Below are 57671 nucleotides of genomic sequence, written 5' to 3'. Positions count from 1 at the left end.
CTTTATCTTTATCCATAATAATAAAGAGTGCTGCATTTGGCATGGCTTCATTCTCAACTAGCACGACCTCGAAGATGTTATTTTCAATAGAAACTTGAATAAAATCATGGTTATCCATAGCCATTTCTTTGATATGAGCAAGGTCCATTGAGGGCAATAACTGGTTTGCAATATTATTACTGAGGATTTTTGTGTTGGTATTAAAATCGTAAACTAAGATACCGTAGGAGATACGGCTGATGATATCGTTATTCAAGGACTCTTTAAATTGGAGTTCTTGTAACATGGATGTGTTTGGCGAAATCAAACGCTTACGTAGAAAAATTAACGTGAATACCGCTAAAAAAATCATTGCTATCGTGCAAGTAATTAGCCAAAAATTATAGCTAATAATATTAAAAATAATCGTTTTTAGCGAAATGTGATAATACAGTTGATAGGGCGTACCATCTATAGGTTGTGAAAATATAAGGTTTGCCCCCATTAATGTATTGTATGCTTCGGGGCTTGCTGTGCCAGAAGAACGCGAATTTATGGTGAATAAATCACCATCTAGCGAGGCAGGAATTAATGAATTCATTGATATATCAAAAGATATAACGCTTGTTAATTGCCCAGGAGAATTAAACATGAGACGGTATGTATAGTAATACACATTTTCAGGGGAATATTTTTGTACGTTAGAGATGATTTCCCGTCGGTCCAGTAATGTGGACTGAGCTAACATATCGGCACGCTTTTCTTCAGCCGTGAGTGTTAAATAACTTTCTTTGAAACGTAACTCGGGTTTTAGCACAGAGTGAGTGGTGACAAGAACTAAGGTATTATCTAACCCATTTAGGTAATACATGGAGTTATATTCATTTCTTGCTCCCCAAACAATCTCCATATAGTTAGCTAATTTAGTGGCAAGTTCATTACTGGTGGCTTTGTTTGGACCGAACACAATGGCATCAAGCGTTTGGTTCGCGCTCGTTAACCAATAAATGTCGTGGCGCATCTCCATCGCAGAAAGTGGGTTATTGGTCGGTACGGAGGATTGGTCATTGGCAAGTTTATAAATGTGGCTTGCTTGATAACGATAATCTTCAATTTGGTAGGCTAACCTAGCGGCCATACTATGAAGCGCAGTTTGGCGGCTTTTGACCCATTCTTGATAGTAGTTAAAGAGTGATAATGAAAGCATCACAATTAACAGTAAAATAAATGTCGCAAAAATGCGTGAAAGGGCATTTTGTTTTAATAATGTTTGTCTGTACATACTCGAGCACGCGATCCCATCGGCAAATTTATTATTAGATTAAAAATCATACGCCTAGAGTACTAGTAGACTCCGATTTTGCACAGATATTACCATTTTTCTTGGTAAAATGAGAACAATTGAGTGAAGATTAGCCAAACGAATTAAAAAAAGCAATTTTTTTACTTTCAGGGGTAGACAAGGGGGCAGGATTCCTCCATAATCGCGCCCCATGGAGAGATGGCCGAGCGGTCGAAGGCAGCGGTCTTGAAAACCGCCGATGGGTAACCATCCTAGAGTTCGAATCTCTATCTCTCCGCCAAATTAGCCGGCTTAGCTCAGTTGGTAGAGCAACTGACTTGTAATCAGTAGGTCACCAGTTCGACTCCGGTAGCCGGCACCAAATAAGAACCCGTTATCTCGAAAGAGTTAACGGGTTTTTTCTTGCTTATTATTTATCTCATTGAATTACTTCTAGTTACTGATGGGGCATTTTGTACCATCATCGCTAAAAAACCATCAACTTCGATTCTGTACTCTTTTTAATGAGAAAGAGTAATGCGTGTATCTTTTGATTTAATTTTTTCAAGCTCCTCTATCATTGGGCTACTTTTTGCTGAGTATCTCACTCCATGTACTTTATTTATTATAAAAATAAATACATAAGATAATCTTTGAGTATTATCACCCCTATTTATAAGCTATTTTTACGTAGCCAACAGTGTTTAATTTCATTAAGACACAGTAGGTGAGTAATCTACTGTTACAATTATTGAGTGTATTTCACACTCAAGCAAAAGACGATCTTATATAATAGAAGTAACTTAAAATGATTAAAAACCATGGTGCTATTAATGAATAATAAAATAAGTGCTTTTTTGTGCGTAGCAGCATTAGCTATTGGGGCGTTTGCTCCAGTTTCTTATGGCGATAATTTGCGTGTTGCTGTAGGTTCTACAGGCTATCTTGGTGAGGTATCACCACCTTTACGAGTTGTTAATTTTGAAGAGCGTTCAGGAACAGCTCGCATTAACCCAAATTTTCCATTCATTGAATTGATAACATGGAAGAAGGGAGGAGGCCCTAACTGGGAATATACCTATTACCCACAGGAAGGGGCTTATGGGGTTACGCTTGTAAATGAAAATGATAAAAATAACAAAATAATTCTACTGATAAATGGCACATTTAGTGTGAGATATTTGCGTTTTAAAGTCATTGGCGATGTAAATTCAGGTCTTGAGTGGGAAAATGCGTCTTTTTCACTTAGAAACTCGAAAATGACATCATCGAACAGAATGTATCATGTTTCTAGTGGAACGACTAATCCATTAAGTTTTGGATTGGAGCCTCAAAGTGGGGTAAATGGTTATTTAGCTAACTATGTTCAAAATGGTTCAGCAGACCCTATGCAGTTCACTGGTATTATTACGAGCTATTCTGCGTATGCGCCTCAACCACTTAAAAAAGGCCGCTATTTTGCTAATGATAGATTGATTATGGCTCACCGGGATGGTCCTGGAAATGGTTTTTCCGTAGAACAATCGAACGCGACATTTATTAATGAGTATCAGGATTTAGGTGTATTTGTCGTAGATACATGTAAAGTTGCCCCACTTACAAATACGCAAATTGATTATGGGGCCCAATTGGCGGGTACGTATCCTTCGCCTAAAAACCTAGCAAATTCACTTGCTCAGCTTAATGTTAATTGTGCTAATAGTGGTAAATATTTTATGGGTATTAAGCCAATGAATGCATTGGTACAAGGTAATCAGACGGGTATGGTGCTAAATGCAGTCAGTGGAAACGCTGAGGATTTACCGTATATTGCCACGTCAGTAGGTACCGCGGCTAAAGGTGATGAAGTCTGCCGCACTGACTCTTCAGATGCGGTTAATTACACTGAAAGTAAGCAGGTGTATAGCTCAACCGGGCCAAACTTTACTCAAGGGTTAAATTTTGCATTATGCGCTAATGGAAAGATAGCACCAGGTGCATATCGTGGAAGTATGGTTGTTAATTTCCTGATTGAATAAAATAAAGCAGAGAGTGCAACCAGATAAAAAGCAGCCTTATTAACGGGCTGTTTTTTATTGTTAGCCTTAAATCACCGATTGAGGCAGTATAGATTTCTTAAGAGGAGCCTATGAAAATATGTATTATTGGTACATCGGGCGTTGGAAAAACAACGCTAGCAAAAAGGCTTTACCAAGAATTTAATATTCCAATGTATGAGTTTGATGATATTTATTGGGATAAAACGGGGGATGAATACAGAAAGAATTCCCCTGATATCATTCAGTCTCGGGTTTCAGGTGTATTATCACAGGAAGCGTGGATCGTTGAGGGGGCCTATGATAAACGGCTGTTACCATTTTTTAACGACAGCATGCTAATTATTCATTTAACAGAATCTCATCGCGTTTGTGCAGCTCGTATTATAAAACGTTTTATATTTGCTCGCCTAGCAAGAAAGCGCCCAAAAGAAACGTGGAAAAACACCCGTGAGTTATTGTCTTTTACTAAAGAATTTGAGTCTCGATTAGGGGCATTTTTTGTATTACACCCTGAGCTTGGTTTGAAAAAAGTTACGGTTAACGCGAATAAAATAAATGCTATTGATGTTGTTAAGCATTTTAAGTACACCCAATCAATCACTAATATACTGTAATTTAGCTATTTGTTTTTTAAAAAGGTGTTAGTCAAGAAAGTGGTGATTTTTTAAAAAAATAGCCCCTGGTGTTGGGGCTTAAAAGGGATGGTACTACTAGGATTAACTCATAGATTTAGTTATACGCGAATGAGCGTCATTTTTTGCAAGTGATAGTTAAAATTAAATTAAGTTTTGTAAAGTAATGAAAGTCAAAAGAAAATCAAGCTAGGTTTAGGCGTAAGAAGGGTAATATCTTTGCTTATTGTTATGTTTGGTAGCTGATGAGGCTGAAAGATATCGGTGTGGTGAAAATATAAATTTCACTGAGTCAGAAAAATAAAAATAGATACTATTAACGAAAAAGTAATTCTTATTATTAAGCGAATATACTTGTTTTTTCTTCAGTAAAGAAAAGCCTCGTTAGATGACGAGGCTTCAGACTGCTGTCAAACCGATTAGGTTTGGCTGCAGGTTGGATAGGTTTTGAAAATAGACAAGGAAAATCAACTCCTTGATTTTCGGCTGATAACACAAAGCAGGAAAAACCACGTTTTTATCCTGCTTTGTCAACAACCTCAAGCCTCGTTAGATGACGAGGCTTTTTTTGTTAGAACCAGCTGTGTAGCATAAAATAGGATAATGAAAATACAAAAATAACCATTAGGTGTTGAAGCACCTTTAAAAATAAAAGAAATCTTCTTATTTGATTCATTTTTTCCTGCTCAGACTAACAAAATATACGAAGAAATTAATGTAACGTTTACAGCGTAGTTAAGATATCAAGAAATTTCCAATGACTAAAAGTAAATTTTTCAAAAAATATGAAATAAAATAATGAATTAAGTAAATCCAACTAGTCATTAACAATGGTATAAATATATACAATAAATATTGTTATAATAAATACACAAAGGAAAACATTCTGAAATTGTATTTTATTTTAGTAAAAAAATGCCCTGTCTAATTATTAGATAGGGCATCATAGGAATTACCTTTTTTGTTTTAAACTAAAAAGTATTTTCATATTCACGCGCTTTTTTGATGTCGTAATTATGTTCCCATTTAGCAATAACGAGCGCGGCTAATGCATTACCAACAACGTTGAGGGCTGTACGCGCCATATCTAAAATACGGTCAACACCTGCGATGAATGCAAGGCCTTCAAGTGGGATCCCTACACTGCCTAAAGTGGCAAGCAGTACAACGAATGATACCCCAGGAACGCCTGCAATACCTTTTGAGGTGATCATCAGGGTAAATACGAGTATCAGCTCTTGACCTATGGATAATTCAATACCGTAGAGCTGGGCGATAAATATTGCTGCAATACTTTGGTATAAGGTAGAGCCATCGAGGTTAAATGAATAACCGATAGGAATAACAAAACTGGTTACGGATTTTGGTGCGCCGTATTTTTCCATTTTGTCCATGATGCGTGGAAGTACAGTTTCAGAACTTGCGGTGGAATAGGCTAACAGAAGTTCATCTTTTAATATTTTCATTAACGTGAAAATATTAATTTTGCAATAGCGTGCAACAATTCCTAAAACTACCACCGCAAAGAAAATAATTGCGCAGTGCACCAAAATAACCAGTTTAAGCAACGGCACTAATGATGAGAAACCAAAGTTTGCAACGGTGACTGAGATCAGTGCAAATACCCCGATTGGCGCATACATCATGATCATATTAGTGACACGGAACATAGTTTCAGAGAACGTCTGTAATACATCAAGCAGTGGTTGTTTTTTCTCAGCAGGTAAAGATGACAGTCCTAAACCGAAAATAACCGCAAAGAAGATGACAGGGAGCATATCACCACTCGCCATCGCTGCAAAAATATTGCTAGGAACTAACGTGAGAATGGTATTGATAATCCCTGATGGGTGGCTTTCGACTTCCTGCGTTGTTTTTTCGTATTGAGAAATATCGACTTGGGTGAGCTGAGACATATCAATGCCAACACCCGGTTGAAATATATTTGCGAAGGAAATACCGACAATAATGGCAATTGTGGTAATCACTTCAAAATAGAGAATGGTTTTGAAACCGAGAGAGCCTAACTGTTTTGTATTGCCGACACCTGCGATACCTACGATGAGCGTTGAGATAACAATGGGGACAACGATCATTTTAATCAACTGGATAAATATTTTACCCGCGGGAGAAAGGATATTTAAAATAAGCCAATCTTTGTACTCTGTATTGTCATGCAAAAGCGCACCAGCAATAACACCTAAAATAAGAGCGGCCAGTATTTGCCATCCTAGGCCAAATTTAAAGGGCTTCTTATTAGTCACTTGGTTTAATGTCATAATGGAATCTCATTTATATTAATAATTTTTATGTATGCTTTTTTATTATCGTAAATTTTATAGCGAATATTCGAGAAAACTACAACCGTTAACTCGATTTATTTGAGTAATTTCAGTAGGTAATTTATATCAAACCGTTACTTTTGTTAAAAAAATGAGTTAAAAGTCAACTGATTGTAATATTTTATTGTTTAATGTGAATTCTTGTGGCGTGAGAAAGTTAATTTTTGGAGTGTATTAAAAAAATGAAAGTGTTTTATTCTAGTGTCTTTTTTGTTAAAAATTGGTTGGCTGGGTAAAAATAAAACTAGATTAGATAAAAAAAGCAAACAAAAGCACTTTTTTTATTACATGACGATATAAATAAAATATTAAAATTAAAGATAAGAATGTGATTAATTAACAATACAGAGTTTTCTACTTTATAAATTTAAACTTACCTTACTGTAATATCAGTAAAAAATTTTATTGTGAGAATAAAATGATTCACTCAAGTTTTTGTAATGTGAGAATGAGTAAGAACTTTAATCTGTGGTAATTGAATTAAGGGAAGAGAGACGTAAATTGGGTGAAAAGACGAAATTAAAACGAGGTTTGGCTGCGTTTATAAGCCGCTAATAGTGTTCGCTCAGATAAATCAAGATAGCTACGTAAGGTATTGGCGGCTTCAAGGTTGTGGCCTTCATCGAGTAGCTCAAGAATAAATTGGTTTTTATCGATATAAGGGGCATATAAGATTTTGGGGTCATTTAGGTGCCCAAAAGCGAGACGTAATTCAGCAGACACATTACGATAAAGTTTGATAAGCCGTTCACTATCGGTTAATTCGACAATTGCAGTATGGAATTTCATATTGGCAGTACCCACACCAACCCAATCCTCGACTTTTTCATGTTGGCGCGCATCACAAACCGCATCTTTCATTTTTTGTACCGCAGGGTGCAACGCATAGGCGTGTTCCAGCGCATTACATTCAATCAGCCGTCTTACATGGTAAATATCAATAATTGCCGCCATATCGGGGACTGATACGAAAACGCCCTTATTTGGTGCATAGGTCAGTAACCCTTCTTGTGTTAATACACGAAAGACTTCACGTAAGGTATTACGTGAAATATCGAGTTCATCACTGAGTGTTGCTTCAGACAAGCGCTGCCCAGGGGTGATTTCCCCAATAGTGATTTTAGAGCGGATAACTTCTGCAATCGTGACTGACAAGGTTTGGGCAACAGGCGTTTTTTTCATAAAAAAGCACACTTGAATTTGGTGGATGATGAGCGGCTATATTCACATATTCACGTTTAGGCAGCAAGTTTCCGTTCAAAAACATCAATGTGCACACCTAAATTTGCACTTATATGGTGAAAATGGGCTAAGTCGCACTGAATTGGTGCATGCCAGTGAAAGTTACCTTCTCTTTTTTACTTTAATTGTTAAAAAAGTGATCACGCCTTGATTTTTAAATCACGGATAACGATTTTTATTGATTGTTTATTCGGCATCTCATACTAATTGTTCAACAATCTATTAAAAATGAATTAACAATCCTTATAACAAGTAGAACAATGGCACGATAATTGCCTGAGTGATAATCGCAATAACAACATCTACAACAACACAAATAATTAAAACAATAAGCATAGAGGAGTACGTATATGGCAGCTCAAGAAAGCGCACCAAGCACTGCTGAGTATGTGAAAAGTCGCCGTTCTTCGTTGATTAGTGCCATCTTTTTGATGGCGACATCTGCAATCGGGCCTGGTTTTATTACCCAAACCGCAACATTCACTGTCGCATTAGGCGCAGCTTTTGCTTTTGGGATCTTAGCGTCAATCGTGATTGATTTTATTGTGCAGCAAAATATCTGGCGAGTGGTGACATTAACAAAAATGCACTCTTCTGAAATCGCCAACGCAACGATCCCTGGAAGTGGCTATGTTTTGGCTGTGCTAGTGATTTTTGGTGGTTTGGTATTTAACATCGGAAATATTGCAGGGGCGGGGTTGGGGCTCAATGCGTTAGTGGGGCTTGACCCTAAATGGGGCGGGTTCATTAGCGGGTTATTGGGGATTTATATTTTCTCATCTCGTAAAGCCAGTACCTTTATCGATCGCCTAATGATTGGTCTAGGCTTGGCGATGATAGCATTAACGCTGTATGTGATGTTTGTATCTAACCCACCCGTCGGTGAAGCATTAAAACAAAGCGTGATGCCAGATACTATTGATTTTGCCATGATCACAACGATTGTTGGCGGAACTGTCGGGGGCTATATTTGTTATGCAGGTGCACACCGTTTATTAGATAAGGGAACAGTCGGCATTGAAAACATCCATGTTGTATCGAGTGCGGCAACAAAAGGCATTTTAGTTGTTGGTTTGATGCGTTATGTCTTATTTTTAGCGATTTTGGGTGTCGTTGCAAGCGGCGTAACAATCGATCTTTCAGGGCAAGCTGCGAACCCTGCATCCCAAGCGTTCCAAGCGGCAGCAGGTAATTTTGGCCTGCGCATTTTCGGTTTGATTTTATGGGCCGCTGCGTTGACCAGTATTATTGGTGCGGCATATACCTCAATGAGCTTCTTAAAAGTATTCAAAACATCTATAACTGAAAGGCAGCGCAACGTTGCGACTATTGTTTTTATCACTATTTCGTTAGTTATCTATTTATCTATGGGTACAGCTCCTGCTGCGTTGTTGGTCTTTGCGGGTGGGTTTAACGGTTTAGTGTTACCGCTTGGTTTAACCATTTTTGTGTACATCGCATGGCGACGCGCAGATTTGATGCCGGGTTATCATTATCCGCGTTGGTTAATTTGGTCGGGGATCGTGACCTGTGCGCTAACGTGGTATATGGCGGCCATGTCCGTTACTGCTATTTTTAATTACCTGAAATAACCCTTGGAGTGATGATGAAAAAACAAATCGATTTAAACAGCGACCTTGGGGAAAGTTTTGGCCAATGGCAGATGGGAAATGATGAGGCCATCTTACCCGTGGTCAGTAGTGCTAATGTGGCTTGCGGTTTCCATGCAGGATCGCCCGAAGGGATTTTAAAAACCTTAAAAGCGGCGAAAGAAAATGGTGTGGCAGTAGGGGCTCACGTGGGCTATCCCGACTTAGTGGGCTTTGGTCGCCGCAATATGGATATCGCTTCTAGCGAGTTGACTGCTGATGTCATTTACCAAATCGGTGCACTGAAAGGGCTAGCTGCCGCAGCGGGCACTGACGTGTTATATGTGAAGCCCCACGGAGCACTTTATAACACCATTGCCCATGATAAACGCCAAGCCACAGCAGTGATTGAGGCAATCAAAGCTATTGATAATAAATTAATTCTTGTTGCATTAGCGGGTTCACCATTAATTGGTTGGGCACAAGAAAGTGGTTTGAATGTGGTGGCAGAGGCATTTGCAGATAGGGCTTATAACAGCGATGGCACATTAGTATCACGCAAGCTGGCTGGCTCTGTGTTGCATGATCCGAAAATTGTGGCTGAGCGCATGCTGCAATTAGTGCAGGAGGGCGGTGTCATTTCGATTGATGGTAAATTTACTCCAATTGATGCAGGGTCAATTTGTGTTCATGGGGATAGCCCCGGGGCGCTTGAAATGGCACAACAAGTTCGCTCTATCCTTGAAAAACAAGGGATTGAAATTTATGGTTTTGCCCATAAAGGAGCGCACGAATGACACAATTAATGAAAGCCTCCCAGCAAGCGATTGACGCCGCTCGAGCTGCCCGTGAAGCGATACGAACTGGCTATAACAAACCTACTGCGGGACTCGCGTCGGGTATGACGCAAGCCAACATGATTGCACTTCCTCGTGATTGGGCATTTGATTTTTTATTATACGCGCAGCGTAATCCCAAAAGTTGCCCTGTTTTAGATGTGTGCGAAGCTGGGAGTTGGCAAACTATTTTAGCCGAAGGTGCGGATTTACGAACGGATATCCCTCGTTATCGCGTATGGGAGCACGGACAGTTAGCTGATGAAATTACCGATGCGACAGCGATTTACCAACAACATCCTGACTTAGTCACATTTCTAATTGGTTGCAGCTTTACATTCGAGACGCCAATGATTGAGGCGGGGATAGATGTACGACATATCACCGATAAATCGAATGTTCCGATGTATAAAACTAATCGTTTGTGCCGTCCCGCAGGGCGCTTGCAAGGGGAGTTAGTGGTTTCGATGCGGCCAATCCCGGCTAATCGAGTTGCTGATGCAGTGAGTATCACAGGACGATTTCCTGCCGTTCATGGTACGCCTGTACACATTGGAGCCCCTGAACAGCTCGGTATTACCGACATTATGAAGCCTGATTTCGGTGATGCGGTGCGTATCGAAGAAGGGGAGATCCCCGTGTTTTGGGCCTGTGGTGTAACACCACAAGCGGCAGTGATGAAATCGGGCGTTCCATTTGCGCTAAGTCATGCTCCGGGATACATGTTTATCACCGATGTGCCTGACGCGGCTTATCATATATAGAGGTGCCCATTGAGATTTTTACCTGTAAATCTAAATGCGCTGATGGTAGAGCTGCAAAGCCTTGAACAGACAATGGCGCTCACTGATTCATTGCATGAAATGCCTATCAAGGGGGTGGAAGAAATCACCCCTGCGGCAAGAACGATTTTAGTGCGATATAACCCGATTATTGTGGATGTAAATGATTTGGTTCGCCAAATTTCAGTCAGAGATGTTTCAAAAGTGGCGTCTAAGTCGAGCAAACTTGTGGTCATTCCTGTGCATTATACGGGGGAAGACTTAACAGAAGTGGCTGAAATATTGGGTATTTCGACGGATGAGGTAATCCGCCGTCATACAGAAAATGAATACCAAGTGGCATTCAGTGGTTTTGCCCCCGGTTTTGGTTATATGGTATCGAAAGAGGCACAGTTGCATGTGCCTAGACGCCAATCACCGCGCGTTCGAATTCCTGCAGGTTCAGTCGCACTTGCAGGGGAATTTAGCAGTGTCTATCCACAAGCAAGCCCTGGTGGATGGCAGCTCATTGGTGTGACAGACCTTGCGATGTGGGATATCAATCGTGCTGAGCCTGCACTGGTGCAAGCGGGTTCGCGGGTAAATTTCACTGATGCAGCAAAAAGCACGGTGAGTTATAGCCTACCCGAAAAGGCCAAAGAAACGGTAAGTTCACAAGGCCAAGCAAATGATTTTGCTGTGTTAGCAACAGGGCTACAAACGTTATTCCAAGATTTAGGGCGTATTGGCCAATCAGCGCTGGGTATTTCTGAATCAGGTGCGATGGATAAAAGCGCCTTACGAAGTGCCAATCGTTTAGTGGGCAATGCTTCTGATGAAACAGTGTTAGAAATTACGCAAGGTGGCTTCAAAGCACAAGCAAACAAAGATTTAGTAGTTGCTATCACAGGTGCACCTTGTGCAATCGAAATCACGACAGAAAACGAAGAACACTACGAAGCAGATGTGTACCAAACTATCCACCTCGCTAAAGGTGATGTGATCAAATTAGGGCGACCGCACAAGGGGGTACGCAGTTATTTAGCAGTACGGGGTGGCTTTAATGTTGAACCCGTTTTGTCTAGCCGTTCGTTTGACACCCTTGCACAAGTAGGGCCGTTACCATTAACGGCAGGGCAGGCATTCGCAATAAATAATAAAGGGACTTCACAAGCCATTTCGGTTAATGAAACCCCTGTTTTTGATTACCCATCAGCGGATGATGTTGTGGTGTTAGATGTTGTTTTAGGACCGAGAACAGATTGGTTTACGCAACAAGCTATAGAACGGCTCACTAACCAATTATGGCAAGTGACTGCTGCATCGAACCGTATTGGTTTACGTTTATTGGGTGAACACCCGTTTGAGCGTGAAATCCAACAGGAATTACCGAGTGAAGGAACGTGTATTGGTGCGATTCAAGTGCCTGCTAATGGGCAGCCTGTTTTATTTTTAAATGACCATCCATTGACAGGCGGCTACCCCGTTATCGGTACAGTGTGTGAGTATCATTTGAGCCTTGCGGGACAAATTCCTGTGAATGCTCAAATTCGTTTTAATCCATTAGGTGAATTTAAAGAATTACAAGGGAGTGATTGTACTTATGAAAACGAATAACAATAACAAAAGCCATAAAGTATTAATTGCCAACCGTGGCGAAATTGCTGTGCGCATCATCCGTGCCTGTCGTGATTATGGTTTTCAATCTGTTGCAGTGTATGCAGATAGCGACATTGCAGCATTGCACGTCAAAATGGCGGATGAAGCTTATGGGTTAGGGGGAAATACCCCAGCTGAAAGCTACTTGAACATTGAAATGCTGATAGACATTGCAAAAAAATCAGGGGCGACGATGGTTCACCCAGGTTATGGCTTTTTATCAGAGCGTGCAGAATTTGCCCGTGCGGTTAGTGACGCAGGGTTAATCTGGATAGGGCCGAGCGCCGAAAGTATTGAAATCTTAGGTGATAAAGTTCAAGCTCGTCATATTGCACTGCAAGTTGGGGCTCCGTTAGTTGTCGGCACCAAAGACCCGGTTAAAGATGCTCGAGAAGTGGTGGCGTTTGCTCATCAACATGGTTTACCTATTGCTATCAAAGCGGCTTTTGGTGGTGGTGGGCGAGGCCTAAAAGTTGCGTGGCAAATGCATGAAGTCGAAGAGCTTTATCATTCTGCTGTGCGCGAAGCGATAGCTGCATTTGGCCGTGGTGAGTGCTTCTTGGAACAGTTTTTACATAATCCACGGCATATCGAAGCGCAGGTTATCGCTGATACCCATGGTAATGTGCTGGTGGTGGGAACGCGGGATTGCTCATTGCAGCGCCGTAACCAAAAGTTGGTAGAAGAGTCCCCCGCGCCCTATCTATCAGAAGCTCAATTGCAGCAAATTATCACTTCATCGACCGATATTTGCCGTAAAGCGGGTTATGTGGGGGCTGGTACAGTTGAGTTTCTGCTAAGCCAAGATTGCACGTTATCTTTCCTTGAAGTGAATACGCGACTACAAGTAGAGCACCCCGTTACAGAAGAAACGGCAGGTATTGACCTTGTTATTGAACAGTTGCGTATTGCAGAAGGTTTACCATTAAGCATCCGAGAGATGCCTAAACCACGGGGTCATGCTTTTGAGTTTCGCATCAATGCCGAAGATGCAGGAAATGGTTTCTTACCCACACCTGGAACGATTACTGCTTTTGATGTGCCATCAGGGCCGGGTGTGCGTGTGGACAGTGGGGTTGAAGCGGGGACGACAATCCCTCGAACTTTTGATTCATTAATGGCAAAACTTATTGTTGTTGGAAATACCCGTGAGCAAGCGATTTCCCGTGCTCGCCGCGCTTTGGCGGAGTTTAATATTGAAGGGGTGGCTTCTGTTTTACCTTTCCACCAAGCAGTAATGGAACAGACTGATTTTTGTGGGGATTTTAAAGTGCACACCCGCTGGATTGAAACGGAGTTTAATGTGGACATTGCACCCGCACCGCGCCAAATTCCACAAAATGGCAATGCATTGACTCGTACGTTTATTGAAATCGATGGAAAACGCTGCGAATTGGGATTGCCAGCTCAACTGCTTTCTGGGCTATCCGTTAGCAGTGCTCCAATGGCAAAAAATGTACCTCAAAAGGTGAGTAACCCAGATGCAGTCAATGCTCCGATTTCAGGCGTGCTTTTTAACTGGTTGATCCCGCAAGGCGAAAAAGTACTTGAAGGGGATATTATTGGGGTGATGGAAGCGATGAAAATGGAAGTTCAGGTGCTTGCCCATCGAACAGGAACACTAAAATACAGTGCGAATAAAGGTGATTTTATTGAAGCTGATTGCCAAATCGCGGAAATAAATTAGGCAAATCTTTAGCTAACTTGGGTTCAAATTTGGGCTCAAGTTAGCGTGAATGACGCTCTGGCAGTGAACGTAGAGGGGGATGCGGCGCTGGTACAGCATGTTTTTCTTCCGCAGCCATTTCCTCACTATCGCGATAGACTTCTCCGCACAGAAAGTACAGATTTGGGCGTTTAGACTCAAGGTAGCTTTTTCGACTAACGCATTGTTCTTGAGTGAAAATGGTGTCAGTTACAGGCAGTGCATCACAGGAATCTGTACCGCAAGGACTAACCCATAAAGCCCAACCAATAAGTACCATATGTCCTGCCATTTACATTGCCATCCTTAATGAGAGCCAATATTAAACGCTGAAGAAGTATTAATGTGATGTAGTGTGATCGAACACGTTAGTCATACAGTTATGTTATCAGTGAAATTCTAACATTAGCTTAACCAAATGTATCTATTTCTCCTTGGTAAACAGATGAGTTCACATTAAATAACAAAATATGAAAACTGAAAAAGTTTAAACCTATTATAGTGATAGATACAATAATTTACCTTAGGTATAAACAAGCTAATTTGTTAAATTGTGATAACGAAACTTGTGCAATTTTTTAGTGCCAGCTCGCAAAAAAACAAAATAATTCGCTATGAAATCCCGTTTTTAGAGCTTAACTCTGTCAATTAATACGATTATTAACTAGGATTACGATAACGTCTAATAAGAAAATCGATAGGATTATATGATGAATACCATGGAAGAAGTGCTTTCATTTTGGTTTGAAGAATCAACGCCAAAACAGTGGTTTGAAAAAAGTACAAAGTTTGATTCGACGATTGCTCTTCGCTTTTCAGCTATCTGCGAGCGCGCAGCAAAAGGGGCGCTGGCTTATTGGCGCGCATCAATTCGAGGCCGTTTAGCGGAAATTATTGTTCTTGATCAATTCTCTCGTAACTTATGGCGTGATACTCCACGCGCCTTTGCGCAAGATGCCATGGCATTGGTGTTGGCACAAGAAGCCATTAAACAACATGATTATAATTTGCTTACGCTATCGCAACGCAAATTTGTCTTAATGCCTTATATGCATTCAGAATCCAGCTTTATTCATTTACAAGCAGTGGAGTTATTCCGCATGCTAGGGGATGACAATACGCTAGATTATGAAATGCGCCATAAGGCGATTATCGATAAATTTGGGCGTTATCCACATCGCAATGTGATTTTGGGGCGCCCGTCAACGAAAGAAGAATTGGCTTTCTTGCAAGAGCCTAACTCATCATTTTAGCGTGTAGAATAACCAAAGAGCTGGTGGCTCTTTGGTATCACAACAACTAGCGGAATAGCTCAGTTTGAATCGGTGTTAGTTCAAGTTGTTGCTGTAAGTCAGTCAAGTAAACGTCAGTAACTTTTGCGAGGTTTGGGTAGAACGGGTTTTCGGTTTGTGTTTGTTGAACTAAGGCTAAGTAGCGGTATGCCCAAGGTAATAAATGCTGCTCCAACAATTCAATGATGGCATCATTCTCGCCTTGTTCAGCAAGTGCTGAAATCGCCATCAACATCAAGCCAAATTGGTCTTCAGGTTCACGAATACCTGTATCAGTGATTAACCCTTTTGATTGCAGCAAGTTGCGATAAGCCGCCGTTGACTCGCCCATAACGGTATTATCATGCTCAAGGTATACTGAGCCCCAAGGTGGGGCAGGCATAGTGCCTTGACCTTCAAATAAGACAGAATAGTCATAAGCAATATCATCAGGGGATGTTTGTGATAACGAAGTACAAATAGCCTGAATTTGCTCTGGCTCCTCCCATGAGTGTAATTGTGGTATTTCCCCTAAGACCGAATAGACGTTCTTTAACGTATCTGATTGTGGAGAGTAATAAAAAAACGCACCTAAAATGCGCAGTATAGTGGTGTCTAGCATTTGTATTTATCCATCTTGTTTTGTGCTACAGCATGACATTTTAATCTGGCATCGTTATAGAATAATTTTGACTCTTTAAACAAAGAACCCCAAAAGGAGTTCTTTGATAAATCATCTTAACACAGTAACAACAAAGGGTTACATGGTGATCTGCCATAAGTTATAGAAAGCAATTCGCCCCGCAAGTTCAGCCAGCAAAACCGCGGCTGCACAGGTGGCTAATGTTGCTTTTGGCGCACGTTGTTTTAGTGCCATTCCAACAAATGCGGCTAAGGCAATAGCCAAGACAACTACTTGAAAGCCCCAAAAACCGGTTTGTTCACCACTGAGAATAGGGCCTGTTTCTGTTAGGAACGCTTGGTATCCTGCACGGCTGGCAAAAATAGCGAACGTACCGATAAGGAAAGAGGCAATGCCTAACCCACGCGCACCAATGGCAATAGCAAGTGCACCACCACCAACAAGCATTGTCATCCACATTTGTAGCGTGGTGTAACCAGTATTCCAATTGGCAATTGTTGCAATGTTATATACCTGTGGGATTGACCAGACAAAGGCTAATCCTGAAACAACAGCTGCAATATTGGCTAATTCACGTAAGATGGTATGTTTGAAGAACAGCGTGAAAAATAAAGTCGCTGCCGCACATCCAACAAACACACCACTTAAGAAGGCCTCGTTGCTCATTGGAGAACGACCAATACCCAGCAACATGTTAAAGAAGCGCAGTGGTTGACCTACGTGCAATCCACCAATCACTAAGCCAATCAACATAACAATAAATGCAATAATATTGGCGGTTTTTAACTGTTTGTCATCAATGGAACCCATTTTGCGGCTCAAGTAGGCCAGCAAAAATAACCCTGCGGCAGATTGCCCTAAGACGGTGAAAAAGACTAATGGTAATTCATGCATTTTACACCTCCGCAGGGTTTTTCAGTTCGCCGCTTTTATCGCCAAATGGCTTCGCGTCTTTATGGGGTTTGATGACAATATTCGGGTTGGTGAAGCTTGGGTCTGGCATCGGTGCAATTCCGCACTCAGTACCGTGTAATTCACGCAGAACATTAATATCATCAAAGTCTAAAGCGCGTTGTGGGCAAGACTCAACACACACGGGCTTCATGCCTTTTGCGACACGTTCATAACAACCGTCGCATTTACTCATCAGTTTTTTCTTTTCATCAAATTGCGGTGCGCCATATGGGCAACGTAATTCGCAATAACGGCAACCGACACAAATAGACTGGTCAACAACCACTAAACCATCTTCTTCACGTTTATGCATTGCGCCTGTTGGGCAACCCGCAACACAAGTTGGGTTTGAACAGTGGTTACACGAAATTGATAAGTAATAATTAAAGACATTTTGCTGCCAAATGCCATCTTGTTTTTGCCAACTACCGCCGCCAAATTCGTACACACGGCGGAATTTAGGGCCTAAATCTAAATCTTTTTCATCCTTACAACTGACCTGACAGGTTTTACAGCCAGTGCATTTTGTGGAGTCAAAATAAAAGCCATATTGTTTCATCATTTAACTCCTTAAGCGCGTTTAACTTCAACAAGGTTGGTATGCTGTGGTGTACCTTTCGCGAGTGGGGAAGGTACATGTGAAGTTAAGGTGTTGATACAACCGCCAACATCTAAACCTTCACTATTGAGGGTACGCCATGCACCCTGCGGAACAGCGATAACACCAGGTAAGACACGCTCAGTGACTTTAACTTTAATTTGAATGCGGCCACGATCATTGAAAATTTCAGCCAGATCGCCATTACTTAAACCGCGTTGCTGTGCGTCAATTGGGTTTAGCCAGAATTGATGTGGGATAGCCTCCCGTAGCATCGCCACGTTATAATAGGACGAGTGGACATGGCCTTTATCATGGAAGCCAGTCATCAACAATGTGTGTTTTTGGTCTTTAGCTTGCGCCTCAACCCCTTCTTTATTCACACAATATTCTGGCAGGGCTGGGATGCGCTGGCCTTCTGGTAACTCCCAGTTTTTGACCCTTTCAGCCAATTTTTCTGAGTAAATTTCAATTTTCCCTGATGGCGTTTTTAACGGGTTGTTAATTGGGTCATCACGGAATTTTTTCAGTGCAATATTTTCGCTACTGTTTAAGAACTTACGGTCGATGATACCTGCACCATCTGTTTCGCTAAATTCAGGCAAGTGTGGCATTTTTTCACGGGTTTTGTTGTAACAGAATTCAATCCACTCAGCGTAAGTACGGCCTTCAGTGAATTGCTCTTTAACACCCATTTTTTCCGCGATTTCGGCTAACACATCATAGTTAGGGCGGTTCTCCCATAATGGCTCAATCGCGTTCTGTAGGCGTACAAGGTAATGATACGCGCCACTTGCATAGGAGTTATTAATCAGGTCGTTAGTTTCAACGGTGGTGACGTCAGGTAGCAGTAAGTCTGCATATTTAGCTGATGGGGTATCGTGGTTATCCCACACTAAAATAAATTCACATTTAGACTCATCAGAGAGAATTTCATGAGTTTTATTCAAGTCACCGTGCTGGTTACCAATGACGTTACTGGAGTAACACCACATAAATTTGATGTCGTTATCCAGTTTATCAACACCCTTGATACCGCCATTTTCTGCCGTCAGTTCTTTACCGCGCACAATGGCTTCAGACCACATGTAGGTTGGGATCAGTGCTTTCACAGGGTTAGGTAATGCAAAACCTGCAACTGGGTAAGCGTAGCTATTACCCCATAAACCGGTATTAGTACCTGCTCGGCCAATGTTGCCTGACATTAATGGCAGCATCATGATTGAACGACAAGCTTGCTCGCCATTTTCCGTGCGTTGTAAACCCCAGCCTTGTGAGATCCAAGCACGATTTGCATTACCAATTTCACGGGCTAATTGGGTGATACGTGCAACAGAAATTCCCGTTAGTTTACTTGCCCATTCAGGTGTTTTAACGATGCCATCAGGGCCATTACCTAAGATATAGTCTTTGTATGAACCATTACGCGGCGCAGATGCGGGAAGTGTGGATTCATCCCAGCCAACACAGTAATTTTTCAGAAATTCTTCGTCAGTTAACCCTTCTTGGATCATGACATAACCCAGTGCTGCAACTAATGCCGCATCAGTTCCTGGGTAGATAGGGATCCATTCGGCACCTAAAGTTGTCACACTATCAGTGCGGCGTGGGTCAATAATAATGACTTTCGCTTTACTTTTATCTAATGCATTGAGTGTCTCATAAAATTGACCTCCTCCGGACATTCGTGTTTCGGCGAGGTTATGACCAAACATGACGACTAAATCAGAGTTTTGGATTTCGGATAAATAAGACTCTTCAACGCTACCATATACGTATGGCGTAATTTCCATTAATTGAGCATAAGAATAGGTACCGTAGTCACCTAAAAAACCGCCAGTTAGGCTGAGTAGGCGTTTACATGCAGCACGGCCATGTAAATTTGCACCTGTTGAACCTGAACCATACTGATAATAAATGGCATCACTGCCATATTTATCAATGGTATATTTCAGCTTTTCAGCGATGATAGTGGTGGCTTCATCCCAGGTGATTTTCTTGAATTTCCCTTCACCACGTTTACCTACACGAACCATTGGGTATTTTAAACGGTCAGGATTGTAGGTTTTCCAACGTACAGAGCGTCCACGCAAACATGGGCGAATTTGGTGTTCACCTAACGTAGAGTCATCGTACATTGTTTCGTTAGAAATACGGCTGATAACACCGTCTTTAACGTGAACCTTCAGAGGGCAACGACTTCCACAGTTAACTAAGCATGCGCTGTAACTGATTTTTTCGCTGACTTCGTCAGGCATGATTGCTGGTGCTTTTGCTTGAGCAGAAAAAGGGAGAGTGATTGAGCCGGCCACTGCGGCGACACCCGCAACGGTTGCAGAGGTTTGTATAAACTCCCTCCTGCTCAGTTCTCCAAATTGGGTATTATTTTTAATTTTATGCATTGACATTGCCTATATGTAAATAACAACACGACTAACTTGTTTTATATGTTAAAAAAAGACGGTGTTAAGTGATATGACTTACATCAAGGTTGTTACGGATAAATTTTATGTATTTATATAATTTATAAGGACTTTTTTTGAGTTCTGGAGGGTTTTACTTCTATTTTCATTAACAATCATTATGTTATTATTTATATAACGAATGGCTGGGAAATGAGGAAAAAGAGGGGCTAAACCCTCTTTTAAAATACTACTTTAGATGTAGATAAATAAGAAACTTTTACTAATCACTTGGTGTTAACGGTTTTGCTGCTGACGAGTTAATTAATCTAACATCATTTCCAGTAGGTGATTGATGCGGCATCAAATTAAACTGTGGCAAGATGGAAAAAATGTGATCAAAGATATCCGATTGGATCCTTTCATATTCAACCCAGACCGTTGTATTCGTGAAGGCATAAATCTCGATTGGAATACCGTTGGAGTCAGATTCCAATTGCCTAACCATAATGGTCATTTTTTTATGAATATTAGGGTGTGCTTTTAAATAGGCATCAATATAAGCACGAAATGTCCCGATGTTTGTCAAACGGCGTTGGTTTAATGGGATCGCTTTGTCATCAGGGAGTGCGGAATTAAAAACTTGGATTTCAGATACTTTTTGGCCGATATATGGCTCAAGTAAATTGGCTTTTTCGCACTGTGAGATTTCTTCAGGTGTTAAGAAATGAACGCTGGTGGCATCAATTCGAAAACTGCGTTTTATCCGTCGCCCGCCAGATTCTGTCATGCCTTTCCAGTTCTTAAAAGAGTCCGAAATTAATGCATAAGTTGGAATCGTCGTAACGGTGTTATCCCAATTACGGACTTTCACCGTGGTTAAACCGATATCAACAACGGCACCGTCAGCACCGTATTTTGGCATTTCTAACCAATCACCGATATTGACCATATTATTGGCTGATAGCTGTATTCCAGCAACTAAGCCCATTATTGGATCTTTAAAAACCAACATCATTACTGCTGTCATGGCACCGAGCCCACTTAAAATAATCAGTGGAGACTTACCAATCAGTAATGCAATGATCATGATGGCAATCAGTATTGATGCAATTAGCTTAATGCTTTGGAATATCCCTCGTAGAGGAAGGTGGGCAGTTTTGGCTGCACGTTGTAAGATGCCTAAAACAATATCGAGTATAGAATAAATCGTTAATAAGCCAAATAGTAGGCACCATGCTTGTGAACCAACTTTAAGGACAGTTTGGGCTGTTGAACCAGTAGATAGCCAAAGAGTTGCTTGAATATTGACTACCACCCCTTGAATTACAAAAGCAATTCGGTTGAACAGATAATGTTGGGTGAGTAAATGCGGCCAGCTACCCGCAGATTTTTGCCCCCGCTTTTCTAATGTAGGCAGTAATATTTTATGTAAGAAAAGATGTAAGACAAGTGCGACAATGAGTATGAGCCCAAGCACCATGAGCAAAGAGGCGAGGTTAGCATAGTCTTGATTAAACTGGTGGACCCAGTCGAGCAGTTGCTGCTGCATGTGTTCTCCTTCTATTACGATGTTTTAATTGCAGTTTATCTCTATAAAAAGTTTTAGTTACTCAGAAAGACTATCACGGACAGATTTAAATTTCACTACGAGAAAAATAAAACTCTGTCTTAATAATGTATGGTAGAGGTAAATATTGGAATGATAATAAAATTACTTTAGTGATAATAATGTAGATGAATGGGGGGGGGCTTTTAGCGTAACGTGCTAGATATACCAACATAAATTTAACAAACTACAGAATAGCAATAAAAAAGCGGCTTTGAATTCAAAGCCGCTGTGCAAAATATTTGCAAATTAACGCTAATGATAAGGTAAATGAAAGGTTTGATTGACTAGAAAACAACTAACTTACATAAAACGTTTTGACAGTAATTCAACGACTTCTTGAACACTACTGATAAATTCTTTAATGCTGCTCATAGTTAACTCCGATTATTAAAGTGTGATCTTGATCACGTGAAGGCATTTTAATCTTTGGGTTGTTAATGTCAAGTTAATCCTAAAATATTTTTTAAAAATTAAACATAATTTTAATGTGGATATTCATCACAGTTATTGGTGCCTCTTCTAAGCGTTTTATAAGAAAAGGGAGATGAATTGAAATGCAGAGAGATAAATATGGTGTATGGTTAATTATACAAAAGAGAATAGATTGGCTGATTAAAGGGATGTATATCAATGATAAGTTACGTGAATGGTCAATACCTACTTGAAGAACAGGCAACAGTCTCCGTTTTCGACCGAGGTTTTCTGTTTGCCGATGCGGTGTATGAAGTGACAGCCATTATTAACGGCAAATTGGTTGATTTTGAATATCATATTGCACGCTTACAACGCTCATGTCATGAGTTACAACTTGTTTTACCTTATAGCGTAGAAGAAATTAAACAGATCCATACGCAATTAATTGAGCGTAACAATATCAATGAAGGACTTATTTATCTTCAATTCACCCGAGGAAATGCAAAGCAGCGTAATTTTTTATTTCCTGATAAAGAGACTAAGCCAACATTAGTATTGTTTGCACAAAAGACGAACATTGTTGATAACTTAAAAGTAAAAAATGGCATTACGGCTGTCACAGTAGAAGATATTCGATGGGGGAGATGTGATATTAAGACAGTGGCTTTATTAGCAGCGTCTTTAGCAAAAGAGCATGCTAAACAACAAGGTGCTGATGATGCAATTTTTGTCAAAGACGGGACTATAACTGAAGGCAGCTCTAGTAATTGCTTTATTATCAATAAAAACAATCAATTACAGACTCGCGGATTGACCCATGAGATCTTACCAGGGATTACGCGAAAAGCAGTTCTTTCGCTGGCTCAAGAGCAGGGCATAGAAATTATTGAAAAAGCATTTAGCCTTGAAGAAATGTTAACGGCGAAAGAAGTATTTATGACATCGGCCACAACATTGGTTTGCCCTGTCATCAAAATTGACCATCAGGTGATTGGGGATGGTAAGCCGGGGAGTGTTGCCATCCGGCTACGTGAAATTTACCTAGAGAATACAAAATAACAAACAGACTCTGTTATTTTAATTGCAGAAATTCCTTAACGGAAGAAACCGTGACCATGCCCTCTAATGCTTGGAGACTTTGCTCATGAAGTTCAAGCGTTGGAGCGGCACATAAATCATCTAAAATAGTGACAAAATAGCCTAAATCATGCGCTTCACGCGCTGTGCTCTGAATGGCTTTTACGGTGCTAACCCCACCAATAAATAACTGTGTGATCCCATTATTCGTGAGCCACTTATTAAAATGGTTTCCAGCAAATGCAGAAACACCTTTTTTAATCATTACAGGATCGCGGAAACCCACATCAAGGTCGTGCACCCAATTACAGCCATTATCACTTAGTTTTAATGCACCGATTTCTTTGGCATGTTGAAACATGGGAGAACCCGCGGGAACATCGTGGTAATTATCTGAAAAACCAACTTTTACCCAAATAACAGGAATGTGAAGGTTTCTTGCGTGACTGGCTGCTTGATTCGCTTTTTCAATAATTTTGCGCTCATAGGTTTGCTGATAGCTCGAATTCGATAAGCCATTTTTACCAATTATCTCTTCAATGAGATCAATAATTACTAATGCCTTGGACATTATTGCCTCTTTTTTCTGTAAGTAGATTAACTTAAAGAAACTATTCTAACCGCAAAATAGGCACTATGCTGTTAACTCAATTACAGAATTCGATTTAGGGCAAATCAATAATAAATCCAATCCCTTTATTATCTAATCCATCAGTAACTCTAATTGACGCATTAATTTTCATCGCTAAATTATGGGCAATGGATAAACCTAAGCCACTTCCTGTTTCCATTGTACCAGGGACACGATAAAAGCGAGAAAAAATGAGTTGGCGGCTTTGTTCTGGAATACCTCGTCCATTATCTTGTAATGAAATGGTGGCACCAAAGGGGGTTAAATCTTTAATCAAAACTTTAATCTTGCCTTTTTCTGGACAATATTTGATCGCATTTTCAATTAAATTGGTAAAGATATTGGTGAGCGCTAGCTTGTCTGTGAGTACATAGAAAGAATCTGGGCTTTGCAGTTCAACATCGATATTTTTATTAATCGCATAAGGAACATGGGATGAAATAATGGTGCTGATTAAAGTGGGTAAATCGACTTGTTCTTTATTTAAGACGAAATCTTCGGCTTCTAAACGGGCTAAATCAATAAGTTGATGAGATAAAGACGCGGCACGGTTTAATGTCTCCTGCATGTCATTAATAATTTCTTCTTTTTCTTTTGGGTTATCGATTTGTATTAATAAATGCAATTGAGCGATAACAGCAGCAATCGGGGTGCGTAGTTCATGTGCAGCATCAGCCATAAAGCGTTTTTCGCGTTGATTTGCTGAATCTACACGGGTCATCAGGTTATTAATTGCAGCAATAATAGGGCGAATTTCTTTATATTGTTCTTTAACTTCGATAGGTGTTAAATTTCCTGGCTGGCGACTGGAGATAATTTTTGCAGCTTGTCTTAATGGCCTTAGGCTAAAATAGGCTGTAATGACAATGGCAAGAAACATGATCGCTAATATAAAAGCTAAGGGTATTGCTGTCCCTTCCGCTGGAGTACCTAATAATGAAGTACGGTCTGCGTAAGATTCTGCAATAATCACTTCAAATTGTTTGGAGTGGTTCCATGCAGATGTAAAATGCCAATCTGGGTATTGCCTTGTTAACTCGTCAATTGTTTTTAACGAAGGCACTGCTAATTTTTCACTATTACGGTAAAGGACATTACCTAAGTTGTCTCTAACAACCATAAATGGTCGATAATTAATCCCTTCGCCACTCTCGATAGCCTCTGTATAGAGGTTTTGTAATATGTTGGCGATTTCATTAAAATATTCAGGGTTATCAGAAACAACCCCCAGTGTTTTGGCAAACCCAGTAGTAATGATCACCTGTTGCTTGTTCAATTCATCATGAATTGAAGGCCAATAGAAAAATTGTAGCCAGCCTACCAATATTAGCCATAGACAAATCACAGAGCTAATTTGTAAGCCGAAGGTATAAATAAAAAAGGATTTAACTTTCACTTGGTAGGGCTTCTTTTTTTAATAAATAACCGATACCACGGATAGTAATTATACGGTCTTTACCTATCTTGCGGCGCAAATTATGAATATGAACTTCCAAAGAGTTACTTTCAACATCATCGATACCAAAAAGGCGCTGTTCTAAATCCGTCTTCCGCACAACATTATCGGCATTCTTAATTAGCTCATACAACAATAAATATTCTTTTCCTGAGAGTAAAAGAAGTTGTTCATTGAGTGTGACTTGATGGTTTAAAGGATTTAATTGCAGATTATCTAATTGCCAAATTTCAGAAGAAAACCCAGCCATTCTACGGCTTACTGCTTTTACACGAGATATAAGTTCTGGCATGGCAAACGGCTTAGTCAAAAAATCATCTGCGCCCGAGTCTAAACTTGAAACCAAATTATCCATTTGGTTGCGTGCAGTTAATATAATAATTGGAATTGATTCCCCTGATTGACGCCATGCAATCAATTCTTCGTGGCCATCACCGTCAGGTAGCCCTAAATCTAATAGCATTAAATCAAAATTGCGAGAAGCGAGTTGCGACTTTGCATCTGTCAGCAATCGTACCCAACATGGATTAAACCCAGCTAATTCTAGGCCTCGGCAAAGCGCTTTCCCCAGTTGGAGATCATCTTCTACTAATAGGATATTCATATTATCACCTCTGGCAGTCAGTATAAGCAGCCAATGGAAACCAGACAATATCTAGTCGTCTCAAGTTCAGCTTAGATTTAAGTTTATCTTAAGCTTGGTTTAACCCAGTTTTAAGGTACAAAAATATAGACAGATTATTATTCTTACATCCTCCTAAGAATAAGAGCATTGATGATGAAGCAAGCTTTCTATGAAGTACCGATATTTATCGCAGTTATTCTCATTGCCTTGATAATTATGGGAAAAGATTTCAATAAAACATCAGGTATTCATTTTTCAAATATAACAATTAATGAGATATCCACGTGCACTGATGTTAATAAATGTATTTCACAGGCGCGTCTTTCTGATGAAAGGAAAAACAAATCGAGCGCTCTAAAAGAAATAAAAACCTTTTTAAGGCAAAAGATTTATTAATCACGATGAGTGACATTGAAATATGAAAAAAATTGTAGCATTAATGGTTGGTATCTTGCCGTGTAGTTATGGTGTCGCAGGAGAAAGTTCATTTATTGCGGGGGCAGGCGTCAATATAGCCCCTGTTTATGAAGGTTCAAAAAAATACCAGTTTGGACCAAATGTAGAAGCAACATATGCTTATCTTTCTGATGATTATGGCGTATTTAGCCTAGGCATTGAAGGTGTGGCATGGGGAATAGGTTTAACGGATAATCTCACTTTTGTTAGTTCATTGGGCTACGATTATGGCCGTGATGAAAAAATTGGTTTTCTTGGTAATAAAAATAAAGACCTTAAAGGAATGGGCGACTTAGATGGCTCCCTGCTAGTCGGCGCTGATCTTTATTACACATTAAACAATTATGAATTTTATATTATGGGTGATATTGCAACAAAAGATAGGCATTATGGTGGGCGCCATATAGGGCGCGCTGTTACTGTAGAAGTAGGTTTGAATACAAGCTATGAAATTAATGGCTCATGGGAAATGGAATATAATGTAGCGACGGTCTGGGGAAATAAAGCCTATAACCAGGCCTATTTTGGTGTATCCAAACAACAAGCGAGCAAATCGAAGTTTGCAGAATATGATGCAAACAGCGGTTTTAAAGATGTGCATGGCTCTGCTATATTAAATTATAATATGGATGAAAATCTTACCTTATATACAGGTATTGGTGCATATTATTTAATTGGTGATGCGGGTAAGAGTTCACTAACTGAGCAAAAATTAGGTTTTGTAGGATTAACAGGTTTTCGCTACGCGTTTTAATTATAATAAAGGAATGCTTATTTATTGCTAACATTCCTTTAGTTAATGAAGTTTATTCAGTAGTATTTTCTTCAGGGATCCAACCGTCATCCAACCAAATTTCTTCCAATATTTCTTCAATGCGGAGCTTATCTTCTGACATCTTGGTACCCGAGATATTTACCCGCTGCTGTGAGCTAAAGCCAACACGGGTTACCATATCAGGGTATTGACCCTGTAGTTTACGTAAAATCTCAAATTCAAGCGCGTGTAAAACGTTTGTGCTTGGTTTTTGTGGTGCGTTTTTATCAAATAAAACTTCAATCCGTAACATAGTAGCCTCAGCTAAAGACTGTATTAATATACAGTATTTTTAGATGTATATAGAAAAAAAGTCAATATGATTGCAAAAATATTTTTTAAATAAGAAGGGAATAAAAACAGATATACCTGTGTATTTAAATAATAGATAGTAAAAACAAATGGTTATATTTTTTGTCTTAATGAGAGCTTGGAAGATAAAATGATTGTCAGATTTTAAAAAAAACGTATTCTAAAAGTACAATTATGTTCATATAACGATGAGTTTAAGGCCAAATGTTACGTTCAATCAGAATTACTAGGGAAAATATAAACGAGAACGAAGTTATTAATCAACTCTACGATGATGCATTTCCACTTTATGAGCAGAGAAGCAATCAAGGACGTAAATTGATTTTACGTCATGACGACTATTATCTTTATTTTTTTACAGATAATGACAAGTTTGTCGGTTTTATTGGTTGTTGGAAAATCAAAGATTATTTTTATATTGAACACTTGGCTATCTCTGGCTCTCTTAGAGGGCAAGGTTATGGACAAAAAGTATTAAAACAATTTTGCAATGAGGTTGGCCAAGTTATCCTAGAAATTGACCCTGTTATTGATGAAGTCAGCAGGAAGCGACTTTCTTTTTATCAGCACTGTGGCTTTCAACAAAATGAATATACACATGCCCACCCAAGCTATTACCCTGAAAATAAACCTCATGAGCTAGAGGTATTAAGTTATCCACAAGCAATAGATAAAGAAACTTATCAACGTTTTAACCAGGTGCTACAAACTGTCGTGATGGAAAAAACGTTATTGTAAATCTGTTGGTAAGATGATTTTAGCTTGGAATGTAGCAATAGATAAGTTCAGGATCGTTATCGTCTAAGTTTTCAATACTACCACTTGGAATAAAGCCGGCTTTCATTAAAAGTTGTTGGGTGGCAGTATTTGATTGATTTGTTGAAGTGAAAACTTTTATTGTTGGGCTTCTTTTGATTAATTGTTTTATTAATAGTAGCCCTAAGCCTTGTCGGCGATATTGGTTATTGACCATCAATAGCTCAATAAACCCGTGTGCAAAAAACTGCGGAGTTATAACGCCGTACGCGAATACTTCTTTATTTTCTTCCAATACAAAACAATAACCCTGTTTGACCCAATATGTGATTTCGTTGAATCGAATATCTGTCGCTACAGTGTCTATCCTGTAGATATTGCTTATGTCATCTATTGTTGCTAAACGGCAGTTCATAGGCATTTCATTTTTAATGTATTAGGCCGTCTTAGTATAGAGTAAAATAATTATATTATTCAATTGATTAGTGTTGGTTAAATATTTGCATTGTATTTAATGGATGTTTTTGTGCTAAGTGTCAGGTTATCACAAAAAATACATGGTATTATATACAGTATATCATGATTTTTAAGCGTGCAATTACATGCAATGATGAGGTGAAAGGTGGAAATAGAAAGCCATGGTGAATATTTAGAACAGAAATTTAGTGATTCAGATTTTGAAGATGAAACTGTTAAACATACGCTTTTCGAACGATGTGAATTTATCAATTGTAATCTTACGGGAAGCCGTTTTGCCGATTGTCGGTTTGTAGAATGTACTTTTTTTAAATGTAATCTCAGTTTAATTAGTATTCCTAACTCACGTTTTTCTGCTTGTGAGTTTAATGGTAGCAAGCTTGTGGGGATAGACTGGACAAAAGGATATTGGCCTCGTTTTGATTTTTATTCTCAATTGAGCTTCAAAAGTTGTATTCTGAGTGGTAGTAATTTTTTTGCACTTAAACTTCACGAAACCCATTTTGATGATTGTCGCTTACATGATATCGATTTCAGAAATACGGAATTAAACAAATCAATGATGACTGACTGTGACTTAACAAACAGTTTATTTATGCAAACGAATTTAACGTCAGTAGACTTTACAGGAACGCATTCTTTTACAATTGATATCCGTCAAAACACACTAAAGGGCGCTAAGTTTTCACGCTTTGAAGCGTTAGAGTTGTTGTACGGTTTAGATATTCAATTGGTAGATTAGGTTTTGGAATAAGTAAAAATGCCCTTTGCAGGTATAGCCTGAAAGGGCAGTTATTTAATATTACATAGCATACATAAGCCCTATCTGCTTATCTTCAATCTCAATACTGATTTTATCACTATCAGGCATATCAATAGTTGCTAAAGAGATGAAAAAAGCAATGACAATGATGGTATATACGAGAAACATACAAACCTCCCGTAATGCTTGGCGTTAACGATTCTGCACATAAGCGTGTTCGCTCAATTTAAGAATAAATGAGTTTTTTAAATTTGGGAATAGAAGGAAAGTGTTTTTTTGAACTATTTTTTCATTGAAAATTTTACTCCAGTTTTACCACTCTTAAAATTTAGGCATAAAAAAACCAACCATAATAGGTTGGTTTTCTTAGGGAATTTTGGTCGGCATGATAGGATTTGAACCTACGACCCCCGACACCCCATGACGGTGCGCTACCAAGCTGCGCTACATGCCGAACTGTGATTTATACTACCCAATTTGTACTTAAAATCAAGCATCTCATATCGAGACTGATTGATTAATAAGCACTAATTTTCATTAAACCGTTTTAATTCTGTGAAAATTTTCAGAAGTTCAGCCAAATTAGGTTTTGCCTCTTTCTCAATAACACCTTGTTTATCATAAATATTAAACTGGCCATTATGATCCATATACAAAGTGGCATTATCAGTGGTAATGACGACATCATCGTCATCACCAGTAATGACCCATGGGTAGATACGTTGGTTACTGAATAGGTCTTCGCCTTGGCTGTAATCATCTGTTTGATTATTAACATGTAATAGCCGTTGCATCAAGGTGGTCATAATGTCTTGATGACTTGTTAACTTACCAATTTGTTGAGCTGGTGTGTCTGGCCAATAAATAAACAGCGGTACACGCATTTGATCGCGATTAAATTGTTTATCATTAACCCAACCATCAACTTGTTTACCTTGGTTATTATAGCTAGCAGTAATAATAACAATGGTGTCTTGAAGCCGATTATCACGTTTTAAGGTTGCAAGAACTTGGTCAATTTGTTCATTGGTCTTAGCGCTACCAGGCACTCCTTTAATATTTAAGAAAGAGAACCAAGGTGAGTCATGTTTGAGGCCATCTAGCCAGCTAACCCATTGATTGACTGTTAGATTATCATTATCTGCTGTTTTAGCAGGTAATGAATAATCAGATAAAATGGCCTGGCGGAATAATGGTGAGTTAAATCCATCTGTTGAGAATAAACCAAACTGATAACCTTGGTGTTGCAATGCTTCCACTAAGGCTGAAGGATGGCGGCCATTCAGGATGTTATCAAGGTAAGTGGATGAAATACCATAGAATAAGCCAAACAAGGCAGTATCATCACGCAAGCCAGCAGTATAGTGATTCGTAAACTGGGTACTCATTTCTTTAAAGCGGTTAAGCGCGCTCATTTTGGCTTGTTGAGTATCATCACCTAGATCGTCCACGACCAACAAGAGTAGGTTATATCCAGTACCTTGGTCATAGTAACTCAGAGGTTTAAGAGGGTAGTTAAGCTTCAGTGCTGTTGGGCTACCTTGTTGGAACACTCGGTTTTGGTGCTCTGTGAGGTCAAGCAAACCATATCTATCCAATAGCTTGCGTGCTGTCATCGGCTGTGAAAGCGGGTAATTATAACGCTGCATGGTGATAGGGCGATAAAAATTTGCATCGGCCCATGCATACATTAAATGCGTCATAATAAAAGTTACAATGAAAATACCCGCTAGAGGTTTACCAAAGGTTTGGCGATTTAAACTGCGTAACTTTTGCCAACTCCATGTTGCAAATAGCATTTCAACCAAGAAAATAATGGGAATACTGATAAACATCAGCTGCCATTCACGGGCCATCTCGCCTTTGGCTGGGTTGATAACTAAATCCCAAACTTGCGGTGTTAGATGAAGGCCAAATTGGCTAAAAACACGGATATCAAAAATTAGAAGCGTAATGCCAGCGGTGGCAAGTGCAACGAAAATTAGTCTCAGCAGCCGCTGAGACATCACAATAAAGGTCAGTGGGAAAATAATGAGTAGGTAAGCGGCAAACACCACAAAACTAAAATGACCTAACCAACTGACGAAGGCATAAATGCGGCCAGCTAATGTGTCTGGCCAATCAAAAATAAACAGGTAGCTGCTACTTAACACGAGGCTAAGCAGTATATTGAATAGTGCAAACCAGTGCCCCCAACCAATCATGTTAGAGACTTTGTCACGGTAGCGCTGATGGGTGACCATACTGTTTATTTCATTAATCTGTTAGTGTGATTTATCTTCTTTTACAGAAGAAAGTAACGCATTGGCAAAGGATTCTGCAATCATTTTACGTTGTGCGGGGGCAACTGACGTATTGAGCAGGTTCGTTACCATATTACCTAACACCATCAGGGAAAGGTCAACAGGGGTATGGTTTTTTTCTAACACACTTACGAGGTCAGAGAGTAAACCTTCAACTTTGTCATCACTATAGCGAGATGATTGTGGCATAAATTGAGACATCCTAAATTAATGAAAGCTCCATATCATAGCGTATAGCTGCATGTTTTTCTTCTTTCTTCGCAACAAATTTTCGTTTAAGTGATAATAATGCTTATTCAGATTCAAAAAATGTGTATTAGTTCAGCATTTGGTGATGAAAAATGTGGCAAATGATAGTTTCTATTGCAGCGCACAGATATCAATGTTTGAATACGCGCGATAATATTTCTGCTAGAAGAAGGAGCCAACAATGAGTCTGGAAATTACCCAGATAGCCTTACATCAGTTGATTAAGCGAGATGAACAAACCTTAGAGGTGATGTTACGGGATTCTTTATTGACGGCGGATGATGTCGTGCAAGACATGATGGCAGAATTGCACCGTGTTTATAGCGCAAAAAGTAAAGCCTTTGGTGAATTCAATGAAGAAAGTGAATTAGCTGATGCATTAAGACTCTTGCGTAAGGGTGAAGAAGAATTTTTAGGTTTTAGCCGTGCCATGACGGTTCGTTTAAAGGATGAGTTAGCGAAATACCCATTTGCGGAAGGTGGGATTGTCCTTTTCTGCCAATATCGTTACCTTGCCGTTGAATATTTATTGATTTCCGTTCTAAATAGCTGTGACAGCATGTTTGTCACGGATACATTAGATTTAGGAACGACACACTATTTAGATATTCCACACGCAGATATTGTTGCGCGTATTGATTTAACCGAGTGGGAAACCAATCCAGAGTCAAAACGCTACTTAACATTCTTAAAAGGTCGAGTAGGGCGGAAAGTTTCTGATTTCTTTATGGATTTCTTGGCTGCATCTGAAGGGTTGAATGCAAAAGTGCAGAACAAAGGTTTAGTCCAAGCGTTGGACGACTTTTGTGATAATGCGCAGATGGATAAAAACACTCGCCAAGCGTATCGCCAACAAGTGCATAGCTACTGTACTGAACAGCTGCAATCTGGCGAAGAAATTGAACTACAGGAATTGGCAAAAGAGTTGCCAATGGTAGAAGAACAGAGTTTCGACGACTTTGCTCGTCAAAATGACTACCAATTGGAAGAGAGTTTCCCAGCAGACAGAGGAACTCTTAAACAATTGACTAAATTCTCGGGCAGTGGTGGCGGTATAACGATTAGCTTTGATGCTATGTTGATGGGTGAACGTATTTTTTGGGATCCTGTGACGGATACGCTGACTATTCGTGGTACACCACCAAATTTACGCGATCAGTTGCAGCGTCGTGGTAGCAAATAAGATTGTTTGAATAGTTAGCTTAGTGCATTGATAATATTGATTGGTGCACAAAATAATGCCTTAGAAATAAATAACGCCGCAATTGCGGCGTTATTTACTCGGCGTCCCGAAATTTCTAAAGCTCGGCTGTGGGCTTTAATTAAGCGCGCAGGAAGTCAATATGCGTCACTTTTGGCTTAAATGGGTGACGTTGAACAGCCTGAACTTTTACTTTTGTTTCTTTACCATCGACAACCAGAGACAGAACTTCGTAAAATTCTGCTTTGCTTTCTTGGTTAATCACTTCATCGTGGTTCAGAGTGATAGAGATAGGCTCTTGGTTGCCACCGTAAACGATAGCTGGAAGCTGGTTATCTCTGCGCAGGCGGCGGCTCGCACCCTTACCCTGCTCTTTACGTTCAATTGCATTGATAGTTAACATTACTATTTCTCTATAAAAAGAAAATATAAATTCCTGCTACAGGCGACCCAGCAGCAGGTTCGAGATTTGGCCTAGGAATAACTCATTACAAGAAAGAGATATTTGAAGGCGGCAGCATTTTATCGAAAAAACCACCATCCAGCAATCGTTAAGATCGTTTATTGTGTCAGGAAAGGGAGTTTGCGATGCGAAACCGCCCTTGATAATCAAAAATTTTCTCTCTTATTTCCCAGAAATGGTCTTTTTTCCGTGCCACGATAAATTGCGGGTAACGTAATAATGATTGTTGTAAAATAATGTCGTTTGCATTATCCCATTTAAATGGGATACCCGGTGCGCGTTGGTGCTCGCGCAAAAAACGGTACTCAAACGCACGGCGTTGGGCGGGGGTTGTTAAGCGATAACGCTCTGAAACACTTGTGCCGTCTTCATCGTAATAGTTGATTTTTATCCATTCACCCTTAGCATCATTACCACTGATAAATTGCATACCACCACAACGAATAATTAGCGCATCTTTTAATTTTAATGCGGCTTTAAGCATATCATCAGGATCACTGAGGACTTCTTGGCACTTTTGGCAGCGACGAGCAGCGATATCGTTTTCAGCGCCACAATGGGGGCACTGTTTAAAACGAAAACGGAACTCACATTGTTGTTTTTGGCCATTATCATCTTCTTCCCAGCCTTGGCATCGTCGGCCATAGTGCTCAATAATTTGCCCATCGGAGATACATTTACCCCAAAACACATTGGCAAATTGGCAAAGAGGGCAAAAAACTTGAACAGGGACACTGGATGAGTTTGGTTTGCTGCTACCGACTTCGGGGCGATATAAATCATGAGGGTTACCTGCATAATCTAAAATTAGGCATTGGGTTTTCCCTTCACAGAGTCGTAAACCACGACCCACAATTTGCTGATATAAGCTGACTGATTCAGTCGGGCGCAAAATTGCAATCACATCAACATGTGGGGCATCGAAGCCTGTTGTTAGAACAGAGACGTTGACAAGGTAGTGTAATTTCCTGTTTTTAAATTGATTAATGATAGATTGCCTATCTGTTGCAGGTGTTTCAGCGGTCACTAATGCGGCCGATTCTACGGGTAAATAACCTAAAATTTCTTTTGCGTGCTCAACAGTAGCAGCAAAAATCATACAGCCTTGTAATGGCGTAGCATATTGAATTATTTGAGCGACGATTTTAGGGGTAATACGTTGTTGTTTTTTCAGTGAAAGATTAAGTTCTTGCTCACTAAAAATTCCCGTAGAGGTTAACGAAACTTGGCTAAAATCGTACTGTAGAACAGGCATATCTAGGCGTTCTGGGGGAACAAGAAACTTATTTTTGATCATATAGTGCAGTGGTAATTCGTAAATACAATCACGGAAAAAACAATTTTGATCACCTCGAACAATGCCATGATAATGATATTGATAAATCCATCCACTGCCTAAGCGGTAAGGGGTCGCGGTTAGGCCTAGGATCCGTAGGGCTGAATTACCTTTTTGTAGATGTTGAATAATTTGTTGGTATTGGCTTTTATCATTCAAGCTAATGCGATGGCACTCATCAATAATCACTAACGAAAATTGGCCATTGAACGCCGCGAGGTTACGTGCGACAGATTGAACACTGCCAAAAACGACCTTGCTTTGTGACTCTTTTCGGTTCAGTCCTGCTGCAAAAATATCTGCTTCAAGGCCATATGCGAGGTATTTACTGTGGTTTTGTTCAACTAATTCTTTAACATGGGCCAACACCAATACCCGTCCTCGAGCAAGACGTGCCAATTCGGCAATCACTAAGCTTTTTCCTGCCCCCGTTGGCAACACAATAACGGCGGGCTGGGTGTATTTGCGAAAGTAGTGGATCGTCGCATCGACGGCTTCTTGTTGGTATGGGCGTAAGGAAAAAGACATATTGCTCAGTATTGGTTAAAAAAACAGGTGAATGAGGTTAAATTTAATTTAAAACAATGACTCTGTCTAAAGATACATGTTGTTTCATGGAAACTATCCCTTAACAAGGGTTATTGTTATAATGAATTATGTGATAGTAATCACAACAACCTTTCATTCTTTATTCTGACAGTTGAGCACTATTGTACGCTTCACTGGCATTCCATCAAGTTAAGAGAATCTATGCGACTGGATAAATTTTTGTCCCAGCAATTAGGGATAAGCCGGAGTTTGGTAGCACGTGAGCTGCGTGCAGGCCTTGTGACGATTGACGGGGACGTTGTTAAATCAGGATCATTTCAAGTCATGATTGACCATGAAGTTGCTTATGATGGCAATGTGCTAGTACAAGTTACAGGGCCTCGTTATTTTATGTTACATAAGCCACAAGGCTACATCTGTTCTACCGATGACCCAACGCACCCAACCATTCTCTATTTTATTGATGAACCTTTGGCGCAAAAATTACATTCTGCGGGGCGTTTAGATATTGATACAACAGGGTTAGTTCTACTTACGGATGATGGGCAGTGGTCGCATCGCATTACATCGCCAAAACACCATTGTGAGAAAACCTATCGTGTTCAATTAAGTGAAGATATCGGCACTGATGTTGCGAAGCAATTTGAGCAAGGTGTCATGTTAAACGGTGAAAAGTACCCAACAAGACCCGCTCAACTGGAAATTATCACTCCCCGTGATGTTCGTTTAACTATTAGTGAAGGCCGTTATCATCAAGTTAAACGGATGTTTGCTGCGGTAGGAAACCATGTTTGTGGATTGCATCGTGAACGAGTCGGAGATATTCACTTGGATGAAACTCTAGAGCAGGGTGAGTATCGCCCACTGACAGATGAAGAAATTAATAGCATAACTGTACCAAGTAAATAAAAGCAGGAGTTTATAGAGTGCAACAGCAGCGTTCATCCTATTTGGGGCTGATTTTAATATTAGGCTTATTGTCTATGCTAATGCCATTAGCCATCGACATGTACCTACCTAGCTTTCCGACGATGATGCATTATTTTAATGTAGATGAAGGGCGTATTCAGATGACGCTCAACAGCTACATTTTTGGTTTTGCGATTGGGCAACTTTTTTACGGACCTATGGCTGACAGTATTGGTCGTAAACCGGTGATTTTGGGGGGCGTGGTTGTATTTGCTTTAGCATCAGCCGCTTGTGCTGTCACCGAATCAATTGATTCTCTCATTTGGTTACGTTTTTTGCATGGTTTTGCGGCAGCAGCAGCCAGTGTGGTGATTAATGCATTAATGCGCGACATGTTCACGCGTGATGAATTTTCTAGAAGCATGTCATTTGTGGTCTTGGTGATGACCATAGCACCTTTATTAGCGCCTATCTTAGGTGGCGAATTGATGCGTTGGTTCTCATGGCACGCGATTTTCTGGAGCATTGCAATTGCGGCTGTGATTGCGGTTATTCTGGTCAGCTTTTTTGTCCGTGAAACACTACCTGTGGCGAAAAGACAAAAGTTCCATGTGGGTACAACGTTACGCCAATTTGCGACCTTATTTAGGGCAAAACAAGTTTTGTTCTATATCCTTGCAAGTTCATTTTCATTTGCAGGTATGTTTTCATTCTTAAATGCGGGTGCATTTGTTTATATCGATCTAAATGGCGTTTCTCCCCAACATTTTGGCTACTATTTTGGTATTAATATTGTCTTTTTATTCATTATGACAACCATCAATAGCCGTTATGTTAGGCATTTTGGCGCAGAAAAAATGCTCTATTTTGGTATTATTATCCAATTTATTATGGGTATCTGGTTATTAGCCACAACTGCATTTAGCCTTGATTTTTGGACGTTAGTGATTGGTGTCGCTATCTATGTCAGTGGTATTGCCATGATTACATCTAATGCGATGGCCGTGATCCTCGATAATTACCCTCATATTGCGGGAACAGTTTCTTCGTTAGCCGGTACAATTCGTTTCTCAATTGGTGCACTAGTAGGGACATTATTGTCACTGATCCCTGCTAAGAATGCGTGGCCAATGGTCGGTTCGATGGTGGCCTGTGTCGCTTTATCGATGCTTTTTGTTTTATTAGCCAAAAAAGCGAAATAATCTCTGAATTATCAGATTCATGGATGGAACTGATAATTTCTTTCTCGCCTTTTCATTCCTTCGCATATGCTTATTTTTCCTTAAGTTGCCTCTTATTATTCACATTATATTGAGTTTCCCCAGTGTTACTGCTCGGTAATTCCGATTAGTTTATTTGCGGTAATAAATTAGATGATGAAAAATGATCTAAATCAATTATCATTATCGGACTTTTTGTTAAATTTATGTTTTTAGGATCATTCAAAATGTGAGTTACTTTTCTGGATGAAAAATAACTCATCATCAAAAATTTGAATGAACATTGCTGCTTTCATTTGGTAAATGTAAAAAACAGTTAAATAATTTATCGCGAATGTTGAAAAGTAATATCAAAAATAATTTAATTTTTAATATTGTTAGCGAAAAAATGCATGTGCAATGATTTGTGTCACAAAAATTTAACGACACATCATAATTTTAATGTTATATTTAGGTTTTAACATTTAACATTATCGTTACTTTTTACTGCGTTAAAGCTTCGGTTTGAACGAGGAATATTTGGAAGTCACACATTGACTTTCAAAGAACGCAAAGGCGATAAGGTCATTACCCCGTGTTAGGTTTGTTTGCAGGGCTATTTCCTGTAATTAGGCAAAATACCAATTGTTTTAATAGGATATTTTTGTGGAAAAATTAGGTCTTTCGGTGGTGCACAGGCTACCGCAAAGCTACCGCTGGTTATCAGGTAAAATAGGGACCGATGTCGAAGTTGTCCCTATGAATGATGCCGATAGCGATAATCTTGTGGGGCTAAAATTACTTAGTCATGACTGTGCAACAGATTGTATTGCGATGCAGCAATTGTCTGAATCGCTATCTGATATGCAAATTTCAAGTGCCATCTTAGAATGGCAGAAAGAGGTTTGCCTATTTATTCATGCTAATGATGAATTGGCTGCAATGTGCCGTTTAAAAGCAACGGGTGTAGCAATTGCGGAGCTTTCTTCAGGTTTTTATTGCGCTTAAGGCGTGAGTTATTGTATTTTTAATGAGCGCTTATTCTATTTAGTTCATTTTATGGTGGTGGGTGAAGGGCTGCATCTATAATTGCCTGTGTTGGCTTGAGTAATAATTGCTGGCAAATAACAAGATTACCAATAAAAAAGCTTCCAAGATTGGAAGCTTTTTTATTGGTAAGGGGAATGTTTTACTGAGAATTAGGAGCCGTTAATAATCCGACGGCTTGCATAATACCGCTTGCTCCAGTAACTGTTAGACATTTCAGAAACAATAACACCACTACTGGTGGATGCATGAACAAATTTTTCATCACCAATGTAAATACCTACGTGTTTCATTGTCCGACCTGTTTTAAACAGGACGATGTCACCCACTTTTAAATTATTACGTTTTACGCTTTTACCTGATGACTCTTGTTCTGAAGTCGTACGTGGTAATTCAACGCCGAATTGCTCAAAGAAGGTGCGTTGAACAAAGCTTGAGCAGTCAATACCGCTTTTAGTTGTCCCGCCTAAGCGGTAAGCAACACCTTTCCAGCTAGCGTATTGATTCATGATTTTAGATTTAGTGTCAACACTTTGCACTAACTCTTCAAATTCGTCTTGAGATGCCATTGTTAAAGAGTCGCCTGCAGCACCATTTAACATACGAACATCTGATTTAGCCGTGTATTGTGTATTTTTTGTCGACTTCGGGTTAGTACATGCTGTGAGTGTTACGGCAATAGCGACTGCCGGAACAATGCGCCAAGCATAGCGCTTAAGTTTTTCAGAGGTTAACATTCTTATATATATCCCTTACCATTTTGTTATCGCATTATTGTGTAAAGAGACACAACAAAACTATTCCCTGTGAAAAACGCATTGATAAATAAGAGTGTGTTTTTCGCAGAAAGTGTTTATAACGCTATCTAAATCTTTACTGAATTAGAGGTTTTTATGACCTTATTGAGTATAGATAAAACCTCAATATTTGCTAATTCATTCATTGCTTGAAGTCAGTACCGTAACAACCCGAATACCAAACCTTAAAGAGCATACATAAACAAAGTCGAAATGGCGAGTTAATAGGGGGATAATTTACAAAACATTAGATAAAAGTGCATATATGCCATTGAGTTATGTGATTTCTGTCATATGTCGAGTACCTTTGCGTATAATTACGCCGATTATTGATAATAAAACATGATCTTTCTCACATTTATTAATATCTTGTTCCAGTTTATTTACGTAATAATGTTTTTTTAAGCTTTGAATGTAAAGAAGTTTAAATTTACATAAGAAGCCTCAAGTTTTAACAAATTTAGAAAGTTAAAAAATGAGGGTTTATTGCTCTTTTAGTGATCTAATAAGCAAATCTAGGTGTGGCATTTAATAACTACTGTATATTTGTCAGTAGTTGTTTGAAGGATTAATTTAAACAATAAAAGAATAACAAATGATTATTCCCTTATTGTAGAAACTGTTCCAATTATCGAACAAGGATTAGATAAAAATAACAATTAAAAAACTTAGAGAATAGATATCTATAATTTGATATGAAACTCTTTGTCTAGTCGTTTTTCAAAATCTGCAAAGCGCCGGTCTAACGTTGAACGTGCAATCGTGGATGAATAATAATCGAGCGGAATTAAATTAGATGAGCCCAGGTTATCGATAATTATAAATTGCCCATGAGGTTTATAGCCTAACTGATAAACGATATTGTAAGTTTTTAGCGCCATGGTGGCGATTGCTTCTTTATAAATGGATTTTTTAAATTGACTATACGCAATTTTCATATTTTTTTGATGCCTTAGATACGCATTTTTATTTTTGAGATAATAATCTAATGTATGCGATACATTCCCTGTTTTATCCTTAATTAATTGAAACACATATCCCAGCCCTAGGTTGGTTTCTTGCGTTCCAAAATAGTGGGAAACAGTCGTCGCGAGGTATTCCTTTCGGTAAAGACGCTTATAGTAGCGCACTTCCCTTAGTGTTTCTTTGTCATCACGGCCTTTTAGATGAGTTTTGATACAAAGCTCATCATAGTCAGGGTGCTGATAACAGGCTCGTTGCCGCCCAGATGCAATTAAATTTGTAGGTAATAAATTAACCTTATAGTTGAGTTTTTTTTTCATATCTAATAACACTGTTTTTGACACATTGAATAAAAATAAATAGAAATAACGTTAATTTCGACGAAAATTATTATATTTACGTCTTATTTTAATAGACTAAATTTTATATGTGTTGCAATACGTGTGGTAATTAAAAATGTGTTCAGGGTGGGTAATTTTATATCGAATATTATTCGATATAAAAAATAAAAAACTACGACCATAAGTGAAATCTCTAGCTATTCATTAGGAATAAGATGTCGCCCTCATTCAGTTGAACTGAATTATTTATTTTAAGAGTAAATAAATTACTAGAAATGACGATAACTTAATTTTAAGAGGAAAATTCGTATGAATGGCTTAGTAAAAAAAACAATAGTGACATTTTTGGCGACAACTGCATTAATGACCAGCATTTCGACATTTGCTTCACAGAACAGTGATCAAAAACGTTCTAATACTGCGGTTATCCGCTTCACAGGGGCGATTGTTGCTGCTCCATGTATCATTGGTACCAACCAAAATTTTGTAGAAACCACGTGCTGGAGCGACTCAGGTAAAGAGCAAACAAAATCCGTCGATATTTCCAAGTTGAAAACAACCGAACAGGTACTGCCTAATTTGAAGGGTACACAACAATTTAACTGGATTAATAAAGAAAAAACGATGGGTATTTACACCGTTAAGTATGATTAATTCCAATCAATACAGGAATAAGGACGTAGTCGGCTAGGAGAGTGCCATGTTAAATAAATATGTATGCCTATGAATGTGTTATTCATAGGCATAAGAATATAGATGTTATTTTGCCGAAATGGGATTAGTCACAGCGGCCCATGTAGCGGCGCTCAGGGATATGAATACGAATTTTTTCACCGCTGGTGAGGTATTCAGGAACTTGAACGGTTAAGCCCGTTGCCATTGTTGCAGGCTTGGTACGTGCACTGGCAGAAGCACCTTTAATACCTGGTGTTGTTTCAACAATAACCATATCAACTGTTTGCGGTAATTCTAGCGCTAAAACTTGCCCATCCATCGTCAGAACCTGCATACCCGGTAACCCTTCTTCAGGGATAAACAGCAGTTCATCTTCAATATCTGCTTTTTTGAAAATATATGGGGTGTAGTCTTCGTTATCCATGAAAACGTATTCATCACCATCAATATAAGAAAAGCTAACACCACGACGGGTTAACGAAATCGTTTCTAAAATATCATCGCCCTTAAAGCGCTCTTCAACTTTTTGACCCGTTTTGATATCTGTAAAGCGCATTTTGTATAAAGTACTGGCACCACGAGCACTCGGTGCTTGAATATCAATATCTTTAACCAGTAGTAACTTGCCATTGTAGTTGATTGCTAAACCACGTTTGATTTCGTTGGCCTTGGCCATAAATAACCTTCTTCGGTATTGTCAAAAAGAGTGCGACAAAATTACTCGCACAAACGCGATTAGGCAAGATGTTGAGGTCAATTTTCAGTGAAAAATTTTTGAAAAAGTACAGATAGGAAATAATATAGCCCCGCAGGGCTATATTGAGAACGGCAAATTAGTAAATAGGGAGTAGGCCAGCCAAAGACATAATGTGCGCAACGGCGTTGATCAAACCAAATAGAATAACAAAACCGATAATAAACATACCGCCAGGTGCTTTGTAACTGTTATTGGGATAGCGTTTACGGCTCGCTTTTGCCATTAACGCTGGGACAATTACAGCCCATATTGTTGCTGCTAACCCTGCAAAGCCAATCGCATAAATAAAGCCATTAGGGAAAATTAATGCTAAAACTGTTGGTGGAATAAAGGTGACTAAAATAGATTTTAGCCGGCCTTGCTTATCATCTGTGAATTTAAAGAAGTCAGCAATAAAATCAAATAAACCTAATGACACACCTAAGAAAGAACTCGCTAAGGCCATATAAGAAAACAGATTCAAAAATTGGGAAATAAAGCTGCTTTGTGTGGATATGTTCATCTGAGTCAGTAATGCATCGATATTATTACCATTTTCTCTGATTTCAATAAAAGATGAACGAGGAATATTTCCTTGGATCGCATACTGCCATAAAATATAAATAACAACTGTAATAATGGCACCGTAAGTTAAGCTTTTAACCACACTACGACTGTCTTTATTATAATATTTCACTAGTCCAGGTACGTTACCGTGATAACCAAATGAAGTTAACAGGTAAGGCAGTGCAGCTAAGGCATAAGGCAGATATTGTGTGTCGTTTTGCTCTACTTGGTTAAATAGAATGGCAGGCGAAGCGGTTGAGATCATCCCCCCAATTGACATGATAAAAGTAATGACCATCCCGCCAATTAAAATGGTACTTAATCTATCAACTGCACGGGTAGATAACCAAACGAAGAATGCAACAACAAACGCAAAAACTAAACCCGCTCCAGCTTGTGGAATTTGAATATGCTCTGCTAAGTTTGCGGTAATTATAGAACTGCCCGCAGAAATATAAGCGTAAGTTAGAATATACAAGACGAAAGTCACTGATAAACTATTAATGGTATTCCAACCGGTACCCAGTAAATCTTTTACCATAGTATGGAAGCTAGCGCCTGCTGGGTAATTCATATTCGCTTCTAAAATCATTAGCCCAGAAAGTAACATACAAATAAAGGTATAAATTAACAGGATAACTGAGCCTGAAAACCATACGCCAGAAGTCACCATTGGAATTGAAAACATGCCTGCACCGACTGCGGTACCTGCAATGATCATTGCGCCTCCTAATATAGAAGGGCTTTTTGGTTGTGTTGTCCCATTAACGGCCATGGTGGCTCCTAATAAATTGTTTCACTGTACTAGCTAAATGATACGGCAGTGGCAAAGTATTGTAAATAACGAAAATAAAATAAACTGAACAATTTGAAAGGGATGGTGAATAAACATACAAATTAAATTAATTTGTATGTTTTATGTGGGAGTTAAATAGATTGACTGTAAAAGCGCTGACTTAACCAAAGGTTGATAGCATTACGGCTTGCCTCAAAATGGGGTTCTGGCAGAGAATCAGGTGAAACCCACATCAGGTTTTCGCATTTATCAGCTTCCATAATTTGCGGTTGCTTGTCGCCGTTATATTCGACATGCAGACAAATGGAAACGGTATGCTTGCCTTCTTGCTGATAAGTTTGCAAGTTATTGCTGATACCAAACACACGAGGTGCTGCGATATCAATGCCAATTTCTTCTTTTATTTCTCGAATCGCGCAGGCTTCGAATGTTTCCCCTGGGTCGACGTGCCCACCAAAAATAGACCAGTAAGGGGCGTGTTTGCTGCTGCGCTTACCCAACAAAACCTGCCCTTGTTTATTGGTAATGATGACGCCTACGCCTACAACGACGTTAATTGGCTGAGACATATTTTCTCCTTCTTCTTTTTATTTTCAGCGCGAAGATTTTGCCATGGGATAGGCGAAAAACAAGCAGGAAAAAGTATAAATAGCACTGAAAACAACACGTTTTAATGTTATAACTATGGCATACATCTAATGATATGATAATCATGATAAGGGAGATTAGTGGTTATGACTCGCCGGGTTGCTACAATTACATTAAATCCTGCTTACGACCTTGTAGGGTTGTGCTCGTCTATTGAAGTGGGTGAAGTTAACTTAGTCAAAACCGCTAGCCTGAATGCCGGAGGAAAAGGAGTCAACGTGGCGAAAGTGCTGCGTGATCTGGGCATTGATATTACCGTTAGTGGTTTTATGGGAAAAGACAATCAAGAAGAATTCCAACATTTCTTCAGTGAAAATGGCATGGCAAACCGTTTTAGTATGGTGCCTGGGCGTACACGTATTAATGTCAAACTCACTGAAAATAATGGGAAATCAACCGATTTTAATTTTTCTGGTTTTGATGTGAGCAAAGAAGACTGGAACCGTTTTTCAACGGAATCATTAAATTGGTTAGGTCACTTTGATATGGTGGTGGTGAGTGGAAGCTTGCCCAATGGTATCGACCCAGAAGAATTTACTCGTTGGATGACTCGCTTGCGTCAATTGTGCCCATGTATCATTTTCGACAGTAGCCGTGAGGCATTAAAAGCAGGATTAAAGTCCTCGCCTTGGTTGGTAAAACCAAATCGTCATGAATTAGAAAGTTGGGTTGGTCGCAAACTGCCTGATTTAAAAGATGTAATTGCTGCGGCACATGAGCTAAGAGATAAAGGCATTTCTCACGTTGTCATTTCATTGGGTGAGGAAGGGGCATTGTGGGTTAATGCTTCGGGCTCTTGGCTCGCTAAGCCGCCACATTGTGAAGTCATCAGTACAGTAGGCGCGGGCGACTCGATGGTTGCTGGCCTTGCTTATGGGCTACTCAATGGTGAATCAAGCGAGCACACATTGCGAATGGCCACTGCAATTTCGGCGTTATCGGTTTCACAAGCAGATGTCGGTTTAAAGAACCGCAGTAAGTTAGCTGACATGATGGCCAAGATTGAAATGAAGTCGCTGTAATTGGTGGAAGTTTGAAAAGAAACCCCGCGTTATTTATCACGTGGGGTTTTTTGTTGATAAGTTTTTAGCTAGGCTGTTGGGATTTCAGCCAGGCAATTTCTTGTGGCCAGATATCTGGGTTGATCGTTTCTAAAATCAGTGGGATCCCATCAAAACGGCTGTCTTGCATAATATACGTAAACGGCGCGAAACCAATATTACCTTCGCCTAAGCTGTGGTGACGGTCAACGCGGCTGGCAAATTCGCTTTTTGCATCATTCAGATGCATGCCTTTTAGAAATTCAAAACCCACTATCTCTGAAAACTGGGTGAATGTTTTATCGCAATCTTCAATTGTGCGTAAATCATAACCTGCGGCAAAGGCATGGCAGGTATCGATACAAACACCCACACGGCTTTTATCTTTTACACCCTCGATGATTTTTGCGAGGTGTGTAAAATCAAAGCCTAAGTTAGTGCCTTGCCCAGCGGTATTTTCAATCACCGCGGTGACACCTTCGGTTTCAGCTAACGCAATATTAATGGACTCTGCAATACGTGCTAAGCAATCATCCACTTCAATTTGTTTTAAATGGCTACCGGGGTGGAAATTCAACAAATCAATCCCAAGCTGTTCACAACGTTGTATTTCATCAATAAAGGCAACTCGCGATTTTTCTAAGGCTTCAAATTCGGGATGGCCTAAATTAATTAAATAACTATCATGGGGCAGGATTTGGTGTTTACCATAACCGTATTTTGCACAGTTAGCTTTAAACTTTTGAATAACCTCTTCGCTCAATGGCGCGGCTTTCCATTGACGTTGGTTTTTGGTGAATAGTGCAAACGCGGTTGCATTAATTTCATGGGCGCGAATAACCGCTTGATCAACGCCACCAGAGGCGCTGACGTGTGCTCCAACAAATTTCATTTTTGACTCCTTTTTATGGCAGTATGCCATTAATAAGCGTATAAATGAAATCAACAAAAAAGCCGCTTAATAAAGCGGCTAAAGTCGGAGACACACACATTAAAAGATATTTTGTATCAGTAGATTAATTAATAAACCACCAACAATTAACCAAACAAATAAAATCAATGCCATTAGTAACGGTTTGATACCCGCTTGTCGAATTGCGCTCACATGGGTCGTTAAACCTAATGCTACCATTGCCATCGCAAGTAAAACCGTATCTAACACAATGATTTGTTGGACTAACGCTTGTGGCAATAAATGTAATGAGTTAAACCCTGCTACTAAGATAAAGAATACGGCAAACCAAGGGATGGTAATTTTACTTTTTTCGGTGGAATCACCGCTTTTTACTGCTGCTTTACGACTTAAAAAGGCAGATAAAATAATTAAGAACGGTGCAAGCATCATGACTCGGATCATTTTTGCGATAACAGACGCATTTTCTGCATCAGTACCAATGGTATGGCCCGCGGCAACCACTTGCGCCACTTCATGCACGGTTGAGCCAATATAAATACCGAATGTTTCTTCATTAGCTGGGAACCAACCAAAGTGAGCATTTAATTGGTAAATCCAAGGGTAAACAAAGATACAGATTGTACCGAAAATGACGACAGTAGAAACGGCCACAGCAACTTTGCTTGCAGAGGCTTTTACTACAGGCTCTGTTGCCATCACTGCAGCTGCACCACAAATACTGCTGCCTGCACCAATCAAGATGGTCGTTTCATCATCTAAGCCAAAGACTTTTTTTCCTAACCAATAGGCCAATAAGAAAGTCGATGTTAGGGTCAATGCATCGATAATAACCCCTGTGGCGCCAACATCAGTAATTTGTTGGAACGTTAAACGAAAGCCGTAAAGGATAATCCCCGCACGTAAAAAGTAATGTTTGGCGAATTTGACGCCTGCATCACAAGATTGACTTGCGGCTGGGTAAAAGGTATTTCCCACAACAATCCCCAATAAAATGGCGAGGGTTAATGCACCTAAACCAATATCCATAAACCAAGGTTGGTCACCAAGGTAGATGGCGATGGCAGTTAAAATACCGGCTAAAATAAGTCCCGGTAATAATTTCAAAATAGGGTGAAAGCTATTTTGATTTAGGGTGTGAATGTTGCTTTTATCCATGATAATGCTCTTTATTGCTGCTTATATGATTTGGTAATAAGCATATAATAAAAAACATAATAATTTAAATTGATTGTTTGTATATAATCTATCAAAAAAAGTGATTATAAGTTTCTTCTGGAATATTGCTAATAAATCATTAATATTAACAATATTATTACAAATACTAAAAACACGTTGGGGCGACCTTTATGCGAATAACACTTAGGCAACTTGAGGTTTTTACAGAAGTACTAAAAAGTGGCTCCACGACGCAAGCATCTCAATTATTAGCACTGTCTCAATCTGCGGTCAGTGCGTCGCTAACGGATTTAGAAGGTCAACTTGGCGTTCAGCTTTTTGACCGTGTGGGTAAACGACTTGTTACAAACGAGCATGGAAGGCTTCTTTATCCCAAAGCATTAGCCTTATTAGAGCAAGGGGCAGAAGTCGAGCAATTATTCAAAAAAGAGATGGGCGCAGTACGTCTGGCCGCGAGTACCACAATTGGCAACTATATGTTACCAGAGATTTTAGCGGGGTACCGCCACGACCACCCTGATATCCCTTTAGAGCTTTTTATTAGTAATACAGAAGAAGTCATTAAAGCAGTGATGGAATTTCGGGTGGATGTGGGACTTATCGAAGGGGTTTGTCATAGCCCTGAACTGATTTCGAAACCTTGGTTGAAAGATGAGCTGGTAGTGTTTGCTTCACCGAAAAATCCGTTAGCGAATAAAAAGGTGTCATTAAAAGAGCTTAGAGATGCCCCGTGGATTTTACGCGAGCGGGGCTCAGGTACGCGGGATGTCCTTGACCAACTGCTATTTGCTCACCTCCCAGGCTTTCATATCTTAATGGAGTTAGGTAATTCAGAGGCAATTAAACATGCCGTACGTTTTGGTATGGGCATTAGCTGTTTATCAAGGCGAGTAATAGCAGAGCAACTGGACAATGGTACCTTAGTTGAGCTTGAAGTAGACGAACTTCAATTGGAAAGAACGCTGTATTTGATTTACCACCGTCAAAAGCACCTTTCAAATGCGATTACTAATTTGCTAGCCTACTGTAATTAAAAATCCTCGTCATCTTTTAACTTGTCGCGTTGTTGGCTGCAATCGACTATCCAAGTCACATACTGATGTATGCTCCTTGGGTAGTCTCATTTGCCGCCTAGCGACAAGCCAAAATATTTTGAGGATTGCAATGAATGTGTTGTGATTGCGATAACGCGTTTTACTTATAATTCTGCTTGAATTATGAAGGTATCTTATAACAGTGAAGAGTTGCTTAGTTCTCACAGCCTATTTTGCTAGAATTCACGCGATATTGGCTGAATAATAAAATACAGGGAACAAATGTCAGAACAACATACCAATACTATCACGCAGGACCGACCACAAAAGTTGCGCCGTGAATTAAAAGCGCGTCACCTTGCGATGATTGCTATCGGTGGCTCTATCGGTACCGGTTTATTTGTGGCATCGGGTGCAACCGTTGCACAAGCAGGCCCCGGAGGGGCACTACTCTCTTATGCCATTATCGGCTTAATGGTCTACTTTTTAATGACGAGCTTGGGCGAGCTAGCAGCCTATATGCCAGTTTCAGGCTCATTTGCCACTTATGGCGCGAAATACGTTGATGAAGGTTTTGGTTTCGCATTAGGTTGGAACTACTGGTACAACTGGGCAGTTACTATTGCGGTTGACCTCGTCGCAGCACAATTAGTGATGACCTATTGGTTCCCAGATACGCCAGGTTGGATTTGGAGTGCCATCTTCCTTGCTATCATTTTCTTATTGAACTTCATTTCTGTTAAAGGTTTTGGTGAAGCCGAATATTGGTTCTCACTGATCAAAGTCACCACGGTAATTATTTTTATCGTTGTGGGCGTATTGATGATTTTTGGCATTATGAATGGGGCAGAAAATGCGGGTTGGCATAACTGGGAAATTGGTGATGCACCATTTGCTGGTGGCTTCTCCTCCATGATTGGTGTGGCCATGATTGTCGGGTTCTCTTTCCAAGGTACTGAGTTAATTGGTATTGCGGCGGGTGAGTCAAAAGACCCTGCTAAAAATATTCCTAAAGCGGTGCGTAAAGTATTCTGGCGTATCCTGTTATTCTATATCTTTGCTATCTTAATTATTAGCCTGATAATCCCTTATACTGACCCTAACTTGCTGCGTAATGATGTTAAAGACATTAGCGTGAGTCCATTTACCTTAGTATTTGAAAATGCGGGGCTATTATCAGCAGCGGCGGTCATGAATGCGGTTATCTTAACGGCCGTATTGTCTGCGGGTAACTCTGGTATGTATGCATCAACCCGTATGTTGTATACCTTAGCGCGTGAAGGCAAAGCGCCGCGCATATTTGCTCAGTTATCGAAAGGTGGCGTACCTCGATATGCATTATTAGCCACGACGGTCGTTGCGGGTCTGTGTTTCTTGAGTTCCATGTTTGGTAACCAAACAGTCTACTTATGGTTATTGAATACCTCTGGGATGACAGGGTTTATTGCATGGTTAGGGATTGCCATCAGCCATTACCGCTTCCGTAGAGGGTATATTGCACAAGGTAAAGACCTCAATGACTTGCCATACCGCTCAGGTTTCTTCCCAATTGGGCCAATTTTTGCCTTTATTTTGTGTTTGACAATCACACTGGGCCAGAACTACCAAGCCTTCTTAGAAGATAATATTGATTGGATTGGTGTTACAGCGACGTATATTGGTCTCCCGCTCTTTTTAGCCATTTGGTTTGGTTATAAAATCGCCAAGAAAACAACCTTTATTCGCTATAAAGATATGAGTTTTCCAAGCTACCGCGAGAATTTAAATAAATAATCGATCATTATTTATGAGTTGAATAACAGCATCCTTTATAGGGTGCTGTTTTTTTGTATATAGCGCAATAAATCTGCGATTTACCCGTTAGTTCTTCTAAATGTTTTGCTTTTCGAGGCAGCTCACATAATTCCATTGATATAACCCATTATTAAATCAATAATCGTATTGATAAGTATTCTTATTTGCTTTATTGTTACCGCATTAAAATGTAAGTCAATGAGTTTAATTGTGGAGCTTAATACTATGTCGTCGGTAGCCAAGAAGTTTGTAGCTAGGTCGGTAGTAAAGGGAATAGGTTTAGCGTTATTAGCGAGTGCCAGTTTGAGCGCTTGGTCAGCAACAGTGACTGACATGGCAGGAAGAACCGTTGAAGTACCCGATAATGTTAACCGTATTTTACTTGGTGAAGGCCGCTTATTCAGTGCGGTCGCTCTACTCGAGGGTGATAAACCCATTGAACGCATTGTAGGGTGGCAAGGGGACTTACGTAAATTAGACCCACAAACCTATGCCGCTTATAAAGCTAAATTCCCCGCGATTGACAATATCCCCTTGATTGGGAACACCAGTGCGGACAGCGTCAGCTCTGAAAAAGTCCTCACGTTAAACCCTGACATTGCTATTTTTGGTTTATCGGGCCACGGGCCGGGTAAAAACAGCGAACTCGTCAATCAATTGGAAAAAGCGGGAGTACCCGTTGTATTTGTGGATTTTAGAGACAATCCGTTAAAAAACACGCTGCCAAGCATGCGTTTGTTAGGAAAAGCATTAAACCGTGAGCAAGTCGCAAACAAATATGTTGATTTCTATGAGAGAAATCAAAAGCTTGTTACGGATATTACGTCAAAAATTCCTGAAGACAAAAAGCCTAGTGTCTTTATTGAGCTGAGAGCGGGCGCTTTTGAAGACTGTTGCGGTACCGCAGGTGACGGCAACATGGGGAATTTTATTGATTTAGCGGGTGGCAAAAATATCGCGAAAGGGGTCTTACCCGGCGCATTGGGGACCATGAATTTAGAAAAAATCATTGCGGCTGACCCGAGTATTTATATTGCGACTGGCGCAAAAGCACCGGGCAGCAAAGATGCAGGTGTACAATTAGGCGCGCAAAGCACACTAAACGACGCCAAAGATAGCCTGAAAAAGATAACAGACCGCAAAGGTATTAGCTCATTATCGGCCATTAAAGATAAGCAAGACTATGCTATCTGGCACAATTACTATAATTCGCCTTACAACGTCATTGCGACACAAGTTTTCGCCAAGTGGTTCTATCCTGAGCAGTTTTCAGGGCTTGATCCACAAAAAACACTGGAAGAACTGCATAGAGAGTTTCTTGCGGTCGAGCCAACTGGTGTATATTGGGTCAGCGAAAAGTAATGAGAGTAGGTAAGAATTAATGAGTATTACAAGCGAGCCAATAGCGGCGGTGGAACAAACCGCTAAACAGGCTGATGATGGTGTAAAACAACATTACCAAAGTATGTTGCGCCGTCGTTTTACATGGATTGTGGTAATTGTTGCGGCAATTTTATTGTCTCTGGTTATTGATTTTACATTAGGGCCATCGGGGTTATCACTAGAGCGGTTATGGCAAACCCTGATGACGCCTGAAGCAGTTGATGCAGGAACCCGTGTGATTGTCTGGGATATCCGTTTGCCTTACGCCTTGATGGCGGTGGTCATCGGTATGTCTCTGGGGTTAGCTGGCGCAGAAATGCAGACCATATTGAATAACCCATTAGCGAGCCCATTTACACTTGGGGTTTCTAATGCGGCGGCATTTGGTGCTGCACTCGCGATTGTGTCGGGGATTGCAATTCCGGGCGTCCCTGATCAGTGGGTGATTTCTGCGAACGCATTTATTTTTGCTTTATTAGCGGCGTTAATGTTGGATGCGGTCACCCGTTGGACGCGCGTTGCAACATCTGGCGTGGTTTTATTTGGTATCGCGTTAGTGTTTACCTTTAATGCTCTAGTTTCGATGATGCAATTCATCGCGACAGAAGATACGTTACAAGGCCTTGTATTCTGGACGATGGGAAGCTTGTCAAAAGCAACGTGGGTAAAACTAGGCGTAATGGCACTGGTTTTCGCATTGATTTTCCCAATTGCCATGATGAGCTCTTGGAAATTGACAGCATTAAGGCTAGGCGAAGACAGAGCGATTAGTTTTGGCATTGATGTTCGCCGCTTAAGACTGACCACTTTATTACGGATCAGTATTTTATCTGCGTTAGCGGTGGCATTTGTTGGACCGATAGCGTTTATTGGTTTAGTCGCACCGCACATTGCACGTTTAATTTTTGGCGAAGATCACCGCTTTTATTTACCTGCAAGTGCATTAATTGGTGCGTTGATATTATCGATGGCTTCAATTGCCTCGAAGAACATTATCCCGGGCGTGATTATTCCTGTGGGTATTGTGACCTCATTAGTGGGTGTCCCGTTCTTCTTAAGTATTATTTTGCGTCATCGAGGTAACGTATCATGAGTGGCCTGATTATTAACCAATTTAATGCGGGCTACCCAAAACGCGCAGTGATTGAGAATTTGACAACAGATGTACTGCCAAGGGGGAAAATCACTGTATTGCTTGGCCCAAATGGCAGTGGTAAATCGACGTTACTGCGCTCGTTAGCCGGGCTGAATAAAGCCACTGGGCAGTTATTGTTGGATGGCTTGGACTTAACGCAGCAAAATTTTGCCCAGCGTGCGCAGAATGTGGTGTATTTACCCCAAACTTTGCCTGCGGGAGTGCATTTGTATGTTTTAGAGTCGGTGATTGTTGCACAACGTGCTTCTGGCGGTTTAAGCAATGAAAACAACAAAGACGAAGTAATGAATTTATTGCGCCAACTGGGTATTGAACATCTGGCGTTAAGTTATTTAGACCAACTTTCAGGTGGGCAAAAACAATTAGTGGGTCTGGCTCAATCATTAATTCGCCAACCTAACTTATTATTATTGGATGAGCCACTGAGCGCGCTGGATTTAAATTATCAATATCATGTTATGGATTTAGTGGCGAAAGAAACGAAACGCCGCAATATTATTACGGTTGTCGTGGTTCACGATATTAATATCGCATTGAAACACGCGGAACATGTATTGATGTTAAAACAAGGCAAGTTAATTGCCCAAGGTGAACCTGCTGAGGTGATTACACCCGAAAGCCTTGCTGAGGTCTATGGGGTAAGAGGGCGTATCGAACGCTGTTCCCAAGGTGTACCGCAAGTGTTGATTGATGGGCTGGTGGATAAACTCGCTAGCTGATTTGTGATTAATAATAAATGTGCTTGTTATTCGGCAAGCGCATTTAATAAACCTTAAGGAGACGAAATAAAATATAGCATTAAATATTTATTCGCAGAAATTAATAAAATTTAATTACCCACAGGAAATTTACTTGTATTTGGAAATGGTTTTTACCATAAATTTCCTATGGGTATTTATTATCCAAATAATAAAAATAATCATAATTATTAGGTTCATAGAAACCAATGTTGAGCATATCAATTCATATATAAAACAGAATATCTCTTGGAGAGTTGGGAATGGTTGTTTTTAATAAAAGAAAAGTGGCGATTAGCATTATTGCCGCCATCGCTGCGTCACCTGCATTTGCTGATGATAGTAAAGACAAAATCTATGTGACAACGGCATCAGGTTATCAACAAAAAATTGAAGATGCACCAGCATCTATTTCTGTTGTAACGCGCGAACAACTTGAAACGAAAGCTTACCGTGATGTGACTGATGCACTTAAAGATGTGCCGGGTGTGTTAGTGACTGGCGGTGGCAGCAGCTCAGATATTAGTATTCGTGGTATGGATGCAAAATACACCATGATCCTGATCGATGGTAAACGTGTCGATACTCGCAGTACCCGCCCTAATAGTGATGGTTCAGGAATTGAACAAGGTTGGTTACCACCATTACCTGCAATCGAACGTATTGAAGTGGTGCGCGGGCCAATGTCCTCCCTTTATGGTTCCGATGCAATGGGCGGGGTAATTAATATTATCACCCGTCGTGTGCAGCAAGAGTGGACAACCAGTTTACGTGCAGATACCACACTGACAGAACGCAAAAACTCGGGTAATACAGGGCAAGGCAGTTTCTATACCTCAGGGCCATTAATTGATGGGTTGCTAGGTTTAAAATTAAATGGTCAATATTCACATCGTGGCGAAGATAAAATTATTGATGGCTTTGGTCGCCAAATAATGACGAGCGGTGGGGGAACATTGTCATTAACACCCGATGATAAGAATACCTTTGATTTAGACTTTAAAAAAGATAATCAACATCGAGACTATCGCATTGGTAAAACCGTTGAGTCTGATGGGAAAAATGATTTTAGTAAGTATGAAATGACGCATACTGCACTTACTCATACGGGTATTTATGATGGTGTATCGACAGATACATATTTACAATATGATGTATCTAAAAATCCTGGACGTAAAATGAAAGCAGAAGATTTTATTTTACGTAATCAGGATGTATTTTTAATTGGAGATCATAGCTTAAGTATTGGTGGACAGTATCGTAAAGAGAAACTTCATGATGATGGTAATCATCTAGACGGTGTTGATAAATTAGAACGATGGAGTTGGGCTCTCTTTGCGGAAGATGAGTGGCTAATGACCAACGACTTTGCACTTACTGGCGGTCTCCGTATGGATAAGGACGAAAATTACGGTACGCATTGGACCCCTCGTTTATATGGTGTTTGGCACTTAGATGAGCAATGGACTGTAAAGGGGGGTGTTTCTACAGGTTATCGTGCGCCAGATTTACGTCAATCATCTAATGGCTGGGGACAAGTGACCGCAAGAGGTAAAGGGGTTATTTATGGTAATTCCAACTTGAAGCCAGAAAAAAGTGTAACAGAAGAAATTGGTGTTATTTGGAATAACCAAGATAATATTACTGCAGGAATTACTATTTATAATACTGATTTTAAAGATAAAATAACGGAAATCAGGCGTTGTGAAAAAGACTCAAAAGTAGGTTTGAGAGCGTGTAACTCGTCGGATGGCACTTATGATAACGGTACCGTTTATAATTTAGTCAGTGATCGAGCAAATGTCGATAAAGCGAGCATGCGCGGGGTTGAATTAACATTTAACTGGGGCATATTAGATAATTTAGACTTTGCGGCGAACTATACTTACACTGACACGGAACAAAAAAGTGGTGTAAATAAGGGTAAGCCACTGAATAAACAGCCGAAACATATGGCTAACACCACGTTAACTTGGCAAACTACAGAAGACTTAGAGACTTGGACTCGTATGAACTTCCGAGGTAAAACCTCAGATTTCCAAGGCCGAGGTCAAGCAATGAGTGATGGGACACCGTCTTATGCATTGTTTGATTTAGGTGCGAGTTATCAATTAAACAAAAATGCGAATTTAGTTGGTGGTGTTTATAACGTATTAGATCGCCGTATTGATTCTACAAACTATGGCGCAGAGCTCGAAGGCCGCCGTTATAATATCGGTATCAACTATAATTTCTAATACAACTATTTACTGTTGTTAATCAAAACCCTTTGGTTTATGCCAAAGGGTTTTTTTATCTCTCGTTAAATACAGTCGTTAAAATAAATAAAAAGTGGTTTTTTGGGTGAGAAAATGACGGGAAAAACACGGTTATTAGTTACCTCGCCAAAATAGGCTAAACCATCAAAATTTCTCATCGGAAATAGGGCGGTTTGTTAACAATTTAACTTGCTATTTAAGGTTATGGCGTGCAAAATGCGCGAACTAAAAAATAACTGATGCTCAATAAACTTAAGCATCGGTTTTTTTGTTTTTAGGAACGTTCATTCTAGCGGGGCCGGACATAGAGCCGGAGAGATAATTTTAATATTTACGTGTAGCAAACATTTTACGCTACCGATTTGAGGAATGCTTTTATGGCTTACTTTTTCGCTATCGCAGCAGGGCCAAGCGGCCGTCGTTGCCGCATCGATGACTACGGAGCTCTGCGCAGCTTCGCACACACTCTTCTGACCTCCTCCACGTTTTTTTCTGCCTATAGGCAGATGCAAAGTCTTCCCAGTAACTGTCGATTGAGCCGAAGTAGCTCGCAATCGAAAGTTATGGGAGGGCTTAGACATGCCAAATAATTCAATACCTTTATCCATCGGTCCAAACCAAACTGGTGCCAATAACCGCGTACAACTTGCGAAAACCTTAACCTTGGTGCAAGTCGTGATGATCGGTCTGGCATACATCCAGCCAATGACTATCTTTGATACATTCGGCATGGTATCGGACAAAACAGGTGGACACGTCCCGACTTCATACATTATTGCACTGGTTGCGATACTGTTTACTGCTCTGAGCTACGGCAAGCTGGTGAAACGCTTCCCATCTGCTGGCTCAGCGTATACTTATGCTCAAAAATCAATGAGCCCACACATTGGTTTCCTTGTGGGTTGGACATCTTTGCTGTCCTACATTTTTATGCCAATGATCAATATCTTATTGGCTAAAATCTATTTACAAGATATTTTTCCTAACGTCGAACCTGCGATTTTTGTTGTCGGTCTTGTCATCGTGATGACAGCGGCAAACTTACGCGGTATCAACGTGATTGCGAACTTAAGTACGGTTATTGCGATTATTCAAATCGGGGTGATGGCGGTATTTACAGGCTTGGTGATCCACGGGGTTTCTAGCGGTGAAGGCTCTGGCGAAATCTGGACATTCAACCCATTTGCCAATGAAAAAACAGAAATGATCCCATTAATTGCTGGGGCAACGATACTCTGTTTCTCATTCTTAGGCTTCGATGGTTTAAGTTCACTCTCAGAAGAAACGCCAAACGCAGGTAAAGTCATTCCACGTGCGATTTTCTTAACAGCCTTAATTGGTGGAATTATCTTTATCACAGTTTCATTCTTCTTGCAGCAATACTTCCCAGATGTATCGCGCTTTAAGAACATCAATGAGACACAGCCGGATATCATGCGCTTTGTTGCTGGGGCATTCTTCCAGTCAATCATTCTGGTTTTCTCATGCGTAACAGTACTGGCTTCAGGGATGGCGGCTCACGCAGGTAGTGCCCGTTTAATGTACGTAATGGGCCGTGATGGCGTATTTCCAGAGAAAATATTTGGTTATGTTAGCCCGAAATGGCGTACACCCGCGTACAACGTATTAATGGTCGGTTTCTTGGCATTAGGGGCAATCTGGTTCGAAATGGACTTTGCGACCGCACTTATTAACTTCGGTGCATTAATCGCCTTTACTTTCGTCAACATTTCAGTGATCAGCCAGTTCTTTATTCGTGAACGCCGTATGTCAGGCTTCAAAAATATAGTTAACTATTTGATTTTACCTATTATCGGCACACTAACCGTGTGTGTGTTATGGTTAAATATCGAAGAGGATTCAATGGTTTATGGCCTGATCTGGACTGCCGTTGGCTTAGTTTATATGGCTGCATTGACGCGGATGTTTAAGCGGCCTATGCCGCAGATGAGCGACATCTAAGTATATTCTTCATATTTCACGCTGTAGCGGCGTTGCGTTCTCAAAACGACATGGGTCACATACTTATGTATGCTCCCCATGATCGTTTGGCTCCGCGCCTTGCTACAAC

Annotated in this window: 51 protein-coding genes and 3 tRNA genes (1 of these 54 running past the window's edge); 28 read left to right on the top strand and 26 right to left on the bottom strand. The window is 40.0% G+C overall.

Features of this window, described 5'->3' with window-relative positions; all coding sequences use genetic code 11:
* Positions 1 to 1261 carry the 5' end (the start) of a phosphotransferase RcsD gene (gene rcsD / locus ABWP91_RS09960; RefSeq protein WP_353243141.1) on the bottom strand. 1415 nt of this gene lie to the left of the window's left edge, so 1261 of the gene's 2676 nt are visible here — the first part of the coding sequence; the start codon lies at positions 1259 to 1261; its stop codon lies off the left edge, out of view.
* Positions 1262 to 1474: 213 nt separating this feature from the next.
* Here rcsD and ABWP91_RS09955 point away from each other — a divergent pair.
* The 4 genes from ABWP91_RS09955 to ABWP91_RS09940 all read left to right on the top strand — a co-directional run bounded on the left by ABWP91_RS09955 (position 1475) and on the right by ABWP91_RS09940 (position 3914).
* Positions 1475 to 1562: transfer RNA gene (locus tag ABWP91_RS09955), tRNA-Ser, on the top strand.
* A 5-nt stretch (positions 1563 to 1567) separates the two neighbouring features.
* A tRNA-Thr gene (locus ABWP91_RS09950) sits at positions 1568 to 1643 on the top strand.
* Positions 1644 to 2094: 451 nt separating this feature from the next.
* Positions 2095 to 3279, top strand: coding sequence for a hypothetical protein (locus ABWP91_RS09945; protein ID WP_353243140.1), 1185 nt, complete (start codon positions 2095 to 2097; stop codon positions 3277 to 3279).
* Between the two features lie 110 nt (positions 3280 to 3389).
* The gene (locus tag ABWP91_RS09940) at positions 3390 to 3914 is read left to right on the top strand and encodes an AAA family ATPase (RefSeq protein ID WP_353243139.1); all 525 of its coding nucleotides are present in this window, start codon (positions 3390 to 3392) and stop codon (positions 3912 to 3914) included.
* A gap of 989 nt (positions 3915 to 4903) precedes the next feature.
* Here ABWP91_RS09940 and gltP read toward each other — a convergent pair.
* Both gltP and ABWP91_RS09930 read right to left on the bottom strand, forming a co-directional pair.
* Positions 4904 to 6211 carry a glutamate/aspartate:proton symporter GltP gene (gltP, locus tag ABWP91_RS09935; RefSeq protein ID WP_353243138.1) on the bottom strand — a complete coding sequence of 436 codons (1308 nt, stop codon included), beginning with the start codon at positions 6209 to 6211 and terminating at the stop codon, positions 4904 to 4906.
* Between the two features lie 582 nt (positions 6212 to 6793).
* Positions 6794 to 7456 carry a GntR family transcriptional regulator gene (locus ABWP91_RS09930; protein WP_353243137.1) on the bottom strand — a complete coding sequence of 221 codons (663 nt, stop codon included), beginning with the start codon at positions 7454 to 7456 and terminating at the stop codon, positions 6794 to 6796.
* Positions 7457 to 7866: 410 nt separating this feature from the next.
* On the opposite strand from ABWP91_RS09930, the gene ABWP91_RS09925 reads away from it, so the two are divergent.
* From ABWP91_RS09925 to ABWP91_RS09905, 5 genes are read left to right on the top strand one after another with little or no spacing between them, the layout of a single operon-like run.
* The gene (locus ABWP91_RS09925) at positions 7867 to 9108 is read left to right on the top strand and encodes an NRAMP family divalent metal transporter (protein WP_353243136.1); all 1242 of its coding nucleotides are present in this window, start codon (positions 7867 to 7869) and stop codon (positions 9106 to 9108) included.
* A 14-nt stretch (positions 9109 to 9122) separates the two neighbouring features.
* Complete coding sequence (locus tag ABWP91_RS09920; RefSeq protein ID WP_353243135.1) at positions 9123 to 9902, top strand: LamB/YcsF family protein; 780 nt, start codon at positions 9123 to 9125, stop codon at positions 9900 to 9902.
* A complete protein-coding gene (locus ABWP91_RS09915) occupies positions 9899 to 10705 on the top strand; it encodes a putative hydro-lyase (RefSeq protein ID WP_353243134.1) in 807 nt (268 codons plus the stop codon). Before ABWP91_RS09920 ends, ABWP91_RS09915 begins: the two co-directional genes overlap by 4 nt.
* A gap of 9 nt (positions 10706 to 10714) precedes the next feature.
* Positions 10715 to 12319 carry a 5-oxoprolinase subunit PxpB gene (gene pxpB / locus ABWP91_RS09910; protein WP_353243133.1) on the top strand — a complete coding sequence of 535 codons (1605 nt, stop codon included), beginning with the start codon at positions 10715 to 10717 and terminating at the stop codon, positions 12317 to 12319.
* On the top strand, positions 12306 to 14048 hold the full coding sequence (locus ABWP91_RS09905; protein WP_353243132.1) for an acetyl/propionyl/methylcrotonyl-CoA carboxylase subunit alpha: 1743 nt from the start codon (positions 12306 to 12308) through the stop codon (positions 14046 to 14048). The genes pxpB and ABWP91_RS09905 overlap by 14 nt, the downstream gene beginning before the upstream one ends.
* Before the next feature lie 40 nt (positions 14049 to 14088).
* On the opposite strand, the gene ABWP91_RS09900 is transcribed toward ABWP91_RS09905, so the two are convergent.
* Positions 14089 to 14358, bottom strand: a complete 270-nt coding sequence (locus ABWP91_RS09900; protein ID WP_353243131.1) for a hypothetical protein — start codon at positions 14356 to 14358, stop codon at positions 14089 to 14091.
* A 418-nt stretch (positions 14359 to 14776) separates the two neighbouring features.
* On the opposite strand from ABWP91_RS09900, the gene ABWP91_RS09895 reads away from it, so the two are divergent.
* Complete coding sequence (locus ABWP91_RS09895; RefSeq protein WP_353243230.1) at positions 14777 to 15319, top strand: DUF924 family protein; 543 nt, start codon at positions 14777 to 14779, stop codon at positions 15317 to 15319.
* A gap of 46 nt (positions 15320 to 15365) precedes the next feature.
* Here ABWP91_RS09895 and ABWP91_RS09890 read toward each other — a convergent pair whose 3' ends face one another.
* The 5 genes from ABWP91_RS09890 to ABWP91_RS09870 form a co-directional block, all read right to left on the bottom strand.
* Positions 15366 to 15959 (bottom strand): molecular chaperone TorD family protein, encoded by a 594-nt coding sequence (locus ABWP91_RS09890; RefSeq protein ID WP_353243130.1) that lies wholly within the window; start codon positions 15957 to 15959, stop codon positions 15366 to 15368.
* Positions 15960 to 16097: 138 nt separating this feature from the next.
* Entirely contained in the window at positions 16098 to 16874 is a 777-nt protein-coding gene (locus ABWP91_RS09885; protein WP_353243129.1) for a dimethyl sulfoxide reductase anchor subunit family protein, read from the bottom strand.
* A gap of 1 nt (position 16875) precedes the next feature.
* Complete coding sequence (locus ABWP91_RS09880) at positions 16876 to 17493, bottom strand: DMSO/selenate family reductase complex B subunit (RefSeq protein ID WP_206082307.1); 618 nt, start codon at positions 17491 to 17493, stop codon at positions 16876 to 16878.
* 11 nt (positions 17494 to 17504) lie between these two features.
* A complete protein-coding gene (locus tag ABWP91_RS09875; RefSeq protein WP_353243128.1) occupies positions 17505 to 19934 on the bottom strand; it encodes a DMSO/selenate family reductase complex A subunit in 2430 nt (809 codons plus the stop codon).
* A 283-nt stretch (positions 19935 to 20217) separates the two neighbouring features.
* Positions 20218 to 21486 carry a mechanosensitive ion channel family protein gene (locus ABWP91_RS09870; RefSeq protein WP_353243127.1) on the bottom strand — a complete coding sequence of 423 codons (1269 nt, stop codon included), beginning with the start codon at positions 21484 to 21486 and terminating at the stop codon, positions 20218 to 20220.
* A gap of 684 nt (positions 21487 to 22170) precedes the next feature.
* Between ABWP91_RS09870 and ABWP91_RS09865 the strand changes: the two genes are divergently transcribed.
* Positions 22171 to 23019 carry a D-amino-acid transaminase gene (locus tag ABWP91_RS09865; RefSeq protein WP_353243229.1) on the top strand — a complete coding sequence of 283 codons (849 nt, stop codon included), beginning with the start codon at positions 22171 to 22173 and terminating at the stop codon, positions 23017 to 23019.
* Between the two features lie 13 nt (positions 23020 to 23032).
* Here the strand turns inward: ABWP91_RS09865 and ABWP91_RS09860 are convergent, their stop codons facing one another.
* From ABWP91_RS09860 to ABWP91_RS09850, 3 genes are all read right to left on the bottom strand, one after another.
* Complete coding sequence (locus ABWP91_RS09860) at positions 23033 to 23608, bottom strand: cysteine hydrolase family protein (RefSeq protein ID WP_353243126.1); 576 nt, start codon at positions 23606 to 23608, stop codon at positions 23033 to 23035.
* A gap of 94 nt (positions 23609 to 23702) precedes the next feature.
* Complete coding sequence (locus ABWP91_RS09855) at positions 23703 to 25064, bottom strand: sensor histidine kinase (RefSeq protein WP_353243125.1); 1362 nt, start codon at positions 25062 to 25064, stop codon at positions 23703 to 23705.
* Positions 25054 to 25728, bottom strand: a complete 675-nt coding sequence (locus ABWP91_RS09850; RefSeq protein WP_353168841.1) for a response regulator — start codon at positions 25726 to 25728, stop codon at positions 25054 to 25056. Before ABWP91_RS09850 ends, ABWP91_RS09855 begins: the two co-directional genes overlap by 11 nt.
* Positions 25729 to 25899: 171 nt before the next feature.
* Here ABWP91_RS09850 and ABWP91_RS09845 point away from each other — a divergent pair, with 171 nt between their 5' ends.
* Together ABWP91_RS09845 and ABWP91_RS09840 are read left to right on the top strand one after the other, a co-directional pair.
* A complete protein-coding gene (locus ABWP91_RS09845; RefSeq protein ID WP_353243124.1) occupies positions 25900 to 26145 on the top strand; it encodes a hypothetical protein in 246 nt (81 codons plus the stop codon).
* Between the two features lie 22 nt (positions 26146 to 26167).
* A complete protein-coding gene (locus ABWP91_RS09840) occupies positions 26168 to 26959 on the top strand; it encodes a MipA/OmpV family protein (RefSeq protein ID WP_353243123.1) in 792 nt (263 codons plus the stop codon).
* A 52-nt stretch (positions 26960 to 27011) separates the two neighbouring features.
* Here the strand turns inward: ABWP91_RS09840 and ABWP91_RS09835 are convergent, their stop codons facing one another.
* Entirely contained in the window at positions 27012 to 27272 is a 261-nt protein-coding gene (locus ABWP91_RS09835) for a DinI-like family protein (protein WP_353243122.1), read from the bottom strand.
* Positions 27273 to 27535: 263 nt separating this feature from the next.
* Between ABWP91_RS09835 and ABWP91_RS09830 the strand changes: the two genes are divergently transcribed.
* Complete coding sequence (locus ABWP91_RS09830) at positions 27536 to 28069, top strand: GNAT family N-acetyltransferase (RefSeq protein WP_353243121.1); 534 nt, start codon at positions 27536 to 27538, stop codon at positions 28067 to 28069.
* A gap of 19 nt (positions 28070 to 28088) precedes the next feature.
* On the opposite strand, the gene ABWP91_RS09825 is transcribed toward ABWP91_RS09830, so the two are convergent.
* Entirely contained in the window at positions 28089 to 28502 is a 414-nt protein-coding gene (locus ABWP91_RS09825; protein WP_353243120.1) for a GNAT family N-acetyltransferase, read from the bottom strand.
* 207 nt (positions 28503 to 28709) lie between these two features.
* Between ABWP91_RS09825 and ABWP91_RS09820 the strand changes: the two genes are divergently transcribed.
* Positions 28710 to 29306, top strand: a complete 597-nt coding sequence (locus ABWP91_RS09820; RefSeq protein WP_353243119.1) for a pentapeptide repeat-containing protein — start codon at positions 28710 to 28712, stop codon at positions 29304 to 29306.
* 398 nt (positions 29307 to 29704) lie between these two features.
* Here the strand turns inward: ABWP91_RS09820 and ABWP91_RS09815 are convergent.
* The 3 genes from ABWP91_RS09815 to ABWP91_RS09805 form a co-directional block, all read right to left on the bottom strand.
* A tRNA-Pro gene (locus ABWP91_RS09815) sits at positions 29705 to 29781 on the bottom strand.
* 73 nt (positions 29782 to 29854) lie between these two features.
* The gene (gene yejM / locus ABWP91_RS09810; RefSeq protein ID WP_353243118.1) at positions 29855 to 31570 is read right to left on the bottom strand and encodes an LPS biosynthesis-modulating metalloenzyme YejM; all 1716 of its coding nucleotides are present in this window, start codon (positions 31568 to 31570) and stop codon (positions 29855 to 29857) included.
* 21 nt (positions 31571 to 31591) lie between these two features.
* Positions 31592 to 31819, bottom strand: coding sequence for a YejL family protein (locus ABWP91_RS09805; protein WP_219247299.1), 228 nt, complete (start codon positions 31817 to 31819; stop codon positions 31592 to 31594).
* A gap of 241 nt (positions 31820 to 32060) precedes the next feature.
* On the opposite strand from ABWP91_RS09805, the gene yejK reads away from it, so the two are divergent.
* Entirely contained in the window at positions 32061 to 33062 is a 1002-nt protein-coding gene (gene yejK / locus ABWP91_RS09800; protein ID WP_353243117.1) for a nucleoid-associated protein YejK, read from the top strand.
* Positions 33063 to 33201: 139 nt separating this feature from the next.
* On the opposite strand, the gene rplY is transcribed toward yejK, so the two are convergent.
* Both rplY and radD read right to left on the bottom strand, forming a co-directional pair.
* Positions 33202 to 33483, bottom strand: a complete 282-nt coding sequence (gene rplY / locus ABWP91_RS09795) for a 50S ribosomal protein L25 (RefSeq protein WP_353243116.1) — start codon at positions 33481 to 33483, stop codon at positions 33202 to 33204.
* 166 nt (positions 33484 to 33649) lie between these two features.
* Positions 33650 to 35407, bottom strand: a complete 1758-nt coding sequence (gene radD / locus ABWP91_RS09790; protein WP_353243115.1) for a DNA repair helicase RadD — start codon at positions 35405 to 35407, stop codon at positions 33650 to 33652.
* A gap of 222 nt (positions 35408 to 35629) precedes the next feature.
* Between radD and rsuA the strand changes: the two genes are divergently transcribed.
* The 3 genes from rsuA to ABWP91_RS09775 all read left to right on the top strand — a co-directional run bounded on the left by rsuA (position 35630) and on the right by ABWP91_RS09775 (position 38544).
* Positions 35630 to 36337, top strand: coding sequence for a 16S rRNA pseudouridine(516) synthase RsuA (rsuA, locus tag ABWP91_RS09785; RefSeq protein ID WP_353243114.1), 708 nt, complete (start codon positions 35630 to 35632; stop codon positions 36335 to 36337).
* A 17-nt stretch (positions 36338 to 36354) separates the two neighbouring features.
* Positions 36355 to 37539, top strand: a complete 1185-nt coding sequence (locus tag ABWP91_RS09780) for a Bcr/CflA family multidrug efflux MFS transporter (RefSeq protein ID WP_353243113.1) — start codon at positions 36355 to 36357, stop codon at positions 37537 to 37539.
* Between the two features lie 663 nt (positions 37540 to 38202).
* Positions 38203 to 38544: a YejG family protein gene (locus tag ABWP91_RS09775; RefSeq protein WP_353243112.1), complete on the top strand. Its 342-nt coding sequence runs from the start codon at positions 38203 to 38205 to the stop codon at positions 38542 to 38544.
* A 191-nt stretch (positions 38545 to 38735) separates the two neighbouring features.
* Here ABWP91_RS09775 and mepS read toward each other — a convergent pair whose 3' ends face one another.
* Both mepS and ABWP91_RS09765 read right to left on the bottom strand, forming a co-directional pair.
* Positions 38736 to 39320, bottom strand: a complete 585-nt coding sequence (mepS, locus tag ABWP91_RS09770) for a bifunctional murein DD-endopeptidase/murein LD-carboxypeptidase (protein ID WP_206082285.1) — start codon at positions 39318 to 39320, stop codon at positions 38736 to 38738.
* 743 nt (positions 39321 to 40063) lie between these two features.
* Entirely contained in the window at positions 40064 to 40663 is a 600-nt protein-coding gene (locus ABWP91_RS09765; protein ID WP_353243111.1) for a YrbL family protein, read from the bottom strand.
* A 330-nt stretch (positions 40664 to 40993) separates the two neighbouring features.
* Here ABWP91_RS09765 and ABWP91_RS09760 point away from each other — a divergent pair, with 330 nt between their 5' ends.
* Positions 40994 to 41338, top strand: a complete 345-nt coding sequence (locus ABWP91_RS09760) for a YmdA family protein (RefSeq protein WP_353243110.1) — start codon at positions 40994 to 40996, stop codon at positions 41336 to 41338.
* Positions 41339 to 41462: 124 nt separating this feature from the next.
* Here ABWP91_RS09760 and yeiP read toward each other — a convergent pair whose 3' ends face one another.
* The 3 genes from yeiP to ABWP91_RS09745 form a co-directional block, all read right to left on the bottom strand.
* Positions 41463 to 42035 (bottom strand): elongation factor P-like protein YeiP, encoded by a 573-nt coding sequence (yeiP, locus tag ABWP91_RS09755; protein ID WP_219247317.1) that lies wholly within the window; start codon positions 42033 to 42035, stop codon positions 41463 to 41465.
* Positions 42036 to 42192: 157 nt separating this feature from the next.
* A complete protein-coding gene (mtr, locus tag ABWP91_RS09750; protein WP_353243109.1) occupies positions 42193 to 43437 on the bottom strand; it encodes a tryptophan permease in 1245 nt (414 codons plus the stop codon).
* Between the two features lie 152 nt (positions 43438 to 43589).
* Positions 43590 to 44027, bottom strand: coding sequence for a nucleotide triphosphate diphosphatase NUDT15 (locus ABWP91_RS09745; RefSeq protein WP_353243108.1), 438 nt, complete (start codon positions 44025 to 44027; stop codon positions 43590 to 43592).
* Positions 44028 to 44192: 165 nt separating this feature from the next.
* Between ABWP91_RS09745 and fruK the strand changes: the two genes are divergently transcribed.
* On the top strand, positions 44193 to 45128 hold the full coding sequence (gene fruK, locus ABWP91_RS09740; protein WP_219249385.1) for a 1-phosphofructokinase: 936 nt from the start codon (positions 44193 to 44195) through the stop codon (positions 45126 to 45128).
* A 64-nt stretch (positions 45129 to 45192) separates the two neighbouring features.
* On the opposite strand, the gene nfo is transcribed toward fruK, so the two are convergent.
* Both nfo and ABWP91_RS09730 read right to left on the bottom strand, forming a co-directional pair.
* Positions 45193 to 46038, bottom strand: coding sequence for a deoxyribonuclease IV (gene nfo, locus ABWP91_RS09735; protein ID WP_353243107.1), 846 nt, complete (start codon positions 46036 to 46038; stop codon positions 45193 to 45195).
* A gap of 99 nt (positions 46039 to 46137) precedes the next feature.
* Positions 46138 to 47217 carry a YeiH family protein gene (locus tag ABWP91_RS09730; RefSeq protein ID WP_353243106.1) on the bottom strand — a complete coding sequence of 360 codons (1080 nt, stop codon included), beginning with the start codon at positions 47215 to 47217 and terminating at the stop codon, positions 46138 to 46140.
* Between the two features lie 191 nt (positions 47218 to 47408).
* Here ABWP91_RS09730 and yieE point away from each other — a divergent pair, with 191 nt between their 5' ends.
* The 7 genes from yieE (at position 47409) to ABWP91_RS09690 (ending at position 57562) form a co-directional block, all read left to right on the top strand.
* Positions 47409 to 48272 carry a DNA-binding transcriptional regulator YeiE gene (gene yieE / locus ABWP91_RS09725; protein WP_353243105.1) on the top strand — a complete coding sequence of 288 codons (864 nt, stop codon included), beginning with the start codon at positions 47409 to 47411 and terminating at the stop codon, positions 48270 to 48272.
* Positions 48273 to 48554: 282 nt separating this feature from the next.
* Positions 48555 to 50045 carry an amino acid permease gene (locus ABWP91_RS09720; RefSeq protein ID WP_353243104.1) on the top strand — a complete coding sequence of 497 codons (1491 nt, stop codon included), beginning with the start codon at positions 48555 to 48557 and terminating at the stop codon, positions 50043 to 50045.
* 246 nt (positions 50046 to 50291) lie between these two features.
* Entirely contained in the window at positions 50292 to 51428 is a 1137-nt protein-coding gene (locus tag ABWP91_RS09715) for an ABC transporter substrate-binding protein (protein WP_353243103.1), read from the top strand.
* Between the two features lie 19 nt (positions 51429 to 51447).
* Entirely contained in the window at positions 51448 to 52542 is a 1095-nt protein-coding gene (locus ABWP91_RS09710) for a FecCD family ABC transporter permease (protein WP_353243102.1), read from the top strand.
* Positions 52536 to 53324: an ABC transporter ATP-binding protein gene (locus ABWP91_RS09705; protein ID WP_353243228.1), complete on the top strand. Its 789-nt coding sequence runs from the start codon at positions 52536 to 52538 to the stop codon at positions 53322 to 53324. Before ABWP91_RS09710 ends, ABWP91_RS09705 begins: the two co-directional genes overlap by 7 nt.
* Positions 53325 to 53605: 281 nt before the next feature.
* Positions 53606 to 55579, top strand: coding sequence for a ligand-gated channel protein (locus tag ABWP91_RS09700; RefSeq protein ID WP_353243101.1), 1974 nt, complete (start codon positions 53606 to 53608; stop codon positions 55577 to 55579).
* 600 nt (positions 55580 to 56179) lie between these two features.
* Positions 56180 to 57562 carry an APC family permease gene (locus ABWP91_RS09690; RefSeq protein WP_353243100.1) on the top strand — a complete coding sequence of 461 codons (1383 nt, stop codon included), beginning with the start codon at positions 56180 to 56182 and terminating at the stop codon, positions 57560 to 57562.
* Positions 57563 to 57671: the final 109 nt, after the last annotated feature.

Origin of the sequence: Providencia sp. (genome assembly GCF_040396775.1) — a bacterium.
Taxonomy (GTDB): Bacteria; Pseudomonadota; Gammaproteobacteria; order Enterobacterales; family Enterobacteriaceae; genus Providencia.
This window is presented reverse-complemented; position numbering and strand designations above follow the sequence as displayed.

Bases quoted from the DNA above. Each gene is read 5' to 3' on its own strand.
- ABWP91_RS09945 (WP_353243140.1), top strand. From the start codon at position 2,095: ATGAATAATAAAATAAGTGCTTTTTTGTGCGTAGCAGCATTAGCTATT.
- ABWP91_RS09940 (WP_353243139.1), top strand. From the start codon at position 3,390: ATGAAAATATGTATTATTGGTACATCGGGCGTTGGAAAAACAACGCTA.
- gltP (WP_353243138.1), bottom strand. From the start codon at position 6,211: ATGACATTAAACCAAGTGACTAATAAGAAGCCCTTTAAATTTGGCCTA.
- ABWP91_RS09930 (WP_353243137.1), bottom strand. From the start codon at position 7,456: ATGAAAAAAACGCCTGTTGCCCAAACCTTGTCAGTCACGATTGCAGAA.
- ABWP91_RS09925 (WP_353243136.1), top strand. From the start codon at position 7,867: ATGGCAGCTCAAGAAAGCGCACCAAGCACTGCTGAGTATGTGAAAAGT.
- ABWP91_RS09920 (WP_353243135.1), top strand. From the start codon at position 9,123: ATGAAAAAACAAATCGATTTAAACAGCGACCTTGGGGAAAGTTTTGGC.
- ABWP91_RS09915 (WP_353243134.1), top strand. From the start codon at position 9,899: ATGACACAATTAATGAAAGCCTCCCAGCAAGCGATTGACGCCGCTCGA.
- ABWP91_RS09905 (WP_353243132.1), top strand. From the start codon at position 12,306: ATGAAAACGAATAACAATAACAAAAGCCATAAAGTATTAATTGCCAAC.
- ABWP91_RS09900 (WP_353243131.1), bottom strand. From the start codon at position 14,358: ATGGCAGGACATATGGTACTTATTGGTTGGGCTTTATGGGTTAGTCCT.
- ABWP91_RS09895 (WP_353243230.1), top strand. From the start codon at position 14,777: ATGAATACCATGGAAGAAGTGCTTTCATTTTGGTTTGAAGAATCAACG.
- ABWP91_RS09890 (WP_353243130.1), bottom strand. From the start codon at position 15,959: ATGCTAGACACCACTATACTGCGCATTTTAGGTGCGTTTTTTTATTAC.
- ABWP91_RS09885 (WP_353243129.1), bottom strand. From the start codon at position 16,874: ATGCATGAATTACCATTAGTCTTTTTCACCGTCTTAGGGCAATCTGCC.
- ABWP91_RS09880 (WP_206082307.1), bottom strand. From the start codon at position 17,493: ATGAAACAATATGGCTTTTATTTTGACTCCACAAAATGCACTGGCTGT.
- ABWP91_RS09875 (WP_353243128.1), bottom strand. From the start codon at position 19,934: ATGCATAAAATTAAAAATAATACCCAATTTGGAGAACTGAGCAGGAGG.
- ABWP91_RS09870 (WP_353243127.1), bottom strand. From the start codon at position 21,486: ATGCAGCAGCAACTGCTCGACTGGGTCCACCAGTTTAATCAAGACTAT.
- ABWP91_RS09860 (WP_353243126.1), bottom strand. From the start codon at position 23,608: ATGTCCAAGGCATTAGTAATTATTGATCTCATTGAAGAGATAATTGGT.
- ABWP91_RS09850 (WP_353168841.1), bottom strand. From the start codon at position 25,728: ATGAATATCCTATTAGTAGAAGATGATCTCCAACTGGGGAAAGCGCTT.
- ABWP91_RS09845 (WP_353243124.1), top strand. From the start codon at position 25,900: ATGATGAAGCAAGCTTTCTATGAAGTACCGATATTTATCGCAGTTATT.
- ABWP91_RS09840 (WP_353243123.1), top strand. From the start codon at position 26,168: ATGAAAAAAATTGTAGCATTAATGGTTGGTATCTTGCCGTGTAGTTAT.
- ABWP91_RS09835 (WP_353243122.1), bottom strand. From the start codon at position 27,272: ATGTTACGGATTGAAGTTTTATTTGATAAAAACGCACCACAAAAACCA.
- ABWP91_RS09830 (WP_353243121.1), top strand. From the start codon at position 27,536: ATGTTACGTTCAATCAGAATTACTAGGGAAAATATAAACGAGAACGAA.
- ABWP91_RS09825 (WP_353243120.1), bottom strand. From the start codon at position 28,502: ATGAACTGCCGTTTAGCAACAATAGATGACATAAGCAATATCTACAGG.
- yejM (WP_353243118.1), bottom strand. From the start codon at position 31,570: ATGGTCACCCATCAGCGCTACCGTGACAAAGTCTCTAACATGATTGGT.
- ABWP91_RS09805 (WP_219247299.1), bottom strand. From the start codon at position 31,819: ATGCCACAATCATCTCGCTATAGTGATGACAAAGTTGAAGGTTTACTC.
- yejK (WP_353243117.1), top strand. From the start codon at position 32,061: ATGAGTCTGGAAATTACCCAGATAGCCTTACATCAGTTGATTAAGCGA.
- rplY (WP_353243116.1), bottom strand. From the start codon at position 33,483: ATGTTAACTATCAATGCAATTGAACGTAAAGAGCAGGGTAAGGGTGCG.
- radD (WP_353243115.1), bottom strand. From the start codon at position 35,407: ATGTCTTTTTCCTTACGCCCATACCAACAAGAAGCCGTCGATGCGACG.
- rsuA (WP_353243114.1), top strand. From the start codon at position 35,630: ATGCGACTGGATAAATTTTTGTCCCAGCAATTAGGGATAAGCCGGAGT.
- mepS (WP_206082285.1), bottom strand. From the start codon at position 39,320: ATGTTAACCTCTGAAAAACTTAAGCGCTATGCTTGGCGCATTGTTCCG.
- ABWP91_RS09765 (WP_353243111.1), bottom strand. From the start codon at position 40,663: ATGAAAAAAAAACTCAACTATAAGGTTAATTTATTACCTACAAATTTA.
- ABWP91_RS09760 (WP_353243110.1), top strand. From the start codon at position 40,994: ATGAATGGCTTAGTAAAAAAAACAATAGTGACATTTTTGGCGACAACT.
- yeiP (WP_219247317.1), bottom strand. From the start codon at position 42,035: ATGGCCAAGGCCAACGAAATCAAACGTGGTTTAGCAATCAACTACAAT.
- mtr (WP_353243109.1), bottom strand. From the start codon at position 43,437: ATGGCCGTTAATGGGACAACACAACCAAAAAGCCCTTCTATATTAGGA.
- ABWP91_RS09745 (WP_353243108.1), bottom strand. From the start codon at position 44,027: ATGTCTCAGCCAATTAACGTCGTTGTAGGCGTAGGCGTCATCATTACC.
- fruK (WP_219249385.1), top strand. From the start codon at position 44,193: ATGACTCGCCGGGTTGCTACAATTACATTAAATCCTGCTTACGACCTT.
- nfo (WP_353243107.1), bottom strand. From the start codon at position 46,038: ATGAAATTTGTTGGAGCACACGTCAGCGCCTCTGGTGGCGTTGATCAA.
- ABWP91_RS09730 (WP_353243106.1), bottom strand. From the start codon at position 47,217: ATGGATAAAAGCAACATTCACACCCTAAATCAAAATAGCTTTCACCCT.
- yieE (WP_353243105.1), top strand. From the start codon at position 47,409: ATGCGAATAACACTTAGGCAACTTGAGGTTTTTACAGAAGTACTAAAA.
- ABWP91_RS09720 (WP_353243104.1), top strand. From the start codon at position 48,555: ATGTCAGAACAACATACCAATACTATCACGCAGGACCGACCACAAAAG.
- ABWP91_RS09715 (WP_353243103.1), top strand. From the start codon at position 50,292: ATGTCGTCGGTAGCCAAGAAGTTTGTAGCTAGGTCGGTAGTAAAGGGA.
- ABWP91_RS09710 (WP_353243102.1), top strand. From the start codon at position 51,448: ATGAGTATTACAAGCGAGCCAATAGCGGCGGTGGAACAAACCGCTAAA.
- ABWP91_RS09700 (WP_353243101.1), top strand. From the start codon at position 53,606: ATGGTTGTTTTTAATAAAAGAAAAGTGGCGATTAGCATTATTGCCGCC.
- ABWP91_RS09690 (WP_353243100.1), top strand. From the start codon at position 56,180: ATGCCAAATAATTCAATACCTTTATCCATCGGTCCAAACCAAACTGGT.